The organism is Pedobacter sp. GW822-FHT03F06 (genome assembly GCF_058801365.1).
Map to the genome: position 1 here is coordinate 220,342 of NZ_JBXANE010000002.1, position 57,671 is coordinate 278,012.

Sequence of the window (57,671 nt, forward strand, 5' to 3'; positions counted from 1 at the left end):
TTGGTAGCGGGGACACGACTCGAACGTGCGACCTTCGGGTTATGAGCCCGACGAGCTACCAACTGCTCCACCCCGCACTCTCATGTATTTTTAAGGGAAATACCAACCTTCAATTTTGCAGTATTGAAACTGATAAAAAAAACCGCTCAGCTTTTGCGCGGTTTCGTAGCCCGTAGGGGAATCGAACCCCTGTTTCCAGAATGAAAATCTGGCGTCCTCACCCCTAGACGAACGGGCCATTAAATTAGAGTGTCTTTCAACTCTTTGGTAGCGGGGACACGACTCGAACGTGCGACCTTCGGGTTATGAGCCCGACGAGCTACCAACTGCTCCACCCCGCACTCTCATGTATTTTTAAGGGAAATACCAACCTTCAATTTTGCAGTATTGAAACTGATAAAAAAAACCGCTCAGCTTTTGCGCGGTTTCGTAGCCCGTAGGGGAATCGAACCCCTGTTTCCAGAATGAAAATCTGGCGTCCTCACCCCTAGACGAACGGGCCATTAAATTAGAGTGTCTTTCAACTCTTTGGTAGCGGGGACACGACTCGAACGTGCGACCTTCGGGTTATGAGCCCGACGAGCTACCAACTGCTCCACCCCGCACGCTATACAACTCGTTTTTTCTTTGAATTAAATCCTTAACTCTGTTTCCGAATTGGAATGCAAAGATATAATTCGTTTCTTTGTGCTGCAAATTTTTTTTAAAAAATATTTTAATGGCGCATAAAGCAGGTTTTGTTAGTATAATAGGTAAACCAAATGTAGGTAAATCTACCCTCATGAATGTGCTTGTAGGCGAGCGACTTAGCATTATAACTCCTAAGGCACAAACCACAAGACACCGCATTTTAGGTATCGTAAATGAAGAAGAATATCAGATCGTTTTCTCTGATACGCCGGGTATAATTAAGCCAAAATACAGTTTACAAGAGAGTATGATGAGCTTTGTTAACGGATCTTTGACCGATGCAGACGTACTTTTATTCGTAACCGACATCAACGAAGAGCATGACGAGGAAGACGTAATGGAGAAAATTCTGAACCGTAATATCCCAACAATTGTACTCATCAATAAAATAGATAAAGCATTACAAGAACAGGTTGATGAGAAGATTGCCTACTGGCAGGAGAAGCTAAATCCGGTTGCTATTTATGCAATTTCGGCTTTACATAAACATAATGTCGACGGATTATTGGATCGCGTGCTCGAAATGTTGCCAGAACACCCGCCATATTACGACAAAGAAGATTTAACCGATCGCTCAGAACGTTTCTTCGTTTCGGAGATTATCCGTGAAAAAATCTTCCTTAATTATCAGAAAGAAATTCCTTACAGTACCGAGGTCATTGTGAAGAGTTTTAAAGAAGAAGAAATGAAAAATGGTAAAGGTGCCATGATCAGGATTACGGCAGAAATTGTGGTCGAACGCGATTCGCAAAAGAATATTTTAATCGGTACGGGCGGAAGCATGTTGAAAAAGGTAGGTACCGAAGCACGTTTAGAGATCGAGAAATTTTTAGACAATAAGGTTTTCTTAGAGATGTTTGTGAAGGTAATTCCCGACTGGAGAAGTAAAAAGAATTACTTAAAAAGCTTCGGTTACGATAATTAATTTCGATTTTTAGGATATGAAGAAAAATTTAACGTTTCTCCTGCTGCTGATCGGTACAGCAGTTTTTGCTCAGGAAACAAACAATGGTAAAAAATTGTGGGCGAAATCTATCCTGAACGAAAAAGCACCAGACCTGGTTGTTGAAAAATGGATTTCAAAACAGCCCGATACCAAAGGGAAATTTGTACTGATCGATTTTTGGGCAACCTGGTGCGGACCATGCAGGGCATATATCCCTACATTAAACGATATTCAAAAGAAATATGCCGATAAGATTGTGATTATTGGTGTTTCTGATGAAGCAGCTGAAAAGGTAGAAGCTTTTAATAATCCTAAAATCAACTATTTTGAAGCCATCGACACGAAAGGGACAGTAAAAGACTCGCTTCAGGTTAAAGGTATTCCGCATGCTATTCTTATCGATCCGAAAGGAATTGTAAGGTGGGAGGGCTTCCCCTTATTGCAGGGAAATCAGTTAACCGAAGAAGTAATAAAAGGACTTTTAGAAAAGTATAAAAATTAATATTAATAGAGGTTACGAAAAAATAACCGTACCTTTGCAGCCCGAAATAAATCGGTTAGTAGTTGATAGTCAATGGCTGATAGCCAAATAGTTTGGGCAGCTTGCCCAAACATCACGACCATTAACTATAAGCCATTAACTATCAAAAGAACACCATGAGTAATATTATAGCCATCGTAGGCAGGCCAAACGTAGGCAAGAGCACCCTTTTTAACAGATTAACCGAAAGCCGTAAGGCCATTGTAGATGATATGAGCGGCGTAACCCGCGATAGACACTATGGAGTGGGGGAGTGGACAGACAGACAATTTACGGTAATCGATACTGGTGGTTATGTAGCCAACTCAGAAGATGTTTATGAAGCTGCTATCCGCGAGCAGGTAATGATCGCCATTGAAGAGGCTAGTGTTTTAATCTTCATGGTGGATGTAACCACAGGCATTACCGATTTAGATGATGATATTGCTCAGGTATTGCGCAGAAGTAATAAACCCGTTTTTGTTTGTGCAAATAAAGTAGATAATACTGCTTTATATAACGAAATCCATACTTTTTACGGTTTCGGATTGGGCGAAGTATATCCATTGTCGTCAATGACGGGTTCTGGAACAGGAGAGTTGTTGGATGAGATTGTTAAAAATTTCGAAGACATTCCGGAAGAAGAAAATCAATTGCCGAAGATTACCATTGCTGGTCGTCCGAATGTGGGTAAATCGTCTCTGGTTAATGCATTAATTGGGAAGGAACGTAATATTGTTACTGCAAATGCAGGTACAACCCGCGATTCGATCAAAATTCATTATAACCAGTTCGGTCATGAGTTTATGCTGATCGATACTGCCGGATTACGTAAAAAAACAAAGGTTAAAGAAAACTTAGAGTTTTATTCGGTAATGCGTACCATTAAAGCTTTAGAAGAGGCTGATGTTGTGGTATTGATGATCGATGCTGTAGAAGGAATTGAAAGTCAGGATATCAATATCTTCCACCTGGCCGAGAAGAACAAAAAAGGTATCGTAATTCTGGTTAACAAATGGGATTTGATCGAAAAAAATACGCAAACGATGAAGGCTTTCGAAGAGCAGATCCACGAGCGTATCCGCCCGTTTACCGATGTGCCGATCATTTTCACGTCCGTATTAAACAAGCAGCGTATTTTTAAAGCCATTGAAGCAGCTTTAGAAGTTTATAAAAACCGGAGCAAGAAAATCCCTACATCTAAATTAAATGATGTGATGTTGCCGCTGATCGAGAAATTCCCACCACCGGCATTAAAAGGAAAACACATTAAGATTAAATACATCACGCAAATTAATGCTACTTCGCCAATGTTTGCTTTTTTCTGCAACTTGCCACAGTACATTAAAGATCCATATAAACGTTTCATCGAGAATAAATTGAGAGAAAATTTCGATTTTTCCGGTGCGCCGATCCAAATTTATTTCAGACAGAAGTAAGTTTGAGGTGGAAGGTTAAAAGGTTGAAGGCCTAAGGCGAATATGCCGAAAAACCAACGTATTTAAAACAGGGCTGTTTCTTTCAGAAATAGCCCTGTTTTTGTTTTGCTCCAGTCGAAATGACGATCCTCCTTATCTGTGGTAAAAAAATACCCTTACCTTTGCCTCATGCAATTACAAGTTCTAAATAGCCGGGCAACTGATATCGATATCATTTTCGAATTTTATGATATGGCTATAGCCCATCAAAAAAAAGTGTTTAACAAACACTGGCAAGGCTTTAGCAGAGAAATGGTGCAGACCGAAATCGATGAAAACCGTCAATATAAAATTCTGGTAGACGGCGTTGTAGCCTGTGTATTTGCCATTACCTTTAACGATAGCTTGATTTGGGGTGATCGGGATCACGATGCGATTTATATCCATCGGATTGTAACCCATCCCGAATTTAGAGGCTATTCTTTTGTGAAAGAGATTATCAGATGGGCCAAAGATTACGCGGCAAAAAACAGCATTAAATTTATCAGAATGGATACCTGGGCAGACAATGAAAAACTGCTCGAATATTATACAGGTTGCGGTTTTGATTATGTTGGTGTAGTAACCATGGAAAAAACTGATGGACTACCAAAACACTATGAAGGAATTAGTTTAAGTCTGTTTGAGATCGAGCTATAGCAACTGAAAGATTACCATAAACGATCGTTATGCTGAACTTGCCTCTGCACCCCTTAGATGTATAACGACATAGGGATATTTACTTTTTCTCCCTCAACAGCTTCTGCGTATGATCTAAAGATTCCCTGTTTCCCCAGGCATCATGCCCGGTAATCACAAATTTGGTGTCGGGGTATTTCTGCTTTAACTTTTCGATGCTTTTTGGCCATGCGGCTAAATCGGACTCTCCGATATAACCCAAATCATCTGCTTTGGTGCTTTTAATCAGGCAGCCGCCGAATAAAACTTTGTCTTTTGGAAACCAAACCACTAGATTATCATTTGTATGCCCCTTGCCGGCATAGTAAGTGTTTATTTTATATTGCCCTAGGGTAAATGTAGTGTCGTTGGTAAAAGTGTAGGCTGCGCGCGGCGCTTTATTCGCTTTCAGAATTTCGTCGGTTAATTTATTGGTATAGGTTTTTATGCCCTTACTTTTAAAAAATGCTAAACCGCCTGCGCGATCGCCATGCGAATGTGTGGCAATGGCCAGTACTACTTTTTGGTGATGTTTAGCCTGAATAGAGTCTAAAAATGGCTGGAACTGTGTAACATCCCAGGGAGCATCGATTACGACAACACCTTTATTGGTAACCAGGTAAATGGCATTTGCATTTGTTAAAGTGCCTTTATAGGTATTGTATGTGGTGTAAATATAAAGATCGCCAGTTAAATGTTTGATTTTTATTTTTGGATTTTGCGCGAAAGAGGCAAAGGCAGATAAACAAAGTAAAAAGGAAAGCAGATAACGCATAGGGTAAAGTTTAATAATCGATTCTAAAAATAAATGGATTGCCTTCAATGCAAACGAACGCAATTGATTTAAATTATTTCAATTCAATTTTCCAGCTCAACATATCATCAACTTCTCCAATATGGATAAAGTTATTTTTTTCTAAAATGGAATACGAGGCTACATTATCTTTAGTGGTAGCGGCAAAAACCGATTTCACCTTTGGCTGTTGCTTAGCCCATTCTATTAAGCGGCCAACGGCTTCTGTCATAAAGCCCTTACCTCTAAATTCTTCGTAAGTGCCATAACCGATTTCAATTTCACCATTTGGATCGGGTTCACCAACGAAACAGATATCACCTACCATTCTATGGTCGGGTTTAGATATGATTGTCCATAAGGTATGGTACAGGTAATCTTTATCCTTGTTGAGAACGTTAGGTAAAATTGTTTCTTGCAAAGCATCTTGAAGCGACGGAGAAATATTTTTTTTGGTTGGTAAAAGGCCAAACTCTTGTTCTAAAGAATGATCATCTTTAATGTATTTTAAAAGCTGATCGTGTGTTAATGGTCTTAAAATGAGGCGTTCTGTTTCTATCATGCTTGAGTTTGTTAGGTAGACTAATATAAAGCTTTGGCTTTTGAATAACCAAAAATTTAGAACAAGCTTTTGTTAAAAAAACGTCTTAAAAATGCGGAGCGCAATTAATAAACCTTTATTACCTGGCCTGTTATAATGCCCAGCACACTTTTCTCGTAAGCTTTAACCACTTTCTCCATACTAACCGGAATTTCGCCCGGAAATGAATCGAAATAAGCAGGTGAATCTTCAACCACGTTAGGGCTGATAGCGTTTACACGAACCCCATTTTCGAGTTCTGGAGCAGCAGCGAGAACAAAAGAATTTAATCCTCCATTTATTGCGCTTAGTGCCGCACCAGCAGCTACCGGATGATCAGCCAATATGCCCGAAGTTAGCGTAAATGACCCACCTTTATTAATGTAATGCTGACCGATAAGCACCAGATTAACCTGGCCCAATAGTTTGTCCAATAAGCCACGCTTAAATACTTCACCCGTCATCTGGCTTACTGGCACAAAAGGACCTTTTCCACTGGTGCTGATCAGGGCATCGAATGCACCAATCTGCTCAAACATGGCTTTAATCGATGCTTCATTGGTAATATCTACCTGAACATCACCTTTGGTATTTCCTACACGGATGATCTCGTGTTTTTGAGCAAAAGCTTCAGCTACTTTTTTGCCCAGTGTGCCCGTTGCACCTACAATTATTATTTTCATATAAATCTGTTTAGATGTCAGTACTAATTTAGCATCGTTATTAAACGTCAGCTTCATTAAAATGTTTGCATAGCATCAATCCTGCAACACCATTTCTGCTTTTAGGTCGGCAATCAAAAGATCGATATGTGATTGCATGACATTTGGCATACAGATGATATGTGTATTTCCCTGCTCCGCTGCCAACTGCCATTTTTTACAGATTGTTGCAGATGGGGCAGGGAAATTTACGGTTATGGCATTTGCATTTCGCCATGCAGCAATACCAAGCGCTTTAAGTTTCTGTTCGGTATAAGCTGCAGTTGCTAAACTGTGCATGGCTCTGCTTTTTAAACCTGCTATACCCAAACGTTTAATGGTGTGCCATAAAAATAAGGGGCTATGGCCATTTCTAGAGCCTGTAATGGTGGTATCAACACTTCCAATATAAGCCACCGAACGTGCAATCCGATCACGGTTCGATTTTTTGGCAATCACCACACCGCAAGGCATGGGTGCACCAAAAAACTTGTGACCGCTAATGGCAATGCTGTCTGCACCATCTTCAAAATCGAATGCTGGTCTTGGTTCGATTAATGCACTGTAAGTGCCAGAAAGCGCCGCATCAGCGTGCAAATAATAATGTTGGATAGCCAGTTTTTTTAAGATGCTTTTAATTTTGGCTACATCATCACGTGCTTCGGTCATAGTGGTACCAATATTGGCCATAATAATAACGGGCATGTGGCGGTTCATCCTAATGGTATGTTCAAGGTCTTCGTAATCGATTTCTCCATTTTCCTGGGTGCGGATAACGATATTCGACATGTTAAGTAAGTGCAGGTTCTTTTGCACACTATAATGTGTAGCTTCGGAGTAATAAACCATTCCTTTTGGATGTAACTCTCGGGCAAGGTATAAACCATACAGATTGCCTTCTGAGCCACCATTCGTTACATAACCCCACCAGTTATCTGCAGGCGCACGGAAAAGTTCAGCAAAAAACTGAACGACTTCTTTTTCGAGTTCACGCGAGCCTACGCCATAGGTTGAAGCAACAAAAGGATCACCCAGGTTGTTCATCGGATATTTTAAAAAATCAGAAAGTGCCTGGTAATCGAAGTCTTTCGAAACGGGATAACCTAAGAATAAATCGGTCTGTTTCTTAACATTCTCTAATAGATCAATTAATACCTGTTGATCTTTTTCCTGTAATTTGCTCGCTCCCATAAAAATATGATTTGCGGACAAAATTAGATAAAACAAAATATAGAGTTGTTATTGTGTTTAAATTAAGAATATTATATTGAATTTTATTGTTTTTGTGAAATTAAAATTCTTTTTAACCTGCGGGTTTATCTCCCGTGAAGTATAAAATATGGCTATTGAAGGTTGAGTAATGCTTGCCTTACCGCGTTGTCGGTTTGGTTTGCGGCCTTATAATAACCTACATCGCCAAGATAATAACGGCAAAGCAAAGCTTTCAGGTCATTAAGGATTACATTCTTCGAATTGTACAATTGAAAACGATCTATCTGAACATTTTTGCGCTGAAGAAATCCGATGAAATCCTTAAAATCGTTATCATTTATAGTAAAGATATTGATATTCTGTTCTACAAAACTGGCACTGTACTTATTGGTAAGTACATTAAATACATAATCAGAAAGCACTTTTTTGCTCACTAAATTGGTATAAAATTTATTGTAGCCGTTTGTATCTAATTTCACAAATACATCGGGCTGGATACCGCCCAAAGGTTTATTTTTTTTTGTTGGTTGGATATTTACGCCTTCGGTTTTCTCAATAGAATCTTGAAAAGAGGTCCGGTCTCCGGTAAGCTCTCCATCCATCATGCGTTCGTCCAATTCGTGTTTGTAGGCGTCGTAACCTTTTTTATACGACTTTTGGATACTACGACCGGATGGTGTGTAATATCTGGCGATGGTTAAGTTCAATGCAGAGCCGTCGCCAAAAGCAAATTGCTCTTGTACCAAGCCTTTACCAAAAGAACGGCGGCCAACAATGATTCCGCGTCCCAGATCCTGGATGGCTCCAGCTACAATCTCGCTGGCCGAAGCAGTATTTTCATTAATCAGGATAGCCAGTTTGCCATTTTGAAAAGCGCCAGTGCCCGTAGAAAAATAATCGGTACGTGGCTCATGTTTGCCCTGTGTGTATACAATAAGTTTGTTCTCGGCTAAAAACTGATCGGCCAAACCTGTAGCGGCAGTAAAATAACCGCCTCCATTGTCGCGCAAATCAAGAATCAGTTTTTTCATACCTCTTGTTTTCAGGTTATTGGCTGCAACAGAGAAGTCGTTATCGGTATTGGCGCCAAACTTACTGATCCGTACATAACCTGTTTCGTTATTGATCATATAAGCGGCATCAATACTGCTGATGTTTACTTTGCCTCGTGTAACCATAATACGGTTACTTTGTGCCGCGCCTGGATGTAAAAGTACCACACTAACACCTGTTCCTGATCTGCCTTTAAAACGACCGGTAAGTTGTTCTTTTGGTAAGTTTCTTCCACTTACTACTGCTGTATCAATACTCAGGATTTTATCGCCCAATTTTATCCCCGCCTGGTAAGCAGGACCATCTTTAACCACGCCTGTAACCATCATGGTATCGTTAAGCATATAATATTCTATGCCCACGCCCTCAAAGTTCCCTTCCAGATTATCGGTCATATCCTGTACATCGGTTGGCGGCAGGTAAACACTATGTGGATCGAGTTGGTGTAAAACGCTATCTATAGGTAAGTTTTGAAGCGAATCGGTATTGATGTCATCAACATAATTACCGTTGATGATGTGTAAGATTTCGTTTAATTTTTCGTCGCTATTGCTGGCCAGCTGAGGGCTTTTTTTAACGCCAAAGCCTTGGTCTTTAATAAATTTTATGCCCAAAAACATACCCACTATTAAAATTACAGAATAGCTTACAGCGATCAGTATGTTATTTCGGGTATTTTTTTTCATCAGCGTTACTGCAAATTTATGAAAATTAGCGAGTTGATATATTTTTTAACTGCATTTTCATGTCTTTTGTTTATAATATTTAACATTAATTAACGCAATGGAGTAATAGGTTGAAATTTATGACAGATATTTTTGGGTTTTTAGGGTAGTTTTTAGAAAGAATTTACCGAATTTTATCAAAATTAAATTTATGAATAGAGTTACCGAGCAAGAATCTAACTATGACCACATCGATCAGATGTCGGTGTTAGAAGTTTTGCAGGGCATTAATAACGAAGATAAAACTGTAGCATTTGCAGTTGAAAAATCTTTGCCTCAGATCGAAAAATTAACATCGGCAGTGGCCGATCGAATGAAAAAAGGTGGTCGTCTTTTTTATATAGGTGCGGGTACAAGCGGTCGTTTAGGTGTAGTAGACGCATCAGAATGTCCGCCTACATACGGTGTTCCTTTTGATTGGGTTGTTGGAATTATTGCTGGTGGAGATACAGCGATTAGAAGAGCGGTAGAATTTGCTGAAGATGACGCCGAACAGGCCTGGAAAGATCTTCAGGAATTTGAAATTAACGAGAAAGATTGTTTGGTTGGTCTGGCAGCGTCAGGTACTACGCCATATGTAATCGGGGGATTAAACACGGCACGTAAACATGGTATTTTAACGGGTTGCATCGTTTGCAATACCGGCGGACCAATTGCTGCAGAATCGGATTTTCCGGTTGAGGTGGTGGTTGGCCCTGAGTTTGTAACCGGTTCTACCCGCATGAAATCTGGTACGGCGCAAAAAATGGTGTTAAACATGTTAAGCACTACCGTTATGGTTCAGTTGGGGCGTGTAGTTGGCAATAAAATGGTCGATATGCAGTTAACCAATCATAAACTCGTAGACCGCGGTACGCAAATGGTTGCCGATGAACTGAATATTGGTTATGATGAAGCTGCCGAGTTGTTAACCCGTTATGGAAGTGTGCGTAAGGCAGTTGAAGCAAGGCACTAAGAATTGAGAGAAGAATAGAATGAAAGAATGATTGAAGGATAGAATGATGTAAAGTAGAAATGACCTTAACATTCACTCATTCAAAACTCACCCATTCAATAATTAGAGAAAAGTATGCACGAAATTGAGCCTTATTACCAGTGGAGAGATGATTATATTTCTGCAGAAGATGAGCGTTCGCCATTTTACAATACCGAATATTCAGAACTTTACTTCGATAAGCAGATTTATAACTTTTTACTGCACCCGCAATGGGACGAATTTGGTTCAAATACCCTATACATGAAGGTGTTATATGCCGATTATGATCGCAGTTATGCCGTTATAGAATTTATAGGCGAGTGGAACGATGCCATTAACAACGACATTATGCTGCTGAAACGTGATATTTTAGAGCTGATGATGGATGAAGGCATTAATAAATTTATCCTGATTGGTGAAAATGTACTGAATTTTCATGCTTCAGATGATAGTTACTACGAAGAGTGGTTTCAGGAAGTAGAAGATGGCTGGATTGTTGGAGTAAATTTTCAGGAACATGTAATCACCGAGTTTCGCGATAATAACATCGATTATTACATTAACTTTGGTGGTGCATTTGACAATCTGCCATGGCGCACCCTAAAACCGCTACAGTTCTTTAAAAAAGTTGAAGAACTGCTGACAAAAAGATTAAACTAAATATTTATTTTTATATAGTTAAATACGCAAAATTTAAAATGGAACAACAAAATTATCAATATCAGGACAACAGTGTTTTTGTACAGGAAAAATCTGTTTCTAAAAAATTCTTTGCAAACGTTTTCTTATGGATGTTCGTTGCATTGAGTTTATCAACAGTAGCCGCCTATTTATTTGGTACCAATGAGCAGTTAATGCAATACCTTTTAAATATTAATCCAACAACCGGTAAAGTGAGCATGTCAATTTTTGGTTATGTAGCCATGTTTGCACCGCTTGGACTGGTTTTATTAATGGGATTCGGTTTAAGCAGATTGTCATTACCGGCGTTAATTGGCGTTTTTGTACTTTATTCAGTACTAACTGGAGTTAGTTTAAGTTTTATCTTGTTAACTTATACTTCAGGTTCAGTAGTGAGCTGTTTTGCAGGAGCAGCCGGGATATTTGGAATAATGGCATTTATGGGTTATACAACCAATATCGATCTAAGTAAATTCGGGCCGATTTTAATGGTTGGAGTAATTGGTTTAGTGATTGCCAGTGTAATTAATATGTTTGTTCAGAGTGAACAGTTCAGTTTGTTTATGGCATTTATTGGTATTGCCATATTTACAGCATTAACGGCTTATGATGTACAAAAAATTAAAAGAATTGGCGAAGGGATAGAAGCTAGCGGTGAACAGGTTCTTCAGATTGAATCTAAAAAAATGGCTATTGTAGCTGCATTGTCTTTATACTTAGATTTCCTAAATATCTTCCTTTTCTTACTTCGTATTTTCGGAAGCAGAAAATAGTCATTAACAGAACAATATTCTTAAGGCCGTGCAGAATTGCATGGCCTTTGTAATTTTATTTGGCAGCAAAGCGATAAATTTTGGAATTGATGTTGCTTTGTTGCATTTTTGTATGCTTATTAAGAAAGACGGAGGGATTAGACCCAACGAAGTCTTAGCAACCTGTAACCTACAAGGTGCTAAATTCTATTCTGCAAATAGCAGAAACAGATAAGTTTAGGATTACGATTCACGTACCAACTTTTTAAATAAGCTTTTTAGAGACTTGAGACTATAGATTTGAGATTTGAGACATTGCGTCTTATCCATTCTCATATCTGATACCTCATATCTCAAATCTTACAACAAGAATGAGCATAAGAGAAGAATTAGAAAAACGTATTTTGGTGATTGATGGTGCAATGGGTACCATGATTCAGCGATATACCTTAACCGAAGAAGATTTTAGGGGGGAGCGATTTAAAAACCATCCCTGTGATGTAAAAGGCAATAACGATTTGCTCAACATCACACGTCCGGATATTATTAAAACAATACACCTGGAGTACCTGGCCGCTGGTGCCGATATTATCGAAACCAACACGTTCAGTACACAGCGCATTTCCATGGCCGATTACCAGATGGAAGACCTTTCTTACGAAATGAGTTTTGAAGGTGCACGGGTGGCAAAAGAAGCTGTAAACGAGTTCATGGCTGCAAATCCAGACCGTAAATGTTTTGTGGCCGGCGCCATTGGCCCAACTAACCGTACCCTTTCCATGTCGCCGAATGTAAACGATCCTGGTTTTAGGGCAGTTTATTTTGACGAACTGGAAGCCGCTTATTATGAGCAGGTGCGCGGTTTGGTAGATGGTGGTTCTGATGTATTATTAATCGAAACCATTTTTGATACTTTAAATGCTAAAGTGGCTATTGTAGCCATTAAAAAATACGAAGAGGTAATTGGCCGTAAACTGGAGATCATGATTTCCGGTACCATTACCGACGCCTCTGGCAGAACACTTTCAGGTCAGACTGCCGAAGCTTTTTTGAACTCTGTAATGCATGCAAAACCATTAAGTATTGGTTTTAACTGTGCATTGGGCGCTAAAGAAATGCGTCCGCATATTGAGGAGCTTGCTGCAAAAGCAGGTTGTTATGTTTCGGCCTATCCAAATGCCGGTTTACCAAATGAGTTTGGTGCTTACGATGAGCAGCCACATGAAACCGCACATTTGGTTGACGATTTTATTGCCTCTGGTTTTGTGAATATTGTGGGCGGCTGTTGTGGTACCACACCAGAGCATATTGGTTGTATTGCCAAAAATGCGAGAAAAGCTGAACCTCGAAAAATACCGGTTCTTCAACCATATATGCGTTTAAGCGGGCTGGAACCTGTAACCATTACCCCAGAAAGCATTTTTGTAAATATTGGTGAAAGAACAAATATCACCGGGTCTCCGAAATTCTCTAAACTGATTTTGGGCGGCGATTACGAATCTGCACTGGCCGTTGCCTTACAACAGGTTGAAGGTGGTGCGCAGGTAATCGATGTGAATATGGATGAGGGGATGTTGGATTCTGAAGCAGCAATGACCAAATTCTTAAACCTCATTGCTTCTGAACCTGATATTGCCAAATTGCCCATCATGGTCGATTCATCTAAATGGTCGGTTATCGAAAATGGCTTAAAATGTTTGCAGGGAAAAGGAATTGTAAACTCTATCTCCTTGAAAGAAGGGGAGGAGAAATTCCGCGAAAGCGCACGCAAAATTATGCAATATGGTGCTGCTGTAGTAGTAATGGCCTTTGATGAGCAGGGACAGGCCGATAATTACGAACGCAGGAAAGAAATCTGTAAAAGAAGTTACGATATCCTGGTACACGAAATAGGTTTTCCGGCAGAGGATATTATTTTCGATCCGAACATCTTAACGGTGGCAACTGGATTAGAAGAGCATAATAATTATGCTGTTGATTTTATCAATGCCACCCGCTGGATCAAAGAAAACCTACCTCATGCTAAAGTGAGTGGAGGGGTTTCTAATATTTCTTTCTCTTTTAGGGGGAATAATACCGTGCGCGAAGCCATGCACTCCGCATTTCTTTATCACGCCATTCAGGCTGGTTTAGACATGGGGATCGTAAACGCAGGGATGTTAGAGGTTTATCAGGAAATTCCACCCGAGTTGTTAGAAAGGGTAGAAGATGTACTTTTAAACCGAAGAGACGATGCTACGGAGCGATTGGTAGAATATGCCGATACCGTAAAATCGAAAGGTAAAGAGGTGGTTAAAGATGAAGAGTGGCGAAAAGGTTCTGTTGAAGAGCGGTTATCGCATTCTTTAGTAAAGGGAATTGTAGAATACCTGGATGATGATGTGGAAGAAGCCAGGCAAAAATATGCCCGCCCGATTCAGGTAATCGAAGGTCCATTGATGGACGGGATGAACATTGTGGGTGATTTATTCGGTGCCGGAAAAATGTTCCTGCCCCAGGTGGTAAAATCGGCAAGGGTAATGAAAAAAGCCGTAGCCTATTTATTGCCGTTTATCGAACAGGAGAAGCTGGATAATCCCGATCAGGACCAGAACTCATCTGCCGGAAGAGTGTTAATGGCCACCGTAAAAGGCGATGTGCACGATATTGGAAAAAATATTGTGGGCGTGGTATTGGCTTGTAATAACTTCGAAATTGTTGATATGGGCGTGATGGTTCCTGCGCAGGAAATCATCAAAAAAGCCAAAGAAATAAAAGCCGATATTATTGGTTTAAGTGGATTGATTACACCATCGCTTGATGAAATGGTTCACTTTGCCAAAGAAATGGAACGCGAAGGTTTTACCATTCCCTTAATTATTGGTGGGGCAACTACTTCAAGGATCCATGCTGCTGTAAAAGTAGCGCCAAATTATTCAGGGCCTGCTATCCACGTGTTAGATGCTTCGAGAAGTGTTACCGTTTGCAGTACTTTAATGAATCCGGATACGAGAGACGAATATATTGCAGGCATCAGGGCCGAATATGATAAAGCCCGCGAAGCGCATTTAAATAAACGATCGGATAAGCGTTTTAAAACGCTGGAAGAAGCCCGTGCAAATAAGTTTAAGATCGATTTTCAACCTAACCTGCCTGTTCCCGAATTTACTGGTACAAGGGTTTTCGATAATTATCCTTTAGAAGAGCTGGTTCCATATATCGATTGGACGCCGTTTTTCCATACCTGGGAGCTCCGCGGAAGTTATCCGAAAATTTTCGACGATAAAAATGTAGGCGACGAGGCGAAAAAACTTTTTGATGATGCACAAACTTTATTAAAACGCATCCTCGATGAAAAACTGTTAACAGCAAGGGCCGTAATTGGTTTCTGGCCAGCAAATGCGGTAGGAGACGATATTCAGTTGACAGTTGATGGTTCCCAGTCATCAGATGATTCCCAACTGAAAACTGAAAACTCCCAACTGGTAACTATTCACACCCTTCGCCAGCAGGCCGAAAAAGTAGATGGGCAGCCTTATTATGCTTTGTCTGATTTCATTGCGCCGAAAGAAAGTGGTATTCAGGATTATTTTGGTGGTTTTGCCGTAACTGCAGGTATAGGGATTGATGAACTGGTGAATGAGTTCGAATCCAATTACGATGATTACAACAGCATCATGGCCAAAGCATTGGCCGATCGTTTAGCTGAAGCCTTTGCCGAGCGCATGCACGAACGTGTGCGTAAAGAATACTGGGGTTATGCACAGGATGAAAACTTGAGCAATCAGGAACTGATTAAGGAAGAATACGCAGGTATCCGTCCCGCACCAGGGTATCCTGCCTGTCCGGAACACACCGAAAAAGGAACTTTATTCCAATTGCTTGATGCGGAGAATAAAATAGGGTTACACTTAACTGAAAGTTATGCCATGTACCCAACAGCGGCGGTAAGTGGCTTTTATTTCGCGCATCCCGATTCGAGGTATTTTGGATTGGGAAAAATTACCAAAGATCAGATTGAAGATTATGCTATCAGAAAGAATATGCCGATTGAAGAAGTAGAGCGGTGGTTAAGTCCAAATTTAGCTTATTAACCCCAGCTCCTACAGGGCAGGGAATTATATACAAATTAAAAATTTAAAGTCCCGATTATTCGGGATTAGGGTTATGAAGATTACAGACCATATAAAAAACGCAAAGGGTAAAACCTTATTCTCTTTTGAATTATTGCCGCCTATTAAAGGGCAAAGCATACAATGGATTTATGATGCAATAGAGCCACTATTAGAGTTTAATCCGCCTTTTATTGATGTAACTTCGCTTAGAGAGGATTATATTTATAAAGAACAGGCCAATGGTTTGCTACAAAAGGTATCTTATCGCAAGCGTCCGGGTACCATTGCCATTTGTGCGGCCATTATCCATAAATATAAGGTTGATGCCGTTCCGCATCTCATTTGCGGTGGATTTACCAAAGAAGAAACCGAAAATGCATTGATCGATTTACAGTTTTTGGGTATCGATAACGTGTTGGCTTTGCGTGGCGATGCCCGTAAGGCAGATGGGAATTTCGTGCCAACTCCTGGCGGACACTGTTATGCTACAGATTTGATCGAGCACATCAAGAACCACAACGAAGGTAAATTTTTGCATGAAGATGTAGAAACCTTTAAAAGCGATTTCTGTATCGGTGTGGCTGGCTATCCTGAAAAACACTTCGAAGCGCCTAACATGAATACCGATTTCAAATACCTGAAGAAGAAAGTTGAAGCAGGAGCAGAGTTTATCGTTACGCAGATGTTCTTCGATAACCAGAAGTATTTCGACTTTGTAAAAAAATGCAGAGAAAACGATATCAACATTCCAATTATACCAGGTTTGAAACCGATTAGTACCCTATCGCAGTTAAATGTACTGCCTAAGATATTTCACATTGATTTACCTGATGAGTTAACCGACGCGCTATCGCATGCTAAAAACAATAACGAGGCAAAAGAAATTGGTACAGAAGCCATGATTAAACAATGTAAAGAACTGATTGATTTTGGTGCCCCGGTGTTACACTTTTACACCATGGGCCGCCCAGAGCAGACCAAAAAGATTGCGAAGGCTATTTTTTAGCCTAAAAAGCATCGTCATTGCAAGGCACGAAGCAATCTTAAAGCGCTGGGTTAATTAGCGATCGTTGTAGGATTGCTTCGTGCCTCGCAATGATGTATTTTTCTTTATTCCATAAACATTATCATCATGAATAATCTAAATACCGACCAGCAAAACCTTGATGCCATACTAACAGAAGTTAAACAACAGGGAATAGATTATTTAAACCATGTTCATGAACGGCCAACCGCTAACACTACCGATGTAGTAATCATTCGTGATTTAAACCAGGAAGGTACGGGGACTGTTGAAGCCTTAAAACAATTTAATCAACGTTTTGAACCGATCATGGTGGCTTCATCTGGTCCAAGATACTGGGGCTTTGTAACTGGTGGCACCACACCTGCCGCCATTGCCGGCGATTGGCTGTCGACCATCTATGATCAGAACACGCAAAGCGCAAAAGGTATCGGCGATGTTTCTGCTATCATCGAACTCGAAACTATCCAGTTATTACTTTCGTTGTTTAACCTGCCTAAAGATTTCTTTGGTGGTTTTGTAACTGGAGCAACCTTATCTAATTTTACTTGTTTAGCTGTTGCCAGGCAATGGATTGGCAAACAATCTGGTAAAGATTTCGCCAGAGGAGGTATATCAGGTACTGTAAAAGTACTGTCGGCTACACCACACTCATCAGCCATAAAATCCTTATCGATGTTAGGCTTGGGAAGTGGCAATTTTATTCAGGTAAACGTAATGCAGGGTAATCGCGAAGCATTGGATGTTGCAGACCTTGAGCTGAAAATACAAGCCTTAAATGGCGAACCTTTCATTCTGATTTCCAGCGCCGGAACAGTAAATACGGTTGATTTTGATGATTTTGAAGCCATTAATGTCTTAAAAGAAAAATATAATTTCTGGTGGCATATCGATGCCGCTTTTGGAGGCTTTGCCGCTTGTTCGCCAAAATATAATCATTTAGTTAAGGGTTGGGAAAACGCCGATAGCATCACGGTTGATTGCCACAAATGGCTCAATGTACCTTACGAAAGCGCGGTGTTTTTGGTGAAAGAAAAACACCAATTGTTGCAGGTAGAAACTTTTCAGAATTCTAATGCGGCTTATTTAGGCAATCCGATGGAAAATTTCAGTTATTTAAATTTTTTGCCCGAAAATTCCCGTCGTTTAAAGGCCTTGCCCGCCTGGTTTACCTTAACAAGCTATGGAAAACAAGGTTACCAGGAAATTGTGGAAAGTAATGTTGAAGTGGCTTTACAGTTTGCCGACTTCATTAATGAAAATCAAAATTTCGAGCTCTTGGCACCAGTACGTTTAAATACTGTTTGTTTTTCGTTGAGAGATGAAAGTTTAGTTGCAACATTCCTGAATAAGTTAAACGCGGGCGGGAAAGTTTTTATGACCCCCACATTTTATAACGGGAAGAAAGGAATACGTGCTGCTTTTGTAAACTGGCGAACCTCAGCCGCTGATGTTGAGCTGGCTACAACAGCGATGCTCGAAATTCTTACAGAACTTTAACCTTAAAATTATTGTTTTAATGTTATAGCGTTTATCTTTGTATCAATGAAATTGGATGGCCTTAAATACGTACTTATTGCCTGCATTGCGATAGCTTTTTTCTTAAAAGTAAGCCATGCGGTTTCGTATTTAAGCTATTCTGCTGATAATGTTGAAGTTTTATCTACAAATGATGACGCAACAGAGAAGGAAGAAAAGAAAGTAGAAACCGAATATGCGGTGCAGCAGATCGTGTTTCATGGAGCGTTATATTTTCCACTTCAAACTTCAAAAAAGGTGCTCATTCCTGATCATTCTTTCCAGCTGGCTTACTTTCCAGAGGTTTTAACACCGCCGCCTTCCGTATAAGCATATCCTTTTATGTTTAAACTCCGTTTCGCAAAAAGCGGAACCAATTCACTATTTTAAAAATTACAAATAATAGATATGAAACGAGCAATTTCATTTGCAGTGCTGTTAATCGCTGCCTCTTTAAAAATCAGTGCACAAGAAGTTGTACAGAACAATGTTAAACCAGTAGAAAATGCCTTAAATCAGGTTACTAAGCTGCAACCTGTAAGTTTTAGTTATGATAAAGCCTGGGCCGAAAAACTGAAATTATCTGCCAAACCACAATATGGTTTTGTAGGAGCTGATGCTAAAGCCGCTTTTCCTGAAATAGTTTCTGTACAGGCAAAAAGTTATGCATCAGGCAAAAACGCCTTTAAAAATGCCACTATTACCAAAGTAGACTACGAAAGTTTAGTCCCACTTTTGGTAGCGAGTATAAAAGAGCAACAACAACAGATTGAAGCACTACAGCGCGAGCTGAAAACATTAAAATCTCAAAACACTAAGTAATAGAAAGGAGTCGTCATCTCGACTGAAGCGCAGCGGAATGGAGAGATCTATCTCGTTAGATTTAGCTTCGCTGAGCACTACGTGGTTCTCGGCTTCGCTGCACTCCGCTCGAAATGACGATCAATTCTACCCTTTAAGCAAATAGCTTTTGAACCCTTCAAAATCCACCCCCAACTGATCAGCATATTTTGGTTTGCTTTCTAAAGCTTTTACCTGCTCAGGGATTTCGATTTTAGCCGCAATATCTGCAGGGAAAATATCAGGGAACTTACAGGCGTGTGCGGTAGATAAGAAAACTGCGGCACTTTCGTCTGTAGGATTTTCGTTCTTGTATTTTTCAACTGCTAAATAGGCAATCGCAGTATGCGGACAGGCCACATAATTTAATTTGTTGTCAATTTCTTTGATGCCCTCTAATGTTTCATCATCAGTAAAACGGTAAGAAGTAACTACGTTTTTAATTGCCTTTACATCTTGATTAAACAGGTCCATAATACGTACCCAATTGCTTGGGGCTCCTACATCCATGGCGTTCGAGTAGGTTTGTGTAGATGGTTTCGTTTCATATACGCCACTTTCTAAAAAGCGTGGAACGGTATCGTTAACATTGGTAGCTGCTATAAATTGTTTAACAGGTAACCCTAATTTATAGGCCAGTAAACCTGCGCCAATATTCCCGAAATTTCCGCTTGGTACAGAAAACACCACATCTTTAAAACCTTGCTTTTTCAGTTGGGCGTAAGTATTGAAATAATAAAATGTTTGCGGAATTAATCTCGAGATGTTAATCGAATTGGCCGAAGTTAACCTGAATTTAGCATTCAGTTCATCATCTGCAAAAGCCTGTTTCACTAAAGTCTGGCAGTCATCGAAAGTACCTTTAACCTCAATAGCTCTGATGTTTTCGCCGTTGGTGGTTAATTGCAGTTCTTGTATCGGGCTCACTTTTCCCTCAGGGTAAAGAATAGTTACTCTCGTATTCGGCACACCCAAGAAACCCAAAGCCACTGCGCCACCGGTATCGCCAGAAGTAGCAACCAGAACATCTAAAAGTTGTTCGCCGTCTTTTAAGAAATAAGCCATCACACGGCTCATAAAACGGGCACCGAAATCTTTAAAGGCCAAAGATGGACCATGGAACAATTCGAGCACAAAGGTTTTGTCATCAAGTTTAACGGCGGGAGCCTCAAAATTAATGGCATCATCAATTAAAGCCTTTAGATCCTCGGCAGGGATCTCATCTCTTAATAAAGTTGATGCCACTTTGTAAGCAATTTCAGGCAAAGCATATTCTTGGATATTCTGTATGAATTCGGGATCAAGCTGTGGGATTTCAACAGGCATATATAAGCCTTTATCCTGAGGCATGCTGTTAAAAACGGCTTCTTTGAAAGAAACACGTAAATCTTTATTGTTGGTTGAGTATAGTTTCATTTTTAATGAGGTTGGAGGGTTGAAAGGTTGAAGGTTAGAAGGTTTTGGATGCTTAGCCCTCCACCTTTAAACCCTCTACCTTCCAGCCTTACTTAAAGTACTTTTGGCCCTTCCGCATTAACCGGAGATACAAAAGCTTTGCTGTTAATATTTATTTTATGTAAATGTTGCTGTTGCGATTTGGTTATTTTTCTGGCTGTTTCTTCATCTTGAGTTAGTGCAAAAACAGATGGGCCCGAACCTGAAATTCCGAAACCGATTGCCCCATTTTCCATCGCCAGTTTTCTCATTTCTTCAAAACCAGGAATCAAAATCGAACGTGTTGGTTCTACCAGAACGTCTTTCATGCTCCTTCCGATTAAATCAAAATCATTCATAAACAATCCACTCACCAGGCCTGCAACATTTCCCCACTGGGTAACCGCGTCTTTTAATGCTACTTTACTGCGGATCATTTGGCGTGCATCTTTGGTCGGTACATCTACTTCTGGGTAAACAATTGCCGCATACATGCCAGCTGGCGTAGGTAAAGAAATCACATCAAGCGGATCGTAACTTCTCACCAGTACAAAACCACCCAATAATGCAGGGGCAACGTTATCGGCATGGCCATAACCACAGGCAAGTTCTTCACCTTTCATGGCAAAGGGAACCAGCTCTTTAGTGGTTAATAAGTCGCCCATTAATTTGTTAATGGCAAACAAACCAGCTACTGTACTGGCCGAGCTTGAGCCCAATCCACTACCAATAGGCATTTTCTTGTGCAGTTCAATTTCTACACCGATATCCAAACGATTTATGTGCTTTAAATAATGCTGAACACTGGCACTTACGGTGTTCTTCGCTGCATCTAAAGGCAAACGGCCATCATCACCAGTAATTCTTTTGATCACCACACCGGGTGTATCGGTCAAACGCATCTCAACTTCATCGCCAGGTTCGTTTACAGCGAAACCCAGTACATCGAAACCACAAACTACGTTTGCAACGGTTGCCGGAGCGAAAACTTTTATACTATTTTTCATTATTAATTGCCTTAACTATTTATTTAAAGTACCCACGTTAATGATATCTGCAAAAACTCCTGCAGCGGTAACCTCAGCACCCGCACCTGGACCTTTTACCACCAGTGGACGGGTTTTGTAACGATCCGTAGTAAAAGAGATAATATTATCACTTCCCGATAACATATAAAAAGGATGACTGTCATCAACCATTTGCAGGCTGATTTCTACATTTCCATTTTCAAGTTTACCGATGTAACGCAAAACTTTTCCATCTTTGGCTGCGGTATTCTTTAAATTTTCGAAGTAAGCCGCATTGGCCTGTAATTCAGAATAGAAATCTTCAACCGATGTAGCATTTAAGCAGGCTTCTGGCAAAATGTTGTCGATTTTCACATCACTGGCTTCTAACGGATAACCGGCATCACGGGCAAGGATCAGCATTTTACGCATAAAATCTTTTCCATTTAAATCATCCCGTGGATCTGGCTCGGTATAACCAAGTTCCTGGGCTTCCTTTACTGTTTCATAAAAACCGGCGTCACCTTTAAAATTATTGAAGATGTAAGAAATCGTTCCTGATAAAATCGCTTCAATCCGGGCTACTTTATCACCACTCATCATCAGCTCGCGTAGCGTACGGATAATTGGCAGGCCTGCACCAACATTGGTTTCATAATAGAAATCAACACCATACTTACGGGCAGTATCTTTAAATGATTTATACTGGGCATAATCTGCCGAGTTTCCTTTTTTATTACAGGTTACTACCGAAATGCTGCTTTCGAATATGCCTTGATAAAATTCTATTGGCGATTCTGCGGCGGTGTTATCTACAAAAACACAGTTTGGTAAGTTTAGCGCTTTCATTTGGGCAACAAAACCCGCTAAATCGGCCTGTTCACCATTTGTATTCAATTCCGCTTCCCAGTTTTCTAACGAAAGGCCGTCAGCGCTGAAAATCATTTTTCGTGTATTGCTGATGCCTGTTATCTTAACCTGCAGATCGTTATTGGCTGCCAAGAAAGGCATCTGCTCTTTCAATTGGTTAAATAAGGTTTTGCCGATATTTCCAGTACCTAAACAGAAAACATTTAATGTTCTTTTCAGGTCGGTAAAAAAAGCATCGTGCACTGCATTTACAGCTTTCGATAAATCATCTTTGCTGATGATTACCGAGATGTTATATTCTGAAGAACCCTGAGCGATAGCTCTTACGTTGATACCGTTTCGGCCTAAAGCGCTGAACAAACGGCCGCTCATACCTGGTGTGTGTTTCATGTTTTCGCCAACAATGGCCAAAACTGAAAGGTTATTTTCAACTTCTGGCAGCTCTAGTTTTTTAGCGTCTAACTCCAGTTCAAACTCTTTTTTGATTAAAGAAATGGCCTGCGAAGCATCTGTTGGTTTAACGGCGAAAGTAATGCTATGTTCTGATGAAGACTGGGTAATCAATACTACATTGATCTGTTCGCGCGAAAGCAATGAGAATAATCTTCCGCTAAAACCTGCCTTACCCACCATACCACTACCTGTTAGGTTTATAATGCTGATATGATCGATAGAAGAAATTCCTTTTATGGGTAAACTTGATGCTTTAACATCGCTTTTAATATAAGTTCCTGCAAAATCTGGTTCGAAAGTGTTTTTGATCACAATCGGAATCTTTTTCATAAAAGCAGGGATCATTGTTGGTGGATAGATCACTTTTGCGCCGAAATAACTCAGCTCCATGGCTTCGGTATAACTCAGTTCGGGTAAAGAGAATGCCTTTTTTACCATGCGTGGGTCGGCGGTCATCATACCATTTACATCGGTCCATATTTCTATTTCTTCGGCATTTAACGCTGCACCCCATACCGCTGCGGTATAATCAGAGCCACCACGGCCTAAAGTTGTTACTCTTCCTGCTGCATTGCTCGCTATAAAACCAGTAACAAAAAGTACTTTACCTTTGTTTTCCTGGTAAAAATTCTTGATTAGCATCTCAGTCAGTTCGGTATCTACCTTCGCCTGCCCAAAATTACTGTCGGTTTTAATCAGGTCAGACCCATTAACATAAAGTGAATCGCCAAAATTTTGAGAAGCAATATGGCTGATCATAAAAGTAGAACAGCGTTCGCCATAGCTTAAAATCTGATCTTTGGTCTGCAAGCTCAGTTCGCGTAGATTGGCTACCGCCTGTAACAGATCTTCCAATTCGTTAAAAAAGATCTTTAAGCGTGTAAACACAGGATTCTGCGCCGCCGCAGGTAAAAGCGAGCGGATTACAGCAAAATGTTTTGCTTCGATTTCTTTTAAATGGGTGTCGTAATCTTCACCACGCTCGGCCATTTCGGCCATATCGGTAAGTAAATTGGTTACGCCACTCATTGCCGATAATACAACTACCGGGCTATTCTTCTGTTTTTCTTCGCCAACCAGGCGTAAGAGGGTTTTAATGTTCTCGGCCGAACCTACGGATGTGCCGCCGAATTTGAGTACTTTCATTAGTCTATATTGGTTTTAACTGTTTGATGCTGTGCGGATAATTCATGGTTGCCGTACAGGTTCATTCAGCATGGGTTAAAAAAAAAGCGTCCCGATTTTCATCGGGACGCTCTCTGTGTTTTATGTTTTTTCAATTTACAACAAATTAGCCCCGCTGGTTTATACCGGTGGTAATAATAATTGTTGTAATAATCGAAGTGTTAAAATTCATCTTTTCTTTGTGTACTTTGTACACCGTAAAGTAGGAGATTATTTTTTTAAAATGCAAATGTTTTTTGATTTTTATTTCGAAATTTCTATTAAAACGTTTAAGTAGATGAAATAGCTGCATTTTCTGAACCCGAAACCGAATCGTTCCCCCTTGAGGGATGCCAGCAAGACGAGATGGTTAATAAGTAGTTTTAAAAATCTTTAGAAAAGGTGCTCTGGTAATTCTTCGGTTATGGCAGCCCTGCTAACCGCTATAGTCCCGATGGTAATGCTTTTTGATCGATTGAGGAATCGGGAGCTTCCGCTTTTATCAGGTTTAGTTAACGCGGGCTTATACTACTATTTAAGTTAGTTACCTTTCCAGTGTAAATCATTCCCCTCCTTTGAAGGGGTGCCCACAGGGCGGGGTGGTTATTACTATTTAATTTTATTTCCCTCAACACCTTATGGATTCCTGGTCATTCATGAATCCTGTCATCAAAAGCCATGTCGAATTTAAGAACGCTTTTGCTTCTCACACTTTTAACCATTTTTTGTGGTCAGGCATTTTCACAGCATGTTAATAATATACGATGGGTATGTCGAGGGCCAATTGTGCCAACCTCACCGCTCTGGTTAATACACTATAAGAAGACAACCTATACTTTAGATAGCATACAGGCAAAACATGGCATCCTTAATCCCGATTACATAGAAAATGTTCAGGTTTTAAAGGATGCGGGGGCAACAGCAGTGTATGGCTTAAGAGGGGCTGCAGGAGTTATTATTATATCACTCAAGAAACGATATGCCAAAGTAGAAATTAAACGGCTAAAACCCTATCTCACAAAAATTTAGGGAAAGTATATGGACAGTATAAACGCTGGTTTCATTTTTATACTTAGTGTAATTTTTTAATTTTTTTTACCTTGTAAAAACGAATGTAAATATCTGTAAATAAAATGTTTACATAATAGTGTATTTGCTACAATATGTAAAAAATTACGCTTAAAAACTAGTTTTTGTGGAAGATAAGTATTTACCTTTGCTGTACTAACTAACTTATTGTTATGAGCAAAAAGAAACTGCAAACGCCAGATTTAAGCTATTTAAATCTAGGTGGAAACATTGCTGTAAAGTACCAATTATCTCCAAAGGAATTAATTGATGATGCCTTATTAAATAAAGAAGGTACGCTAGCCGATTCAGGAGCGCTTGCGGTTGATACCGGAAAGTTTACCGGGCGTTCTCCTAAAGACCGCTTTATAGTATGCGACGAAGTAACCGAAGATCAGGTTTGGTGGGGAGATGTAAACATTAAAATTTCTCCGGAGAAATTCGATCAGTTGTTTTATAAGCTAACGAATTACCTTGAAGATAAGAAAATCTATGTGCGCGATTCTTCGGCCTGTGCCAATCCGGATTATTCGATCTCGATCAGGGTAATTACAGAAACTGCTTATCAGAATCTTTTTGCTCATCATTTGTTTATCCGCCCGGAAGAAGATCGTTTGGGTATAACGCCAGAGTGGACCATCATTGCTGCACCAGGCTTCCTGGCCGATCCGGCTATTGATGGAACCAGACAGGAAAATTTCTCCATCATCAATTTTACCAGGAAAATGATTTTGATCGGGGGAACTGGTTATACCGGTGAAATAAAAAAGGGAATTTTTTCAGTTTTAAACTTTATTCTGCCAGTATATAAGAATACGTTATCTATGCATTGCTCAGCCAATGTGGGTAAAAATGGCGATACCGCTATATTCTTTGGCTTGTCAGGAACAGGAAAAACCACCTTGTCTGCCGATCCGGAAAGGGGATTGATAGGTGATGATGAACATGGCTGGGGCAAAGATTCTGTATTTAACTTCGAAGGCGGTTGTTATGCAAAATGCGTAGATTTAACCGAAGAGAAGGAGCCTCAGATCTTTAAGGCAATTAAATTTGGCTCATTGCTGGAGAATATTAATTTTTTTCCAGGTACGAAGGAGGTTGATTATAGCAATATCTGTAAAACGGAAAATACCCGTGTGGCTTATCCTATAGATTATATTGACAATGCCATTTTACCATCAATAGCAGCCGTTCCAAAAAATATCTTTTTCTTAACTGCAGATGCGTTTGGCGTATTGCCTCCAATTTCAAAATTAAATGTAGAACAGGCCATGTTCCACTTTATGAGCGGATATACAGCCAAGGTTGCAGGAACAGAAACAGGGGTAACAGAGCCTCAGTTAACGTTTTCAGCTTGCTTTGGTAAAGCCTTCTTGCCATTGCATCCATCTAGATATGCCGCATTATTGGGCGAGAAGATGGAAAAACACCAGGTAAATGTATGGTTAGTAAATACGGGTTGGAGCGGTGGAGCTTACGGTGTAGGTAAAAGGATGAAATTAAGTTATACCAGGGCGATGATTACGGCGGCGTTAAATGGAGATTTAGATCATAATAAATATAAGCAACACCATGTATTTAAATTGATGATGCCACTAAGTTGTCCTGGGGTACCGAACGAAATTTTAGATCCCTCTAAAACATGGAGCAATCAGGAAGAATACTTTTTGAAAGCATACGAATTGTCGGATGCCTTTACAGAGAATTTCAAGCAGTTCGAACTGACAAAAGTACCAAAAAGCAGACACGAAGCGTTAAAATTATGTTAAATGCACTTTAAAATGCATTTTTTGAGCGAAAAATTTGCAATTCGATTTTTTTTTAGTTTTTATTGTGAAAGAATTGCCTCGGCTGGGGCAATTTTTTTGTTATACACCCTTGGTGATTTACCGAAACTAAATTCTAAGTAACGATTTAATTGCTTATTGATTTATTAATTTGTAATTTAAAATCAATTTATAAATTTGTTTTTCGCAACAATTTCGGATATGAAACGTTGAGTGTAGTACAAAAGAAAAAAACAGCTAAAAATTAAAAACAAGAACTAAAACTAAAATTTCAAAAAAAATGGCAAACGCACCAAAACCAACAACTGTTAAAAAAGAGAGCTCTTCTAGTGCTTCAAATGTATTTGCAACATTCGTTATTCCAATTTGTATTATCATTGGATTCTGTGTTTGGAGATTCGTATTCGGAGAAGGAAGTAACTTTATCGATGGTGACAGAGAGAAATTACCATTACCTGGTAACTATCTTGGAACAGCTTACAAAGGAGGTCCTATCGTAGCGATCTTAGTTGGATTACTATTAGTAGTAATTGTATTCTCTATCGAACGTTTCATCGTTATTGGTAAAGCAAGTGGAAAATCTAGCTTAGACACTTTCATTCGCAAAGTACAAGGTTTATTAAGCGCAGGTAACATCGAAGCTGCAAAAGCTGAGTGTGATAAACAAGAAGGTTCAGTTGCTAACGTAATTAAATCTGGCTTGAAAAAATACAGTGAAGTTGAAGCAGATACCAATATGGATGTTGAGCAATCAATCGTTGCAATCCAAAAAGAGGTTGAAGAAGCTACAGCTTTAGAAATGCCAATGTTAGAGCAAAACTTAACGGTAATTGCAACTTTGGTATCAATTGGTACATTAGTAGGTTTATTGGGTACAGTAACAGGTATGATCCGTGCATTCGCCGGTTTAGCAAACTCTGGAGCACCAGATCAGTCAGCATTAGCGGTAGGTATCTCTGAGGCATTGATCAACACTGCAACAGGTATCTTGGTTTCTACTGTGGCAATTATCATGTATAACGTATTAACTTCTAAAATCGACAAGTTAACTTACGCTATCGATGAGGCTGGTTTCAGCATCGTTCAAACATACGCTAGTTCGCATAAATAAGAATTTTGAAAAAATTTTTACCGGCTTTATGGAAAACCGGAAAAAAGATCATCATTATTAAAACTAGTAAAAAATATTATGCCTAGAATTAAAGTTAAAAGAACAAGTACAGTAACAGATATGACCGCCATGTGTGATGTGGCATCATTGTTACTTACTTTCTTCATCTTAACTGCTACAGCAAGGCAACCAGAACCACTAGCCGTTTCTACACCTTCATCTACATATGAGTTTAAGGTACCGGTAGAAAACAATGCGATATTAACCATTGGGCAGGGGAAAGTTTTCTTCGAAGTAGCAGGGGTCAAAGTAAGAGCGAAAACATTAGAGCTAATGGGCGAACAGTACAAAATATCGTTCACTCCAGTAGAAATACAACGCTTTTCAGCGATAGGAAGTTTCGGCGTTCCGATCCAGAGTTTAAAATCTCTTATTGCCTTGAATGGGGCTGACCGTATGAAACCAGGGGTACAGCCTGGTATACCTTCAGATTCGACTGATAATCAGTTAAATTCATGGGTATTAAATGCCCGTAAAGCAACTAAAGAGATTAATAATCAGGATATGCGTATCAGTATTAAAGGTGATGCGAAAGAAGAATATCCGGTAGTTAAAAAGATTATTGATGTACTTCAGAAACAAAGTGTAAACAAGTTTTTATTGGTTACCAACTCTGAAGCTAAAAAGAAATAAGAAATGGCAGAATTAAACACAGGCGGGAAGAAAGCCACCCCAAGGGTTGATATGACTCCGATGGTGGATCTAATGTTTCTTTTGGTAACATTCTTTATCTTAACAACAGTAATCTCTACGCCACAAGCGATGGATATTGCAAAGCCAGATAAAAACGAAAAGTTACCTGAGAACAGATTGGAGCTGAAAGCAAGTAAAACAATGACTATTTTGTTGGGTAAAAACAATAAAGTAGCATGGTACATGGGCGTAGCTGGCGAAAGCGCACCAACTATAGAATCTGGTTCACAAATCGAAGATGCTATTGTTAAAAATAGAAAAGCAGCTGATGCCTCAGGCGTTGCCGGAGACTTTGTTGTACTGGTAAAACCAACATCAGGTTCTACATTCCAAAACTTTGTAGATATGATGGATGAGTTGGAAATTCTTAAAGTTAAGGTTCGTCAGATCGATGATGATAACATCCTTGACAATGAGAAGCAGTTCATGAAAGAAAAAGGAATTTTATAATCAGTAAAACCAATAGTTATGTCGAAGTTAGATATATTCAGAAAAGAATGGCTTGAAGTGGTTTTTGCAGATAAAAACAAAACCTACGGTGCGTATCAATTGCGTAAAAGCAATGGTGCCAACACCTCAAAAGCATTAATTATCGGCTCTATTATATTCATTGTGTTATTTTTCTCTCCTAAAATCTATAGCCTGATTCAAGGCTCAATGGATCAAGAAGATGAGCAATTAAAAGCACAAGAAGTAATTTTAGCGCCACCACCACCAGTAGATCCCAAAACACCGCCACCACCACCGGTAGAGCCACCTCCACCAAAAGTTGACCAGGTGAAAATGCCACCTCCAATTGTAAAACCAGATATTGAGGTTCGTGATGAACCACCTACGGTTGAAAAGTTGAAGGAAGCTGATCCAGGGCAGAGAGATATTAAAGGTGATCCAACAGCTGATATTGTTATCGCTGAACCAGTAGGTGAAGGACCAAAAAGAGAAGCTGCTGTTGCAGTTGATGATAATAAAGTTTACGACTTTGTTAGTATCGAGAAACAACCAGAATTCCCAGGAGGTATCTCTAAGTTTTATGGATACTTAAGTAAAGCAATAAAGTACCCGCCAATGGCACAAGAAAACAACGTTCAAGGTAAAGTATTTTTATCTTTCGTTGTTGAAAAAGATGGTAAATTAACTGATATCACAGTTACCCGTGGTTTGGGTAGCGGAACTGATGAAGAAGCCATCCGTGTATTGAAAGCTAGTCCACGTTGGAACCCAGGTATCCAAAATGGTAAGCCGGTAAGGGTAAAATACAACATCAACGTTAACTTTACATTGAACTAATAGTAGATGTTAAATTTTGATATTTTTAAGCAAAAATCGCCTAAACAGCGGTTTTTGCTCATTTTAGGCCTTGTCATGTTCGTTTTCTATGTGGTATTGGGCTTTGCATTTATATTTTATGAACCAATTGCCCTGCGCTTAAGCACTATTCCACAATGGGGCCGCATCGCAATCGGTATCTTCTTAATTATTTATGCATTTGTAAGACTTTTAAGCCTTGGAAGGCGCGATTAATCATTTCAATGAAAAATTTCCTTTTAATATTTTGTGTGCTAGCTTTACTTGTATCCTGCAAACGTAAAAACAAAGCCAATGCAGTTAAAGAAACCAGAACAAGCGGTACCTTAAAAATATTGGTTGATGAAAGTGTTGGACCGATTGTTCAAGATCAGATTGATATTTTTAGTTTGGATTATCCGGAAGCAAAATTTCAGACAACAGTAAAACCTGAAGAAAAATTATTGCCTGCCTTTCTTAATGATAGTGTAAGGGTAATTGTTTTGCCAAGGTTATTAACCAAAGCAGAAGAAAAGTATTATAACCAGCGTAATATTAAAATCAACTCTTCGCGTTTTGCCATTGATGGTATTGCCTTAATTACCAATCAGGGCAATATCGATAGTACAATTAACGTTAAAGAGGTGATTGATATATTACAGGGAAAGAAATCAGATAAAAAATTGGTCTTTGATAACGCTTATTCAAGTACCTTTCAATATTTTAAAGAGTTGGCCCATATCAGCCAATTTCCAGCTACAGGTGTTTACTCTAAAAATTCTAGCAAAGAAGTAATTAAACTTATTGCAGAAGATAAAGATTTTATTGGTATTTTGGGCGTGAATTGGATCACCGACAAGGATACAGAGATGAGCGAATACCTTTCTCAGATAAAAGTGCTGGGCGTAAAGAATGTAAAAGGCAAGGTAGGAGACGATCAGTTCTATAAACCAACTCAAGATAACTTAATCAATGGTGTTTATCCTTTCCTAAGAAATATAAATATTATAGATTGTGAAGGAAGAGATGGTTTAGGCACAGGATTTGCAACATGGTTAAGAAGTCAGCGGGGACAATTGATTGTACTTAAATCTGGACTTGGCCCGCATAAATTAATGCCAAGACAAATTAACCTGACAAAAGGAAATTAAATTAAAATTATAAATTGAACCACGAAGTAAATCTAAAGAGACACTTCATTTTTATTAAATAAAAAAACAGAATATCCGATGAAAATTTTAAAGAAAGCAATAACCTTAAATGTAGGTTTGGTGTTGATGGGTTCTGCAGTTTTTGCTCAAGATTTAAATGACGCGAAAAAAGCCATCGACGCGGAGCAGTATCAGAAAGCATCATCAATGCTTAAATCGTTGGTGAGTTCAAAAGCATCAGATGGTAATAACTATTACAATCTTGGTTTGGTTTACTTAAAAACCGGTTATATCGACTCGGCCAGAGCTGTATTTACCAAAGGTGTTACCGCTGATCCAAAAAACAACTTAAACTTAATTGGTTTAGGCGAAGCAGACATGTTATCTAATAACCCAAGTTCTGCTAAAACTAATTTCGATAAGGCAGTAGCTTTAGCACCGAAAGATTACAAAACTTATTTGTATATCGGTAAAGCCTATTTAGCACAGGATAAACCAAGTGATGATGTATCTAAACCTGATTTTACTAATGCTTTAGCTAACATTACCAAAGCTGATGAATTAGATGCTAAAGATAAAGATGCTGAAGTTTTCTTGGCACAAGGCGATGCCTACGCTTTACAGAAGAAAAATTCTGAAGCATTAGGCCCATACATGCGTGTTGGTGATGTTGATCCTAACAACAGAAGAGCCAAAACGCAGATTGGTAAAATGTACAAAGAATCTAGGGCTTTTCCTGAAGGTGAAAAAGAGTTACAAGATGTAATTGCTGCTGATGCAAACTACGGCCCTGCTTACCGCGAGTTGGGTGAGCTGTATTTACAGTGGAGCAGCTTTGGTACAGATAAAGAAAAAGCAGCAAAAGCGATTGAGAATTATAAAAAATACATGGATTTAACGGATAAATCTTTGGAATCTCAATTGCGTTATGCTCAATTTTTATTCTATGCAAAAGATTTCAAAACCTTAGAGCAAGTGGCCACTTCTTTGCAGGTTCCAGCAAATAATCCAAAGGCAAACACAGTAGCTAGACTTAAAGGCTGGGCTGCTTATGAGAATAAGAATTATCCAGCAGCTTTAACAAGCATGACTGAGTTTTTCGCCAAAGAAAAGGATAAATCTAGAATTTTAGGAAACGATTATCTTTATTTAGGAAAATCACAATTGCAAGCTGGTCAAGATAGTTTAGCCGTTAAGAATATTATTGAAGCTGCTAAAATCGATTCAAACAATGCCGACGCTTTGGCGGAAGCTGGTTTAGCTTTAATGAAAGCAAAGAAATACGCTAAATCTGCTGAACTTTTCCAAATGGCTATTAAATATAATCCTAATGGAAAAGGATCGCTTACTAATTACTACTATTTAGGTCAAACCAGATTCTACGAAGCTTACATTGCTCAGAAAGAGAAAAAACCGCTTAATACTGCTGCATTAGTTGAGGCAGATTCTGCTTTAAGCCATTTAGCTAAAGTTTCTCCTGAATTTGCATTAGGATACTTTGTAAGAGGAAGAATTGCAAATTTGGTAGATGACAAAGCTAATCCAAAAGGAACCGGAATACCATACTTTGAGAAATATGTGAGTTTGGTAAAACCTGAAGAAGTAGCTGCAAATAAGACTAACTTATCAGAATCTTATAATAACATTGGCGCTTGGTATTCAGATAAGGATAAAGCTAAGGCTATTGATGCTTTCAGCAAAAGTCTGGCATTAGATCCTGCAGACACTTACGCTGCGGCTAGATTAAAAGAGTTACAATCACCTGCACCTGCTGCAAAACCAAAAGCTAAAGGTAAATAATTAAAAAGTTAAATAATTTAGAAAAGGCAGAGTTTGGTTACTCTGCCTTTTTCTTTTACTTTTGCAACATAAAATAAATAATATGCAAGCGCAGAGTTCGGCTATAGATTTTTTACCAATTATATTTCAAGTAATTGTTGCTTTAGGTTTTGTGGTAACCACATTGGTTGCTACCCACTTTTTAGGTCCAAAACGTAAAACAAGCGATAAGTTAGAAACTTTTGAGGCTGGTATTAAATCAGTAGGTAATGCACGTCAGCCTTTCTCTATCAAATATTTCGTAGTAGCCATCTTATTTGTACTGTTCGATGTAGAGGTTATTTTTATGTATCCCTGGGCAGTTAATTTCCGTACATTACGGATGGATGGAATGATCGAAATGTTCATTTTCATGGGTACCTTACTGCTAGGTTTCATCTACGTAATCAAGAAAAAAGTTTTAGACTGGAACTAGTCAGTTCGCAGTTATCAATTCACAATTGTCAGTTAATAGTTCCTGGTTTATAAACTGTAAACTGAAAAATAGCAACTGCAAACTGAAATGTGTATCACTTACACTAACTTAGCGCTGTTTTGGTTATTTAGAAAGGTTCTAAATCGAGTAAAGCTAGTTTGTTTGCCTTTAAAATATTGTAAATTTGTTGCTCATTCTGCAAAGGGATGAGCATTTTTTGTTTATAAACATGAGTGAAATTAATATAGTTGATGCGCCTCCAGGAATAGAAGGATCTGGCTTTTTTGCCACTTCTCTTGATAAAGTGATTGGTTTGGCCCGCTCAAATTCATTATGGCCTTTACCTTTTGCAACTTCTTGTTGTGGAATCGAGTTTATGGCAACCATGGGTTCTCACTACGATCTTGGTCGTTTCGGTGCCGAACGCTTAAGCTTTTCTCCCCGTCAGGCTGATGTTTTAATGGTTATGGGAACTATCGCTAAAAAGATGGCTCCGGTATTAAAACAGGTTTATATCCAAATGGCAGAGCCACGTTGGGTAATGGCTGTTGGTGCCTGCGCAAGTAGTGGTGGTATTTTCGATACTTATTCCGTATTGCAAGGTATTGACGAGGTTATTCCGGTGGATGTTTACGTTCCGGGTTGTCCGCCAAGACCTGAAGCCATTTTAGATGGTTTTCAGCGTATTCAGGATTTAGTGAAAAGCGAATCGGGTAGAAGAAGAAATTCTGATTATTACAAAGAACTTTTAGGTCAATACGGCATTAAATAATGGAAGAAACGACACTAAATAATAATATTCTGGCAAAACTTAGCGATAAGTTTGGCGAAAAGGTAACCGGAGTTTCTGAGCCATATGGCTTATTAACTTTTGTTACCACCAAAGATGTTATCATCAATGTATTATCGTTCCTTAAAAACGATTTAAGTTTTAACTTCTTAACCGATATTACAGCGGTTCATTATCCTGGTAAAGATCATGGTATTGCAGTGGTTTACCATTTGCACAACATGGTAGAGAAAGTTAGGATTAGGATTAAGGTTTTCATTTCAGAACAAAATCCAACTATTCCTACAGCAACAACCGTTTGGAAAGGTGCCAACTGGATGGAACGTGAAACTTATGATTTTTTTGGGGTTAAATTTGAAGGTCACCCTGATTTACGCCGTATTTTAAATATGGACGATTTAGGTGTTCACCCGATGTTGAAACAATATCCATTGGAAGATCCGAACAGAGTAGATAAAAAAGACGAATTTTTTGGAAGGTAAACTATGAATCATAACCATCCGGTATTTACAGATAACGACCCGCAAAGTGAGCTGGTAACCCTAAACTTAGGCCCAACACACCCTGCAACACACGGCGTTTTTCAAAACGTTTTGCAATTAGATGGCGAACGTATTGTAAGCGGCGTTTCTACCATTGGGTATATCCACCGTGCTTTCGAAAAGATTGCCGAGCATCGCCCATTTTATCAGATTACACCACTTACCGACCGTTTAAACTACTGCTCGTCGCCTATTAATAATATGGGTTGGCACATGACGGTTGAGAAGCTGTTAAATATTCAGATGCCTAAACGTGTAGATTATCTTCGGGTAATCATTATGGAGCTTTCGCGTATTGCCGATCACATTATCTGTAACACGATTATTGGTCAGGATACCGGCGCAACCACCACTTTCTTATATCTTTTTCAGTTCCGTGAGCACATTTACGAAATCTTCGAAGAGGTTTGTGGAGCACGTTTAACCACAAATATTGGCCGTATTGGCGGTTTTGAAAGAGATTTCAATGATATCGCCTTTGCTAAAATCGATAAGTTTTTAAAAGAATTCCCTAAAGCATTAAAAGAGTTCGAAAATCTGTTAACACGTAACCGTATTTTTATTGATAGAACGGCCGGTGTTGCAGAGGTTAGTAAAGAAACTGCTTTAGAATACAGCTGGACTGGACCGCTTTTGCGTGCTACCGGTGTAGATTACGATGTGCGTGTAAGCGATCCATATTCTTCCTATCAGGATTTCGACTTTGAAGTTCCTGTAGGTACAAGCGGCGATATTTACGATAGATATTTAGTGCGTAATGAAGAGATGTGGCAAAGTGTCCGCATTATCGAACAGGCGCTTGTGAAATTAAAAACAGAGCCAAAAGGTATTTTCCATGCCGATGTCCCTGAATTTTACCTTCCTCCGAAACAAGAAGTTTACAACAATATGGAAGCATTGATTTATCACTTCAAAATTGTGATGGGTGAAATTGATGCACCAAAAGCAGAAGTTTATCACGCTGTAGAAGGCGGAAATGGCGAATTAGGATTCTATCTGATTAACGATGGGGGCCGTACGCCGTACCGTTTACACTTCCGCAGACCAAGTTTTATAAACTACCAGATGTTTGCACCAATGAGCGAGGGCATGTTATTGTCTGATGCCATTATCAACATGAGTAGTATGAATATTATTGCAGGAGAATTAGATGCTTAAAGTAGAAGAACAAACACCTGTAGTGTTTTCATCAGAATTGCTGGCCAAATTTGATGATGTAAAAAGTCGTTATCCTGAAGGTAAGCACAAATCAGCTTTGTTGCCATTATTGCATTTGGTACAGGCCGAATACCTTTGGGTGAGTACACCAGCGATGGATAAGGTTGCCGAATATTTAAATATTCAGCCCATTGAAGTTTATGAAGTGGCAACATTTTATACCATGTACTTTTTAAAACCACAAGGTAAGTATGCTTTAGAGGTTTGCCGTACTGGTCCTTGTTGCCTGGTTGGTGCCGAAAAAATATTAAGCCACTTGGAAAACAAGTTAGGTGTTAAAGAAGGTGAAGTTACTGCCGATGGTTTATTCAGCTTTAGAGGAGTTGAATGTTTAGCTGCGTGTGGTTTCGGTCCGGTGTTACAGATTAGCCCTGAATATACTTTCTACGAAAACCTTACCGAAGCAAGTGTAGATAAATTGATTGAAGATTTGAAAAATAAGTCCTAAGTCGAAAGCCTTAAGTCTAGAGTCGTTTTGACTCATGACTATGGACTGCAGACTACTGACTCTAGACTAATTAAAATGTCTCGAAAACTGTTACTTGAGCATATAAACGTACCAGGCATCAATACCCTTGAAGTCTATCGCCAAAAAGGCGGGTACCGTGCTGTGGAAAAAGCCCTTAAAACTTTAACACCCGAAGAGATTGTTGAAGAAGTTAAGAAATCGGGCTTACGCGGTCGCGGAGGTGCGGGTTTCCCAACAGGGATGAAATGGAGTTTTTTGGCTAAACCAGAAGGTGTTGCACGATATTTGGTGTGTAACGCTGATGAATCAGAACCAGGGACTTTTAAAGACCGTTATTTGATGACTTATATACCCCATGCATTAATTGAGGGAATGATTGTATCGAGTTTCGCATTAGGTGCTAAGGTTTCTTACATCTATGTACGTGGCGAGATGATGCCTCAGATCCGCATTTTAGAAAAAGCAATTGCTGAAGCTAAAGCAGCCGGATGGTTGGGTAAAAACATTTTAGGAACAGGTTACGATTTAGAATTGTATGTTCAGCCAGGCGGCGGCGCTTACATTTGCGGTGAGGAAACTGCTTTGTTAGAATCCCTTGAAGGTAAAAGAGGTAATCCCCGTATTAAACCACCATTTCCGGCAATTGCAGGTTTGTATGGTTGCCCTACAGTGGTTAACAATGTTGAATCGATCGCTGCAGTGGTGCCGATTATCAACGATGGTGGCGATGAATATGCAAAAATTGGTATTGGTAGAAGTACAGGTACAAAATTAATATCCGCATCAGGTAATCTGGTAAAACCAGGCGTTTACGAAATCGAATTGGGTTTACCGGTAGAAGAATTTATCTATTCTGACGAGTATTGTGGCGGTATTGCGAATGGTAAACGTTTAAAAGCAACGGTTGCAGGTGGATCATCTGTGCCTATTTTGCCTGCTAATTTAACTTTAAAATATGCTAACGGCGAACCTCGTTTAATGAGTTACGAATCTTTATCTGAGGGTGGATTTGCTACAGGAACCATGATGGGGTCAGGCGGTTTTATCGCTTTTGATGAAGATCAGTGTATTGTTCGTAATACCTGGAATTTTGCCCGTTTTTATCACCACGAAAGCTGTGGACAGTGTTCACCTTGTCGCGAGGGTACCGGATGGATGGAAAAAGTGCTGCACAAAATCGAACACGGCCATGGTAAAATGGAAGATGTAGATTTATTGTGGGATATTCAGCGTAAAATCGAAGGGAATACAATCTGCCCGTTGGGTGATGCAGCAGCCTGGCCGGTAGCCAGTGCCATCCGTCACTTCAGGGATGAATTTGAATGGCACATTAAAGAGCCTGTTAAAAGCCAGAGCCAGAACTACGGTATTGCAAATTATGCAACACCGATTGAAAAAGCTCCGGTAACGGAAGAGAAATAAAATCTTAAGGTCGCATTTTGCGACATTAGAAAAACAACTTGAAAGGCGCCTCGATTCGTGTCCCCACGAAACGAAAGCAAAAATAATACAATTGGTTCATGGAGGCATAAACCAAGACGTTAGAAAAAAAGATTGCTTCGTACCTCGCAATGACGGTAGAAGTAGAAAAAATAAAAAGAATATCATTAACCATGAGTGAAAAAGTTAAGGTTACGATAGATGGAATAACAGTAGAGGTTGATAACGGAACAACCATTCTGAATGCTGCAAGACAGATCGGAGGGGATATTGTTCCGCCAGCAATGTGCTATTATTCTAAATTACAAGGCAGTGGCGGTAAATGCCGTACCTGTATTGTAAAAGTGACTAAAGGTTCGGAGAAAGATCCTCGCCCAATGCCTAAGTTGGTGGCTTCTTGCCGCACAACCGTAATGGATGGGATGGAAGTGCTTAACATTACTTCACCAGAAGTTTTGGAAGCACGTGCAGGTGTTGTAGAGATTTTATTGATTAACCACCCTTTAGATTGCCCTGTTTGCGATCAGGCAGGGGAATGTGATCTTCAGAACTTAGGTTATGAGCACGGTTTGCAAAAAACACGTTATGAGTTTGAGCGTCGTACCTTTGAGCGTATTGATATAGGTGATAAGATCCAGTTGCACATGAACCGCTGTATTTTGTGCTACCGTTGTGTTTTTACCGCTGATCAGATTACAAATAAACGTGTTCATGGTATCTTAAACCGTGGTGATCATTCCGAAATTTCTACTTACATCACCCAGGCTGTTGATAACGATTTCTCAGGAAACGTAATCGATGTTTGCCCTGTAGGTGCTTTAACTGATAAAACTTTCCGTTTTAAAAACCGTGTTTGGTTTACCAAACCAGTTGATGCACACCGCGATTGCGATCACGAAAAATGCAACGGTAAAGTAACCCTTTGGTATAAAGGAGCAGATGTTTTACGTGTTACGGCTCGTAAAGATCAGTTTGGAGAAGTAGAAGAATTTATTTGCAACACTTGTCGCTTCGATAAAAAAGCAACTGCTGATTGGGTAATTGAACACCCAACGCACATTGATGATACTTCGGTAATTGCATCTAACCACTACGAAACATTAAAACCTTTGCATGTTATTCAGCCAAATGAGGCATTACAAGCTGCAAATGAAATTGAATTACATAAAACAGTTAAATACTAATGGATAGCGCTTTTGTTATAGAAAAATTTATCCTGGTAGCTGTAATTTTCGGCATCAGTTTAGTTATTGCCATGTATTCTACTTATGCAGAACGTAAGGTTGCTGCATATTTACAAGATCGTTTAGGTCCGGATAGAGCTGGCCCTTTTGGTATTTTACAACCATTGGCCGATGGTGTTAAAATGTTTATGAAAGAGGAAATTATTCCTACATCATCAAACAGATTTTTATTTATCGCTGGCCCTGGTTTGGCTTTGCTTTGTGCCTGTATTGGTACTGCAGTTATTCCATGGGGTAGCCCTGTTTTAATTGCGGGCAAAACTATTCCTTTACAGGTTTCAGATATCAATGTTGGTGTTTTATACATTTTCGGAGTCGTTTCTTTAGGTGTTTATGGTGTAATGATTGGTGGATGGGCCTCAAACAACAAATACTCTTTGTTAAGTGCTATCCGCGCAGCTTCGCAAAACATCAGTTATGAAATTGCAATGGGATTATCGATCATCGCTTTGCTTTTAATGACGAATACCTTAAGCTTAAAAGAAATCGTTGATCAGCAACATGGCTGGAGATGGAATGTTTTATATCAGCCGCTAGGGTTTCTAATCTTTATGGTTTGTTCATTTGCAGAAACCAACCGTGCGCCATTCGATTTGCCTGAATGTGAAACTGAATTGATAGGTGGGTACCATACCGAGTATTCTTCAATGAAATTAGGTTTTTACCTATTTGCAGAGTACATCAATATGTTCGTATCATCGGCAGTAATGGCAGCTTTATATTGGGGCGGTTACAATTACCCTGGTATGGATTCTATGGCGGTGTGGCTAGGCCCAACCTGGGCACCACTTTTTGGTACAGCAGTTTTCTTTGGTAAAATATGTGCTTTCATCTTTTTCTTCATGTGGGTACGTTGGACAATCCCTCGTTTCCGCTACGATCAATTGATGAATTTAGGTTGGAAAGGTTTAATACCTTTGGCTATTGCCAATATTATAATAACAGGTGTTGTGATTGCGATTATTGAGAAGTTTTAATTATGGAATCATTAAGTAATAAGAAAAAAGTACTGGAACAAAAGCCATTGAGCTTTATGGAACGGATGTACCTGCCAGCAATTGCTAAAGGTATGGGCATTACCATCAGTCACTTATTTAAAAAAGAGGCTACTATAAGATATCCTGAAGTAGAGCGCGAATTCTCTACCAACTTTAGGGGGATGCACTCGCTAAAACGCGATGAGAATGGTAAAGAACGTTGTACCGCCTGCGGTTTATGCGCTTTATCTTGTCCGGCTGAAGCCATTACCATGATTGCCGCTGAACGCAAACCTGAGGAGAAAGATTTATACCGCGAAGAAAAATATGCAGCAACTTACGAAATCAATATGTTGCGTTGTATTTTTTGTGGCTTATGTGAAGAAGCTTGTCCAAAAGAAGCAATTTACTTAGATGGACCGATTGTACCTGCTGATTATTTACGTAAAGATTTCATTTACGGAAAAGATAAATTGGTAGAGGCACCATTGGAAATGAAAAAATAAAATGATGGTTCGTGTCTTCACGAACCATGCTAAATAATCTTAAGCCTCGTTTCGTGTCTTCACGAAACGAAATATAAATAATGGTTTGTAGAGATACAAACCATGGAACATAAATAAACAATTAATTAATGAGTACACAAGTATTCTATTTCGTAGCCACATTAAGTATCATCTTTTCGCTGATGGTGATTTTTGCAAAAAATCCGATCCACAGTGTATTGTACTTAATCCTTACCTTTTTTACCTTCACTGTACACTATGTGTTATTAAACGCACAGTTTTTAGCGGTGGTAAACTTTATCGTTTACATGGGCGCCATCATGGTATTGTTCCTTTTTGTACTGATGCTGCTTAACCTGAACAAAGAAACCGAACCGAGTAAATCGCCACTGATCAAAATCGTAGGTGTAATTGCAGGTGGTTGTTTGGTTGTAACCTTAATCGGTTCTTTAAAATCGGCAAGTATTACCAGTCCATTGATTTTGAAAAATCCAGGATTAGGATTGGTAGAAAATCTAGGTAAGGAGCTTTTTGGCCCTTTCTTATTACCATTCGAATTGTCATCTCTATTACTATTGGCAGCAATGGTTGGAGCCGTTTTATTATCTAAAAGAGATGAGGTAGAAGCATAATGGAAAATTTATTCACACAAGCAGCAGGCGTTCCGCTAAACCACTACATCTATTTAAGTGCCATTATTTTTTCTATAGGCGTAATCGGTGTACTTACGCGCAGAAATGCCATTGTAATTTTTATGTCGGTTGAGCTGATGCTAAATGCGGTTAATTTACTTTTAACAGCATTCTCGGTTCATAACAATGACCCATCAGGGCAGGTTTTTGTATTTTTCATTATGGCTTTGGCAGCTGCAGAGGTTGCAGTAGGCCTTGCAATTATTGTAATGGTTTACAGAAATACGAAATCAGTAGATATTAATGTTTTAAATCGCCTTAAGTGGTAAATATATAATAAGAATGACAATAGAACAATTGATTTGGTTGGTTCCGTTACTTCCTTTTTTAGGGTTTGTAATTAATGGGCTAGGCAGAAACTCTTTATCTAAAGGACTTGTTGGTATCATCGGAAGCGGGGTAATCTTCGCCTCCTTTATCATCAGCGTAGTTATTTTCTTTAGTTTACAAGGCGACACACAAAAATCTCACGAAGTATTTTTATTCGATTGGATCAGCGCAGGTGCTTTACACATTCCGTTATCTTTTCTAGTTGATCCTTTAAGCTCAATCATGCTTTTGATTATCACTGGGATTGGTTTCCTGATCCATTTATATTCAACCAGCTATATGCACGGTGATGCAGGATTCGGTAAGTTTTTCTCTTATCTGAATTTGTTTGTATTCTTTATGCTTTTGTTAGTATTGGGCTCAAATTACATCGTGATGTTTATCGGTTGGGAAGGCGTAGGTTTATGCTCTTACCTGTTAATCGGTTTCTGGTATACAAACAGTGCTTATGCCTCAGCAGCTAAAAAAGCTTTCGTAATGAATCGAATCGGCGATTTAGGTTTTTTGTTAGGTGTATTCTTAATCTTCACCACTTTTGGTAGTGTAGAATTTGCTAAAGTTTTCCCTCAGGCGGCTAATATGTTGCCAGGTAATGATACGCTGGTTTTAATTACCATCTTGTTGTTTATCGGTGCCTGCGGTAAATCGGCCCAGCTGCCCTTGTTTACGTGGTTACCAGATGCAATGGCCGGACCAACACCAGTTTCAGCTTTGATCCACGCAGCAACCATGGTTACAGCGGGTATTTATATGATTGCACGTTCGAGCATATTGTTCGATCTTGCTCCGCTTACACAGCATATCATTGCCATTGTTGGAGCGGCTACCGCTTTAGTTGCAGCAATTATAGCTTTAACACAGACTGATATTAAGAAGGTATTGGCTTATTCAACCGTATCTCAACTGGGATATATGTTTTTAGGTCTAGGCGTTGGCGCTTATACAGGTTCGTTTTTCCACGTATTAACCCACGCATTCTTCAAAGCACTATTATTCTTGGGTGCAGGCTCGGTTATTCATGCTATGCACCATGAGCAGGATATGCGCCACATGGGCGGATTGAAAGGAAAACTTAAAACTACTTTTGCCACCATGATGATCGGTACCATTGCTATTGCAGGTTTACCACCATTCTCTGGTTTCTTCTCAAAAGACGAAATTTTGGCCCATGCTTTCCAGGCTAGTCCAATACTTTGGGGAGTTGGGGTTTTAACCGCATTCTTAACGGCATTCTATATGTTCAGGATGATGTTCCTGACTTTCTCAGGTAAATACCGTGGTACACACCATGCAGAAAGCCATATCCACGAATCGCCAACAGCGATGACTTTACCGTTAATCATTTTAGCGATTCTTGCTGCAATTGGTGGAGCAATCAATCTTCCGCACGTTTTTGGTGGAAACGAATGGCTGGCACATTGGTTAGCTGGAGCAGGTGTTGCACAACATGAATTAGATTTAAGCCATGCTACAGAATATACTTTAATGGGCGTTTCGGTAGCCGCCGCGGTAATTGCTTTATTATATGCTTATACCCGATATGTAAAAGGAGCACACGTTCCGGTTGCTGATGAAGCGCCGCGTTCGGCACTGGCAAAATTATCCTATAATAAATTCTACCTCGATGAAATTTATGATTTCCTGATCACTAAACCATTAGATGCACTTTCGAAATTCTTTTATAGGATTATCGATAACAAATTTATCGATGGAATTGTGAACGGACTGGGATGGAGCACTAACGAAGCCAGTAAAGGTATTCGTTTGCTACAAAGTGGAAACGTAGGTTTCTATATATTTATGATGGTATTTGGTATCATCGCATTACTTGCATATACATTTTATTACATATAAAAAGGGTTCAAAATTAAATAATGGAACAACTTTTACTACTTATATTTCTTCCGCTTGTAGGTGCAATTATTACTGCATTTGCTGGTAAGTCGGCTAAAATAGTTTCGACCGTATTTTCGGTTGTTTCTTTGGTTTTGGCTTTGGTTATCGCCGGTAATTTCATTCCAAATGCAAGTACCCAGTTTGAGGTTAATTTGCCATGGATTGCAGATTTAGGCATCAATTTCCACGCAGGTATCGATGGCATTAGCATGCTTGTGGTATTGCTAACCAATTTATTGGTGCCAATTATAATTTTATCGAGCTATAACCACGAGTATAAAAATCCAGCTGCATTTTATGCTTTGATTTTGTTTATGCAGTGCGGCCTGTTATTGGTATTTACTGCATTAGATGCATTTTTGTTCTATATCGGATGGGAAGCAGCACTAATTCCAATCTACTTTATCTGCGCCATCTGGGGAGGAAAAGACCGCATCCGTATCAACATGAAATTTTTCGTGTATACCATCGCAGGTTCATTATTTATGTTGATGGGTATTATTTACTTATATCTTCAAAACCCGGCACACAATTTTGATATTCAAGCCTTTTATGCTTTAAACTTAGATAGCGCACAACAGGGATGGATCTTCTGGGCTTTCTTTATTGCTTTTGCCATTAAGATGCCAATTTTTCCTTTCCATACCTGGCAGCCTGATACGTATACGGCGGCACCTACACAAGGAACCATGCTGTTATCAGGCATTATGTTAAAAATGGGTATTTATGGTGTAATTAGGTGGTTATTGCCAATTGTTCCGGCAGGCGTTCACGATTGGGGGCAGGTAGCTATTATTTTATCAATTATTGGTATTGTTTACGCCTCGCTGATTGCTTTTACACAGAAAGATGCTAAACGTTTAGTGGCTTATTCATCCATTGCTCACGTTGGATTAATATCAGCAGGTATCTTTGCGTTCAACCAGCAAGGTATGCAAGGTGCGATGGTACAGATGTTGAGCCATGGTATTAACGTAGTGGGTTTATTTTTTGTTTTGGATATTATCTTCTCTCGTGTTAAAACCAATAAAATTGAAGAGTTGGGCGGAATTGCTAAAGTAGCACCACAGTTGGCGCTTACTTTTCTGATCATTGTTTTGGGTACGGTAGCTTTGCCGGGGACAAACGGATTTATAGGTGAGTTTTTACTGCTAATGGGCGTTTACAACTACAGCATTTGGGCTGCAGCTATTGCAGGATTAACCATTATCTTTGGTGCAGTTTACATGTTACGTATGTATCAGAATGTAATGCTGGGCGAAACAAACAGTTTAACCATCACTTTCACCGATATTAAAGGAACTGAAAAATTGGTTCTTTATACCATATGTGCACTGATTATTGTTTTGGGTGTTTATCCGAAACCAATCTTACACTTAACAGAGGCATCTGTACAACATTTATTAGAGCAGGTAAATCAAAAATTAAACACAGTAAATTAAGCAATGAATATTATTATAACCATTAGTATAACAGCTTTTATAGTGCTTTATGCAGGTTTGTTTAAGGCAAATAAAGCATTACTACCACTTACCGTTGTTGGCTTACTTACTGCACTAGGATTTACTTTCTGCGCATGGAACGGCAATGCTGTTCATTTTGGGATGATGCAGACAGATAACTTCGCCCTGGCATTTTCCGGGATCTGTATTCTCGGTACACTTTTAATTTTTTTATTAACACAGAATTATTTCCACGCTAAAAGCGATAACATAGCCGAATATTATACCCTAATTCTTTTTGCACTTGCCGGAATGATCATGATGGTATCATATAAAAATATGGCCATGTTATTTGTAGGCTTAGAAATCATGTCGGTGAGTTTATACATTTTGGCCGGTATCCGTAAAAAGGATTTTGCCTCTAATGAAGCTTCGTTAAAGTATTTTCTAATGGGGGCTTTCTCAACAGGCTTTCTATTATTTGGTATCACGTTAATTTATGGTGCTACGGGGTCATTCGATTTGGATAAAATACAAGCTTATCTGGTAAATAGTCAGGCAATTTCTCCAATATTCTATCCAGGCGTTATCCTGATGATGATTGGATTAAGCTTTAAGGTTGGTGCGGCTCCTTTTCACTTCTGGACGCCAGATGTATACGAAGGCGCTCCGTCTTTAATCACCACTTTTATGAGTACCGTGGTTAAAACTGCAGGTTTTGCAGCTTTCTTAAGATTGTTTGCTGGTGCACTTGCGCCACTTCACGATTTTTGGGTTGCACCACTTATGGTGATTGTTTGTTTAACCTTATTTATCGGAAACGTTACTGCGCTGTTCCAGAAGAACTTCAAACGCATGCTGGCATACTCTAGTATTTCGCATGCGGGTTACCTGTTGTTTTCGCTTATTGTGTTAACCAAAAACTCTGGAAACAACGTATTGGTTTATGCAGCAGCTTATACTTTCGCATCAATTATCGCTTTCGCGGTATTAATTTTGGTAAAACAAAAAACAGGTAGCGATAGCTTTGAAAGTTTTAATGGTTTAGCTAAACGTAATCCAATGGTAGCATTATGTTTAACTGTAGCAATGCTTTCATTAGCGGGTATTCCTTTAACAGCTGGTTTTATTGGGAAATATTTAATGTTCCTGAATGTAATGACCGAATATAAAACCTTACTTGTTGCATTTGCGATTTTGAATGCACTGGTTGGTTTCTATTATTATTTTAGGGTAATTGTAGCCATGTGGTTTAAAGATGGCGCAGAAACGGAGCTTTCAGCCCCAGCGCAGTATAAGGTTGTACTATTGGTTTCTGTAGCAATAACATTAGTGCTAGGTATTTATCCTGCAATTATTTTAAACCTGATATAGGTATGCTGTTGTTTGATAATTATTTGTAGTTTTACGAATAATTGAATATGCACGATTTTTGGAATAACCTGCATCAGCTACTTGATCCCGAGAAATTATTGAGGGAGGGTGGTTTCTATCTAGTCGTATTCGTTATCTATGCAGAAACAGGCCTGTTTTTTGGTTTTTTTCTTCCTGGTGATTATTTGTTGTTTTTAGCCGGAATGTTTGTTGCAACCGGAAAGCTCGATGTGAACATTGCGGTGCTTTTAGCTGGTTTATGTATTGCAGCAATTTCTGGTAATTTTACAGGTTATTGGTTCGGACGTAAAACTGGTCCTGTATTGTATACCAGAAAAGACAGTTTCTTTTTTAAAAAGCGATATTTAAAAGCGGCAGAAGATTATTATCATAAACAAGGTGCCTTTGCATTGATTATGGGCAGATTTGTACCAATTGTTAGAACTTTTGCACCGATTTTTGCGGGGGTTGTAAAACTGGACTTTAAAAAATTTGCTTTATATAATGTTGTGGGTGGGGTACTTTGGATCTGTTCCTTAACTTTGCTTGGTTATTTTTTGGGCAAAAGATTTGAAAAAGAAATAAACGATTATTTATTATATATTATTATTGGCTTTATCCTTATTACAACTATACCATTATTAATTACCTTTGTAAAAAGTAAAGTAGTGAGTGGCCCTGAAGAGGATAAAACAGATTTAAATTAAAAATGGCAAAAGACGATCATCACGCGTGGCATAGCGTATCTCCTGGACACAATGTTCCAGAAATTGTAAACGCAATTATTGAAATTCCAAAAGGATCAAAAGCAAAATACGAAATAGATAAAGAATCAGGTCTGATCAAGTTAGACAGGGTTCTTTTTTCATCAGTAATGTACCCGGCAAACTATGGCTTTATTCCGCAAACTTATTGCGATGATAAAGATCCATTAGATATTCTGGTGCTTTGCTCGGTAGATGTTTATCCAATGACATTGATCGAAGCGAAAGTTGTAGGTGTAATGCACATGGTAGATAACGGAGAGCAGGATGATAAAATTATCGCGGTTGCTGCTCACGATATGTCGGTAAACTACATCAACGATTTAGACGAATTGCCTCCACACCAAATGAAAGAGATTGTTCGTTTCTTTCAGGATTATAAAGCATTAGAAGATAAAAATGTAACGATCGAACATTTACTTGGTGTTCGTTATGCGCATAAAGTAATTAAAGAAAGCATAGAACTTTATAACACAACATTTAGAGAATTGGCTTAATGGATTTACCCACGGTATGTTTGTTTTTAAATTTTGAGCTAAGTGCAATCCTGCCCACAAACGTAGTTTTGGTTGCTTTACAAGAACCCGATACCACTTCTGTAGGCTGGCGATTATTCTTTGCATTATTTTTGGTGTTACTAAACGGATTTTTTGTTGCAGCAGAGTTTGCAATTGTTAAAGTCCGGGCATCACAGATTGAAATTAAAGCAAAAACAGGCAGTCGTGTTGGCAAAATGGCCAAAGGGATTATCCATAATCTTGATGGATATCTGGCCGCCACACAGCTAGGTATAACGCTTGCATCACTTGGCTTAGGTTGGGTAGGTGAAGGCGTTATGCATACTATTTTCAAAAACCTTTTCGATAGCTTGCAATGGGGTTTTAGCGATGCTTTTATCCATTCGGCTTCAACTGTAGTCGCGTTTTCAGTGATCACCATTATGCATATTGTATTTGGTGAGTTGGCTCCGAAATCATTTGCAATCCAACGGCCGGTAGCAACAACCTTATTCGTTTCTGTTCCATTACAGCTATTTTATGTGGTATTTAAGCCATTCATCTGGACATTAAACAGTCTGGCCGCTATTATTTTAAAGCCATTTGGAATTGATACCTCCGGAGGGCACGAATCACTTCACAGTACGGAAGAACTTCAGTATTTATTAGACCAGGGTAAAGAAAGCGGCGCATTGGATAATAATGAACATGAACTGATTAAAAACGTATTTGATTTTAATGAGCGGGTGGTGAAGAATATCATGGTACCCCGCACCAAGATTTCGGGTATTGAATTAACTTCTCCAAAAGAAGAAGTGATTGATACGATTATTAAAGAAGGATATTCCCGTTTGCCTGTTTACGATGATATTATGGATAAAATTGTAGGGATTATCCATGCAAAAGATATTTTACCATTGGTTGCAGCGGGTAATCAGCATTGGACATTAAACGATATCATCAGAAAACCATATTTCGTTACAGAAACCAAAAAAATTAACGATCTGATGAGCGAATTGCAAAGTAACCGCATACAGATCGCTATTGTATTAGATGAGTTTGGCGGTACAGCGGGTATGGTTACCTTAGAAGATATTGTTGAAGAGCTTGTTGGGGAAATCCAGGATGAATACGATGAGGAAAAACCACTGGTAGAAAAAGTTTCTGACAATGAGTTTATCGTAAATGCATTCGCTACTGTATATGATGTAAATGAACATCTGCCTCACGATTTACCAGAGGATGAAGATTTCGATACCATTGGCGGATTGGTTTCTCATGTTTTTGAACGTATCCCTGAGGTAGGCGAAAGCAACGAATCATACGGTTACCTGTTTACCATTCTTAAAAAGACCGAACAGAATATCGAAACAATCAAGTTAGAACTGGTGATCAATAAAGCAGATATGGTTGATAATCATTAATTTCAACTATGCATATTTTTTATACACCAGATATAACCCAGCATACTTATACGCTTAACGAAGAAGAGAGCAAACATTGCGTTAGGGTACTTCGCCTTACTATAGGCTCTATCGTTAACCTGGTTGATGGGAAAGGTGGTTTTTACACTGCTGAAATCACTTCTGATAATCCGAAAAAAGTCTCCTTATCCATTTTAAAAGTAGAAACGGAGTTTCATAAAAGAAATCATTACCTGCATATCGCTGTTGCGCCAACTAAAAATATCGACCGCATCGAATGGTTTTTAGAAAAAGCAACAGAGTTGGGTATTGATGAAATTACACCGATTATTACCGATCGATCGGAGCGAAGGGTTGTTAAAGAAGATCGGCTCAACAAAGTGATTACTTCTGCCGTAAAACAATCCATTAAAGCTTATCATCCCAAATTGAACGATGCTATTTCTTTTGAAACTTTTTTAAAAGAACCATTTAACGGTGATAAACTAATAGCACATTGTATTGATAACGGAGAGAAACAATACATATCCAAACTAGTAAATCCACATCAAAAATACTTGATCCTTATTGGTCCTGAAGGAGATTTCACACCTGATGAAGTTAATTTAGCTTTGAACAAAGGCTTTAAAGCATTAACTTTAGGTGATAACAGATTGCGCACGGAAACGGCTGCTTTATCTGTTTGTTTTGAAATCAATTACCTTAACCGATAATCAATTTGAAATTTTCAGTTTTCAGTTTTCAGTTTTCTAGGTTTCAGCTTTGGTCTTTCAGCTTTGGCCTTTTAGCTTTTAGCTTTATGTTTTTTGCTTTTATTCCACCAACCTACCGCATGGCCAAATTAAAGTATAACGGCGGTGGCGATTGGTATGCAGACAGGACCGCTTTGCCCAATTTAATTGCCTACTGTAATGCCAATTTGAAGACCAATTTTTACGCAGAAGAAAGCATTGTTGAAGTAGGCTCGAAAGAAATATTCAATTATCCATTTGTTTATATGACTGGCCACGGAAACGTAGTTTTTAACGATCAGGAAGTTAAAAACTTAAGGCAGTACCTTACAGGTGGAGGTTTTCTTCATATAGACGATAATTATGGATTGGATAAATTTATCCGCCCGCAGATGAAAAAGGTATTTCCAGAACTGAGTTTTGTAGAACTGCCCGCTAACCATACGATTTATAATCAGAAATTTAAGTTTCCCGGAGGTTTGCCAAAAATCCACGAGCACGATAATAAAAGACCTCAGGGATTTGCATTGATATATAAAGGCAGAGTAGTGTGCTATTATACCTTTGAATGCGATTTGGGAAATGGTTGGGAAGATTTCGGTACTTATCCTGAAGACACACAAGAAACGAGGACTAAGGCGCTTAAAATGGGTGCAAATTTGGTTCAGTATGCTTTAACCCAATAACAAATGTATAAAGTAAAAGTAAACGATCAGTTTTTATTCGAGGTTGAAAAGAAGGAGTCATCTTTTTTGGTAAACGGAGCACCTATTCAGTTCGATCTGAGTTCAATTGGGAATAATAGTACGCATGTTTTATACCAGAATAAATCTTTTAATACAGAGCTAATTGAGCTTAACAAAGCAGATAAAACCTGTAAAATAAAGGTTAACGGTAATATTTATCAGATTAGCATAGAAGATCAGTTTGATGTTTTGTTAAAACAGCTGGGCCTGGATAATTTAGCCGCTAATAAAGTTTCAGAAATTAAAGCGCCGATGCCCGGTTTGGTGCTAAAGGTTTTGGCTGAAGAGAACGCTGAGGTAAAGAAAGGTGATAACCTATTGGTGCTGGAGGCTATGAAGATGGAAAATATCCTGAAATCATCAACCGATGGTGTGATCAAGAAAGTTTTGATTAAGCAGGGCGATAAAGTAGAGAAGAATCAGATTTTGATTCAGTTTAAATAATTTTTGCCTCTGAGGTACGTCATTTCGAGCGGAGTGAAACGAAGTCGAGAACCACGTAGTGCTCAGCGAAGCTAAATCTGTTTAGATAGATCTCTCCATTCCACTGCGTTTCAGTCGAGATGACGAATTTCGGTTGAATTATTCAAGTTAGATATACCAAAATATAACTGTAAAAAAAAAGTCCCGATTTAATGTCGGGACTTTCCTCTTTTATTTACCTCTACTTACCCTGTAAGGTTTTTGAGGAGGGTTTTTAAAATTTCTTTTTCCTGCGGTACTAATTTCTGGTGCGCCAAGCATAGTCATGGCACAACGGAAACCAACTTCTGCTGATGATTCATCTTGTTGCATAAAGCGGCGTGTTGCGGGGTTTAACCAGTAAGCCATATCATTCCAGGAACCACCTTTATAAACTCTGGATTTATCGTTAACCAGTGTAACACCTTCTTCGTTTAATAAGGTGTTTTGTCTATCACGGTAACCTCTCTGATCGGCCTGATAACTGGTTGATGCTACTGGAGATTGTGGATCAGTCGATTTTGAAATCGAATCAGAACGTTTTGCCTGTGCCTGTTTTTCTGCCCAGGTTTGTTTTCTTCCAGCGTAAGCATTTTCCTTAATCGGATTACCATATTTATCTAATGCAATTTTCCCGCTTTGTGAATCTTCCAGTTTTTTATTGGTAAAGTAGTTACCACGATATGGGTTAAATGCATCTGCATCGGTAAATGTCCCCGTTCTGTACACATCATTAACCCATTCATTCACGTTGCCTGCCATATTATATAGGCCGAAATCGTTCGGTGTATATTGAATAACCGGGACAGTTAAATCTCCTTTATCATTTAATGAACCGCCAACACCCATATAATCACCAGGTGCTCTTTTAAAGTTGGCCTGAATCATACCTCTGGTTTTCTTTTTGGCCGAACTCACACCTAAACCATTCCAAGGGTAGATTTTATTCTGATTGATGTTTTCGTATTCCGTATTGCCAATTAAACCTAAAGCAGCATATTCCCATTCTGCTTCTGTTGGTAAACGATAAGGCTGCATAATTACACCATCTTCTAGTGTTGCAGTTCTTCGTGGCTGATTGTTTTTGCCTCCAGCTGCCGGGGCTGCTGTTCCTCCCGCAGTTGATGTAGCTGCACCTGATTTTGTATTGTAGTCGACTGGAGCATTCTTCCCCTTATCATCATACTGGCCATTTAAATATGCATCAGTATTAAAAGGTTTGTCTGGTTTTGGTGTTGCCGCTGCTGTAGTAGCTGCCTTGCCTTTTCCATTACCAGCTAAAGTTTTATAATCAGTTAAAATTCCTTTTTCGCGTAGAATAAATTCGTTAGCTCTCGAAGTTCTCCATTCGCAATAACGTGATGCCTGCTCCCATGAAACACCTACAACAGGGTAGTCGCGATAAGCAGGGTGCCTTAAATAGTTATCCACATAAGGTTCGTTATAAGATAATGCGCGGCGCCACACTAAAGTGTCAGGAAGCTCATTGTAATAAAATTCGCGATCTTCAGGATAGTTGTATCTGATCCAGTGTAAGTATTCTAACCAATCGGTATTCGATACTTCAGTTTCATCCATGTAAAAAGATGGAACAGTAACCTGTCTTTTATAATTGTAAATATTTGGTTCAACACCTGCAACCTCGATGGCGCTACCACCCACAACTAAAACTCCACCTTCAATTGGAATTAAACCGGGCCCCGGAGCTCTCTTGTATTGAGTAGCTACAGCAAATGCACCAGATTGGTTGTTTTTGCTTTTCCTATCGGCATAAGGAATACCTGTTTTGCTAGAACTGTTCCCTCCTTTTGAGCTACAGCTCGTAAGTAGGGCAGCTAATGACAAACAAGTAAAAGAATATAGTAATAGTTTTTTCATATAGTTCGTTGGGAATATCGTCCCTATAGGGATTCAACCGATAAAATTAAACAATTTTAAATGAATATATAAATAATGTGGTAATAAAATATCGATTATATTTTTGAGTGATAACGTATTATTTTATATCGTATTGTGTCTACTTACTTTTTCAGTTAAATTTAGGTTAAATAATTATAAATAAGCAAGATAAAAAAGAAAGGGAGATGATTGAGAAGTAGTGTTAGTAAGCCATTAGCCCAATAGGCGAAATTACTTTTGTTACGGTTCAGGTCATCTCAATATTAATTTTTTATGTTTTTAGTGACTACTTAAATACGCATATATAAAAAAGAGTATTGTTATAGTTTATAGAGATTGCAATAATTTAACCATATTTGATTTAAAGATTATTAAGTTGACAGATCGAACATAATTTTTTATAGAAAAAAGAAAACAGCTCAATTATGATGCTAAATGGTTATTAGTTATGTGTTTACATTTTTTGCAGTCACACCCGTATGTAAAAATCGTAGGTTTAATTAGTAAATAATCATAGAATTCGTAATTTGGTGAAATATAAGTTTTGGTTTTACGTTACAGAATATATTCTCCAGTTATTGCTAAATACCAAAATCTAAAATTACGTACCTTTAAAGGATGAATTTCAAGTACATCAGTAAACTTGCTTTTTCTGCACTCTCAATGGCCTTGGTGTTTGGTAAAACAAATGCTCAGGTAACCATAGGCAATACCCAAACAAATGGTAGCGAGGCAAACAATATTGTAACAGCAGTTCCATTTCTGCTGATAACACCCGATGCCCGTGCCGGTGCAATGGGCGATGCTGGCGTAGCCGTTGCAGGTGATGTAAATTCAGCCAGCATTAATGCCTCTAAACTTGCATTTTTAGATAAACCTTACGGATTTTCTGTTTCTTATAGCCCATGGTTAAAAAGCCTGGTGCCTGATATTAATCTTGCTTATTTAAGTGGTTTTTATAAATTGGATGATCGTAATACCATTGGTGCCTCATTAAGGTACTTTTCTTTAGGCTCTATTCAGCTTACCGACATCAACCAACAAGACCTGGGAATTTCCAATCCGAATGAACTGGCGTTCGATGTTTCTTTCGCCCGTAATTTTGGTAAAGAGTTTTCATTGGGAGCTTCATTAAGATATATTTATTCAAATTTAGTTTCCGGTCAGTTTGCATCCTCAGGGCAAGTGCACAGCGGAAATGCGATAGCAGTTGATGTTTCCGGATTGTATAAAACGAGTACAACGGTATTTGGTAAACAGGCTGTTCTTTCTGCTGGTGCTAATATTTCCAACATCGGAACAAAAATGAGCTATTCTGATGGTGGGGAGAACTTCTTTTTACCTGCCAATTTTAAACTAGGGGGGGCGTCTACTTTCACGATGGACGATTTTAGCACTTTAACATTTGCACTCGATTTTAATAAATTGTTGGTGCCTACACAACCGATATACGATTCGAACAATAACATCGTAAGTGGAAAAGATCCAAACCGATCCGTTCCTGCGGGGATTTTTGGTTCGTTTAGTGATGCACCTGGTGGTTTTAGCGAAGAACTGAAAGAAGTTGGAATTTCTACAGGATTGGAATACTGGTATAACCAACAGTTTGCTGTTAGAGCCGGTTACAACTACCAAAGCCCCATGAAAGGCGATAGCCGCTATTTTACCTTAGGAGTTGGGTTAAAGTACAACGTTTTTAATATCGATTTCTCTTATTTAATTGCAAATGCACAAACTAGTCCGCTTGCAAATACCTTACGTTTTGGTCTATTGTTTAACTTTGGCGAGAATAAAAGCAAAAGATAAAAAAGACTAAAGCAAAATATAGATGAAAATTAGAGTAGGTTTCGGATTCGATGTACATCAGTTAAAAGATCAACATCCTTTTGTTGTTGGTGGGGTTACATTAGATCATCATAAAGGTGCTTTTGGGCATTCGGATGCTGATGTTTTGCTTCATGCCATCTGTGATGCACTTTTAGGTGCAGCCAACCTTCGCGATATTGGTTTCCATTTTAAGAATACAGATGATAGGTGGAAAGGCATCAGTAGCCTGATCTTATTAAAAGAAACGGTTAAATTGCTGGCCGAAAAAGGATGGCAAATTGGCAATATAGATGCAATGCTTTGTTTAGAGGCACCAAAGATTAATCCTCATATTCCTGCCATGCAGCAAAATATTGCTGAAGCCATTGGAATTTCTACCGAAGATATTTCGATAAAAGCCACTACCAATGAGCAAATGGGATTTATCGGCAGGGAAGAAGGTGTTGTTTCTTATGCTGTTTGCCTGATAGAAAAACCTTAATCTATACTAGAATTTTCGGGCGGTTAAGTAAGAAATTGGCAAGCCAATACAGAAAATCAGAATTACCGCATTTAAAATCGCCCGTTCGTAATGAAATGGTGCAGCCGGTATTTTGGTTAATGGAACAATCAGGAGGGTCATGATCGTCCAAACGACAATCCCATAAATTATTCCCGATACGATAATATGCTTTCGTAAAGCGGGGGTTTTTGTTGATGCTATGGCAAAAATCAGGGTAAAGCAAAAAGCAATAAAGTAGTGGAGCGCCAGACCAATAAGGGCTGTTTTAATACCTCCTGCAAAAGCTTCTGGCCCCATAATAGCACTGGCGATATACTGAAATACACCTGTGTAATTCATCTTTCCTAAAAATATAACTGCCGCCAGTCCATCTAATGTTCCCGCAATAAGCGCAATCAATAAAACCTGTTTAAAGGAAAATATAGTTTGGTTAGATTTTTCCATAAACAATAATAATATTTTTTTAAATAGCTTGTTATGAATTGTTTATGTTTTTTCTGGTGCAATATAATATATTAAATTTTGATCGGAACTGTCACATTGAGCTTGTCGAAATGCTTTACAGTGCATTTTAGCCAGCCCTTCGACAGGCTCAGGGTGACATCCATTGTTTATAATATAATCTCCAGGACAAGCATTACGCCAACTGCTCTTTAACGTTTCCTGTCCGCTTTAACGTTCCCCAGGTTTCCAGTTCACCTTTTATGGCTTTTCTGAACGAACGGAATAGTACAATATACATCAGTTGCCGCCAGAAAAACCGCTGTGGGAATATGTAAAGTAAATTCGTGTATTTTTCTTTTTCCATACGGAAGGCGATTGCAGCAAAAATCATATCTACAACAATAAAGATAATATAATAAAAAAGTACCTGGCCAAAACCGTTATGCAGGCTTAAAATTCCAGAGAATCCGGTTAGGGTTAAATTATTTATAGCACTTAACGAGAAGAGACCGCTAATTAACGAGATGAACATAAAAAGATCGGCAAGTGGCGAAAATAGTGGCAAAATGATCTGATAGATCAAAATATTCGGCATTCCTACCATCCCAAAATAACCGTATTTCTTGTTTAGCAGTGTTTTTCTGTTTTTCCAGAAACTTTGCATTACGCCAAAACTCCAGCGGAAACGTTGTTTAAGCAACATGTTTACCGTTTCTGGTGCTTCGGTATAAGCAATTGCAGTATCACAGTTTTTTACGCGGTAACCTGCTTTTAAAATACGCATGGTTAAATCGCAGTCTTCGGCAAGTGTATCAATGGTAAATCCGCCGATTTCTAAAATTACATTTTTTCTAAAAGCACCTATTGCTCCTGGCACAACAGTAATTGTATTTAGTAAGTCAAAAGCACGCCTATCCATATTCTGTGCAGTGATATATTCAATAGACTGCCATTTGGTAATGATGTTGTTGGTATTCCCAACTTTTACAGTGCCAGCTACTGCCGCAATTTGCTCACTATAAAAGTAACGCATCAGTTCGGTAACGGCATCATCTTTTAGCTGTGTATCGGCATCTATACAGACCACAAAATCTGAGGTAGCTTTTGATATACCATAATTTAAGGCCGAAGCCTTGCCTCCATTTGCTTTGCGGAAAACCTTTACCTGAGGATGATTGCCAAAATGTTGGTCAATTATTTCAAAGGTTTTATCTTTCGAACCATCATCCACAAAAATCAGTTCAAAATAGGGGTAGGTGGTTTTTAAAAGACTATTAATAGTTTGTACAGCAGTAACCTCTTCATTATAGGCTGGAATGATAATACTCACTTTTTCTGAAGGATTTACTACCAATTTGCTGACATTCTGTTTCGCTCTTTTTCGCTGTCTGATGGCTAAATAGGCAATAAATATCGTCCTTAAAATAGCAAGTACTATTGCTACAGAAAATACGATGTTTAAAATCATGTTTCCATAGTAAAAGAAATTGATGAAAAAGTAATCACCAGAACCAGAAAAACCACTATTTGCCATAGATTTTACCGCAGGCATTAATTCTGATCTTTTTTTGCCCATTAAATCGCCAACGGTTGTGAAAGTATAACCTTTGGCTTTGAAGAATTTTATAATCCGGGGTAAGGCTGCAACGGTAGCTTCACGGTTTCCGCCTGCATCATGTAATAAAAGAATATTACCGTTGTCCTGTTGTTTCACTACTTCGTTAAAAATCTGATCGGCAGTTTTGCCTGGTTGCCAATCTTCAGGATCGATATATTCCCCGATATTGATGTAATTTTCTTTACGGCTTTGTGCAACAGGTAGAATTTCGGAAATATTTTGCGGTTCTGCATCAGCATTAAATGGTGCACGGAACAGGAT

Annotated in this window: 54 protein-coding genes, 5 tRNA genes and 1 riboswitch (1 of these 60 running past the window's edge); of the genes, 43 read left to right on the forward strand and 16 right to left on the reverse strand. The window is 38.9% G+C overall.

The annotated features are described in order from the left end of the window. Window position 1: 1 nt before the first annotated feature. The 5 genes from AC1RJ8_RS03480 to AC1RJ8_RS03500 all read right to left on the reverse strand — a co-directional run bounded on the left by AC1RJ8_RS03480 (window position 2) and on the right by AC1RJ8_RS03500 (window position 605). A tRNA-Met gene (locus AC1RJ8_RS03480) sits at window positions 2-77 on the reverse strand. Between the two features lie 89 nt (window positions 78-166). Next, window positions 167-238 (reverse strand) — tRNA-Glu (locus AC1RJ8_RS03485). A 27-nt stretch (window positions 239-265) separates the two neighbouring features. After that, window positions 266-341 (reverse strand) — tRNA-Met (locus AC1RJ8_RS03490). Between the two features lie 89 nt (window positions 342-430). Further along, window positions 431-502, reverse strand: a tRNA-Glu gene (locus AC1RJ8_RS03495). Between the two features lie 27 nt (window positions 503-529). Continuing rightward, window positions 530-605, reverse strand: a tRNA-Met gene (locus AC1RJ8_RS03500). A gap of 113 nt (window positions 606-718) precedes the next feature. Between AC1RJ8_RS03500 and era the strand changes: the two genes are divergently transcribed. The 4 genes from era to AC1RJ8_RS03520 all read left to right on the forward strand — a co-directional run bounded on the left by era (window position 719) and on the right by AC1RJ8_RS03520 (window position 4,273). Then, a complete protein-coding gene (era, locus tag AC1RJ8_RS03505; RefSeq protein WP_492952547.1) occupies window positions 719-1,615 on the forward strand; it encodes a GTPase Era in 897 nt (298 codons plus the stop codon). 16 nt (window positions 1,616-1,631) lie between these two features. Further along, on the forward strand, window positions 1,632-2,138 hold the full coding sequence (locus tag AC1RJ8_RS03510; protein ID WP_492952548.1) for a TlpA family protein disulfide reductase: 507 nt from the start codon (window positions 1,632-1,634) through the stop codon (window positions 2,136-2,138). A 155-nt stretch (window positions 2,139-2,293) separates the two neighbouring features. Beyond that, window positions 2,294-3,595 (forward strand): ribosome biogenesis GTPase Der, encoded by a 1,302-nt coding sequence (der, locus tag AC1RJ8_RS03515; RefSeq protein WP_492952549.1) that lies wholly within the window; start codon window positions 2,294-2,296, stop codon window positions 3,593-3,595. A 168-nt stretch (window positions 3,596-3,763) separates the two neighbouring features. After that, the gene (locus AC1RJ8_RS03520; RefSeq protein ID WP_492952550.1) at window positions 3,764-4,273 is read left to right on the forward strand and encodes a GNAT family N-acetyltransferase; all 510 of its coding nucleotides are present in this window, start codon (window positions 3,764-3,766) and stop codon (window positions 4,271-4,273) included. A 79-nt stretch (window positions 4,274-4,352) separates the two neighbouring features. On the opposite strand, the gene blaB1PEDO is transcribed toward AC1RJ8_RS03520, so the two are convergent. The 5 genes from blaB1PEDO to AC1RJ8_RS03545 all read right to left on the reverse strand — a co-directional run bounded on the left by blaB1PEDO (window position 4,353) and on the right by AC1RJ8_RS03545 (window position 9,316). Further along, complete coding sequence (gene blaB1PEDO / locus AC1RJ8_RS03525) at window positions 4,353-5,066, reverse strand: PEDO-3 family subclass B1 metallo-beta-lactamase (RefSeq protein WP_492952551.1); 714 nt, start codon at window positions 5,064-5,066, stop codon at window positions 4,353-4,355. A 73-nt stretch (window positions 5,067-5,139) separates the two neighbouring features. Beyond that, a complete protein-coding gene (locus AC1RJ8_RS03530) occupies window positions 5,140-5,646 on the reverse strand; it encodes a GNAT family N-acetyltransferase (RefSeq protein ID WP_492952552.1) in 507 nt (168 codons plus the stop codon). A gap of 104 nt (window positions 5,647-5,750) precedes the next feature. Further along, window positions 5,751-6,347 carry a short chain dehydrogenase gene (locus AC1RJ8_RS03535; RefSeq protein ID WP_492952553.1) on the reverse strand — a complete coding sequence of 199 codons (597 nt, stop codon included), beginning with the start codon at window positions 6,345-6,347 and terminating at the stop codon, window positions 5,751-5,753. A gap of 75 nt (window positions 6,348-6,422) precedes the next feature. Then, the gene (locus AC1RJ8_RS03540; RefSeq protein ID WP_492952554.1) at window positions 6,423-7,556 is read right to left on the reverse strand and encodes a histidine decarboxylase; all 1,134 of its coding nucleotides are present in this window, start codon (window positions 7,554-7,556) and stop codon (window positions 6,423-6,425) included. 152 nt (window positions 7,557-7,708) lie between these two features. After that, entirely contained in the window at window positions 7,709-9,316 is a 1,608-nt protein-coding gene (locus AC1RJ8_RS03545; protein ID WP_492952555.1) for a S41 family peptidase, read from the reverse strand. A 190-nt stretch (window positions 9,317-9,506) separates the two neighbouring features. Between AC1RJ8_RS03545 and murQ the strand changes: the two genes are divergently transcribed. The 8 genes from murQ (at window position 9,507) to AC1RJ8_RS03585 (ending at window position 19,222) form a co-directional block, all read left to right on the forward strand. Beyond that, window positions 9,507-10,310: an N-acetylmuramic acid 6-phosphate etherase gene (murQ, locus tag AC1RJ8_RS03550; protein ID WP_492952556.1), complete on the forward strand. Its 804-nt coding sequence runs from the start codon at window positions 9,507-9,509 to the stop codon at window positions 10,308-10,310. Window positions 10,311-10,424: 114 nt separating this feature from the next. Beyond that, the gene (locus AC1RJ8_RS03555) at window positions 10,425-10,991 is read left to right on the forward strand and encodes a hypothetical protein (RefSeq protein ID WP_131028099.1); all 567 of its coding nucleotides are present in this window, start codon (window positions 10,425-10,427) and stop codon (window positions 10,989-10,991) included. Window positions 10,992-11,029: 38 nt separating this feature from the next. Next, window positions 11,030-11,785, forward strand: a complete 756-nt coding sequence (locus AC1RJ8_RS03560) for a Bax inhibitor-1/YccA family protein (RefSeq protein ID WP_440825306.1) — start codon at window positions 11,030-11,032, stop codon at window positions 11,783-11,785. Between the two features lie 113 nt (window positions 11,786-11,898). After that, a riboswitch (SAM riboswitch) is annotated at window positions 11,899-12,002 on the forward strand. Between the two features lie 133 nt (window positions 12,003-12,135). Then, the gene (gene metH, locus AC1RJ8_RS03565) at window positions 12,136-15,837 is read left to right on the forward strand and encodes a methionine synthase (RefSeq protein WP_492952557.1); all 3,702 of its coding nucleotides are present in this window, start codon (window positions 12,136-12,138) and stop codon (window positions 15,835-15,837) included. A gap of 73 nt (window positions 15,838-15,910) precedes the next feature. Beyond that, complete coding sequence (metF, locus tag AC1RJ8_RS03570; RefSeq protein ID WP_057931443.1) at window positions 15,911-16,864, forward strand: methylenetetrahydrofolate reductase [NAD(P)H]; 954 nt, start codon at window positions 15,911-15,913, stop codon at window positions 16,862-16,864. Between the two features lie 126 nt (window positions 16,865-16,990). After that, window positions 16,991-18,382 (forward strand): pyridoxal phosphate-dependent decarboxylase family protein, encoded by a 1,392-nt coding sequence (locus AC1RJ8_RS03575; protein WP_492952558.1) that lies wholly within the window; start codon window positions 16,991-16,993, stop codon window positions 18,380-18,382. Between the two features lie 45 nt (window positions 18,383-18,427). Further along, window positions 18,428-18,730 (forward strand): hypothetical protein, encoded by a 303-nt coding sequence (locus AC1RJ8_RS03580; RefSeq protein WP_492952559.1) that lies wholly within the window; start codon window positions 18,428-18,430, stop codon window positions 18,728-18,730. Between the two features lie 78 nt (window positions 18,731-18,808). Further along, entirely contained in the window at window positions 18,809-19,222 is a 414-nt protein-coding gene (locus tag AC1RJ8_RS03585) for a tail fiber domain-containing protein (protein ID WP_492952560.1), read from the forward strand. Window positions 19,223-19,348: 126 nt separating this feature from the next. Here AC1RJ8_RS03585 and thrC read toward each other — a convergent pair whose 3' ends face one another. The 3 genes from thrC to thrA form a co-directional block, all read right to left on the reverse strand. Further along, window positions 19,349-20,656 (reverse strand): threonine synthase, encoded by a 1,308-nt coding sequence (gene thrC / locus AC1RJ8_RS03590; RefSeq protein WP_492952561.1) that lies wholly within the window; start codon window positions 20,654-20,656, stop codon window positions 19,349-19,351. A gap of 92 nt (window positions 20,657-20,748) precedes the next feature. Continuing rightward, window positions 20,749-21,681 (reverse strand): homoserine kinase, encoded by a 933-nt coding sequence (locus tag AC1RJ8_RS03595; protein WP_492952562.1) that lies wholly within the window; start codon window positions 21,679-21,681, stop codon window positions 20,749-20,751. Window positions 21,682-21,696: 15 nt separating this feature from the next. After that, window positions 21,697-24,150: a bifunctional aspartate kinase/homoserine dehydrogenase I gene (gene thrA, locus AC1RJ8_RS03600; protein WP_492952563.1), complete on the reverse strand. Its 2,454-nt coding sequence runs from the start codon at window positions 24,148-24,150 to the stop codon at window positions 21,697-21,699. A 696-nt stretch (window positions 24,151-24,846) separates the two neighbouring features. Here thrA and AC1RJ8_RS03605 point away from each other — a divergent pair. The 29 genes from AC1RJ8_RS03605 (at window position 24,847) to AC1RJ8_RS03745 (ending at window position 51,102) form a co-directional block, all read left to right on the forward strand. Then, complete coding sequence (locus tag AC1RJ8_RS03605) at window positions 24,847-25,197, forward strand: hypothetical protein (protein ID WP_492952564.1); 351 nt, start codon at window positions 24,847-24,849, stop codon at window positions 25,195-25,197. A 212-nt stretch (window positions 25,198-25,409) separates the two neighbouring features. After that, window positions 25,410-27,005, forward strand: a complete 1,596-nt coding sequence (pckA, locus tag AC1RJ8_RS03610; protein WP_492952565.1) for a phosphoenolpyruvate carboxykinase (ATP) — start codon at window positions 25,410-25,412, stop codon at window positions 27,003-27,005. Between the two features lie 298 nt (window positions 27,006-27,303). Beyond that, window positions 27,304-28,134 (forward strand): MotA/TolQ/ExbB proton channel family protein, encoded by an 831-nt coding sequence (locus AC1RJ8_RS03615; protein WP_057931433.1) that lies wholly within the window; start codon window positions 27,304-27,306, stop codon window positions 28,132-28,134. A 78-nt stretch (window positions 28,135-28,212) separates the two neighbouring features. Next, window positions 28,213-28,827: a biopolymer transporter ExbD gene (locus tag AC1RJ8_RS03620; protein WP_057931432.1), complete on the forward strand. Its 615-nt coding sequence runs from the start codon at window positions 28,213-28,215 to the stop codon at window positions 28,825-28,827. Between the two features lie 3 nt (window positions 28,828-28,830). Continuing rightward, window positions 28,831-29,337, forward strand: a complete 507-nt coding sequence (locus AC1RJ8_RS03625) for an ExbD/TolR family protein (protein ID WP_406825078.1) — start codon at window positions 28,831-28,833, stop codon at window positions 29,335-29,337. Between the two features lie 18 nt (window positions 29,338-29,355). Continuing rightward, on the forward strand, window positions 29,356-30,174 hold the full coding sequence (locus tag AC1RJ8_RS03630) for an energy transducer TonB (RefSeq protein WP_492952566.1): 819 nt from the start codon (window positions 29,356-29,358) through the stop codon (window positions 30,172-30,174). 6 nt (window positions 30,175-30,180) lie between these two features. Further along, the gene (locus tag AC1RJ8_RS03635) at window positions 30,181-30,408 is read left to right on the forward strand and encodes a hypothetical protein (RefSeq protein WP_029274767.1); all 228 of its coding nucleotides are present in this window, start codon (window positions 30,181-30,183) and stop codon (window positions 30,406-30,408) included. Between the two features lie 8 nt (window positions 30,409-30,416). Then, window positions 30,417-31,322 (forward strand): PstS family phosphate ABC transporter substrate-binding protein, encoded by a 906-nt coding sequence (locus AC1RJ8_RS03640; protein ID WP_492952567.1) that lies wholly within the window; start codon window positions 30,417-30,419, stop codon window positions 31,320-31,322. Window positions 31,323-31,400: 78 nt separating this feature from the next. After that, on the forward strand, window positions 31,401-33,122 hold the full coding sequence (locus AC1RJ8_RS03645; RefSeq protein ID WP_492952568.1) for a tetratricopeptide repeat protein: 1,722 nt from the start codon (window positions 31,401-31,403) through the stop codon (window positions 33,120-33,122). Between the two features lie 82 nt (window positions 33,123-33,204). Further along, window positions 33,205-33,576, forward strand: a complete 372-nt coding sequence (locus AC1RJ8_RS03650) for an NADH-quinone oxidoreductase subunit A (protein ID WP_029274758.1) — start codon at window positions 33,205-33,207, stop codon at window positions 33,574-33,576. A gap of 229 nt (window positions 33,577-33,805) precedes the next feature. Then, complete coding sequence (locus AC1RJ8_RS03655) at window positions 33,806-34,348, forward strand: NADH-quinone oxidoreductase subunit B (protein WP_057931427.1); 543 nt, start codon at window positions 33,806-33,808, stop codon at window positions 34,346-34,348. Then, window positions 34,348-34,848 (forward strand): NADH-quinone oxidoreductase subunit C, encoded by a 501-nt coding sequence (locus AC1RJ8_RS03660; protein WP_492952569.1) that lies wholly within the window; start codon window positions 34,348-34,350, stop codon window positions 34,846-34,848. The genes AC1RJ8_RS03655 and AC1RJ8_RS03660 overlap by 1 nt, the downstream gene beginning before the upstream one ends. A 3-nt stretch (window positions 34,849-34,851) precedes the next feature. Next, window positions 34,852-36,066, forward strand: coding sequence for an NADH-quinone oxidoreductase subunit D (locus AC1RJ8_RS03665; RefSeq protein ID WP_492952570.1), 1,215 nt, complete (start codon window positions 34,852-34,854; stop codon window positions 36,064-36,066). Then, window positions 36,059-36,574 carry an NADH-quinone oxidoreductase subunit NuoE family protein gene (locus AC1RJ8_RS03670; RefSeq protein ID WP_057931424.1) on the forward strand — a complete coding sequence of 172 codons (516 nt, stop codon included), beginning with the start codon at window positions 36,059-36,061 and terminating at the stop codon, window positions 36,572-36,574. The genes AC1RJ8_RS03665 and AC1RJ8_RS03670 overlap by 8 nt, the downstream gene beginning before the upstream one ends. Before the next feature lie 75 nt (window positions 36,575-36,649). Further along, window positions 36,650-38,017, forward strand: coding sequence for an NADH-quinone oxidoreductase subunit NuoF (gene nuoF / locus AC1RJ8_RS03675; RefSeq protein ID WP_057931423.1), 1,368 nt, complete (start codon window positions 36,650-36,652; stop codon window positions 38,015-38,017). 191 nt (window positions 38,018-38,208) lie between these two features. After that, entirely contained in the window at window positions 38,209-39,219 is a 1,011-nt protein-coding gene (locus tag AC1RJ8_RS03680; RefSeq protein ID WP_029274750.1) for an NADH-quinone oxidoreductase subunit G, read from the forward strand. Then, window positions 39,219-40,256 carry an NADH-quinone oxidoreductase subunit NuoH gene (nuoH, locus tag AC1RJ8_RS03685; RefSeq protein ID WP_057931421.1) on the forward strand — a complete coding sequence of 346 codons (1,038 nt, stop codon included), beginning with the start codon at window positions 39,219-39,221 and terminating at the stop codon, window positions 40,254-40,256. The genes AC1RJ8_RS03680 and nuoH overlap by 1 nt, the downstream gene beginning before the upstream one ends. Window positions 40,257-40,258: 2 nt before the next feature. After that, on the forward strand, window positions 40,259-40,762 hold the full coding sequence (locus AC1RJ8_RS03690; RefSeq protein ID WP_025146332.1) for a NuoI/complex I 23 kDa subunit family protein: 504 nt from the start codon (window positions 40,259-40,261) through the stop codon (window positions 40,760-40,762). A 128-nt stretch (window positions 40,763-40,890) separates the two neighbouring features. Then, window positions 40,891-41,394: an NADH-quinone oxidoreductase subunit J family protein gene (locus AC1RJ8_RS03695; RefSeq protein ID WP_029274747.1), complete on the forward strand. Its 504-nt coding sequence runs from the start codon at window positions 40,891-40,893 to the stop codon at window positions 41,392-41,394. Continuing rightward, on the forward strand, window positions 41,394-41,723 hold the full coding sequence (nuoK, locus tag AC1RJ8_RS03700; protein WP_029274746.1) for an NADH-quinone oxidoreductase subunit NuoK: 330 nt from the start codon (window positions 41,394-41,396) through the stop codon (window positions 41,721-41,723). Before AC1RJ8_RS03695 ends, nuoK begins: the two co-directional genes overlap by 1 nt. Before the next feature lie 13 nt (window positions 41,724-41,736). Continuing rightward, window positions 41,737-43,638: an NADH-quinone oxidoreductase subunit L gene (gene nuoL, locus AC1RJ8_RS03705; protein WP_492952571.1), complete on the forward strand. Its 1,902-nt coding sequence runs from the start codon at window positions 41,737-41,739 to the stop codon at window positions 43,636-43,638. Window positions 43,639-43,658: 20 nt separating this feature from the next. Beyond that, window positions 43,659-45,122 carry a complex I subunit 4 family protein gene (locus AC1RJ8_RS03710; RefSeq protein ID WP_492952572.1) on the forward strand — a complete coding sequence of 488 codons (1,464 nt, stop codon included), beginning with the start codon at window positions 43,659-43,661 and terminating at the stop codon, window positions 45,120-45,122. Between the two features lie 3 nt (window positions 45,123-45,125). Next, window positions 45,126-46,496: an NADH-quinone oxidoreductase subunit N gene (locus tag AC1RJ8_RS03715; RefSeq protein ID WP_492952573.1), complete on the forward strand. Its 1,371-nt coding sequence runs from the start codon at window positions 45,126-45,128 to the stop codon at window positions 46,494-46,496. A gap of 47 nt (window positions 46,497-46,543) precedes the next feature. Then, window positions 46,544-47,203, forward strand: coding sequence for a DedA family protein (locus AC1RJ8_RS03720; protein ID WP_086548880.1), 660 nt, complete (start codon window positions 46,544-46,546; stop codon window positions 47,201-47,203). Window positions 47,204-47,205: 2 nt separating this feature from the next. Further along, window positions 47,206-47,757, forward strand: a complete 552-nt coding sequence (locus tag AC1RJ8_RS03725) for an inorganic diphosphatase (RefSeq protein WP_025146339.1) — start codon at window positions 47,206-47,208, stop codon at window positions 47,755-47,757. Further along, the gene (locus tag AC1RJ8_RS03730) at window positions 47,757-49,181 is read left to right on the forward strand and encodes a hemolysin family protein (RefSeq protein WP_426327292.1); all 1,425 of its coding nucleotides are present in this window, start codon (window positions 47,757-47,759) and stop codon (window positions 49,179-49,181) included. Before AC1RJ8_RS03725 ends, AC1RJ8_RS03730 begins: the two co-directional genes overlap by 1 nt. A gap of 8 nt (window positions 49,182-49,189) precedes the next feature. Further along, a complete protein-coding gene (locus AC1RJ8_RS03735) occupies window positions 49,190-49,894 on the forward strand; it encodes a 16S rRNA (uracil(1498)-N(3))-methyltransferase (protein WP_492952574.1) in 705 nt (234 codons plus the stop codon). A gap of 86 nt (window positions 49,895-49,980) precedes the next feature. Next, a complete protein-coding gene (locus tag AC1RJ8_RS03740) occupies window positions 49,981-50,598 on the forward strand; it encodes a DUF4159 domain-containing protein (RefSeq protein WP_492952867.1) in 618 nt (205 codons plus the stop codon). Window positions 50,599-50,601: 3 nt separating this feature from the next. Further along, window positions 50,602-51,102, forward strand: a complete 501-nt coding sequence (locus tag AC1RJ8_RS03745) for an acyl-CoA carboxylase biotin carboxyl carrier protein subunit (protein ID WP_492952575.1) — start codon at window positions 50,602-50,604, stop codon at window positions 51,100-51,102. Between the two features lie 210 nt (window positions 51,103-51,312). Here AC1RJ8_RS03745 and AC1RJ8_RS03750 read toward each other — a convergent pair whose 3' ends face one another. After that, window positions 51,313-52,998: an SUMF1/EgtB/PvdO family nonheme iron enzyme gene (locus AC1RJ8_RS03750; RefSeq protein WP_492952576.1), complete on the reverse strand. Its 1,686-nt coding sequence runs from the start codon at window positions 52,996-52,998 to the stop codon at window positions 51,313-51,315. Window positions 52,999-53,637: 639 nt separating this feature from the next. On the opposite strand from AC1RJ8_RS03750, the gene porV reads away from it, so the two are divergent. Beyond that, on the forward strand, window positions 53,638-54,825 hold the full coding sequence (gene porV / locus AC1RJ8_RS03755) for a type IX secretion system outer membrane channel protein PorV (RefSeq protein ID WP_492952577.1): 1,188 nt from the start codon (window positions 53,638-53,640) through the stop codon (window positions 54,823-54,825). Window positions 54,826-54,847: 22 nt separating this feature from the next. After that, complete coding sequence (gene ispF / locus AC1RJ8_RS03760) at window positions 54,848-55,327, forward strand: 2-C-methyl-D-erythritol 2,4-cyclodiphosphate synthase (protein ID WP_057931412.1); 480 nt, start codon at window positions 54,848-54,850, stop codon at window positions 55,325-55,327. A gap of 6 nt (window positions 55,328-55,333) precedes the next feature. Here the strand turns inward: ispF and AC1RJ8_RS03765 are convergent, their stop codons facing one another. Both AC1RJ8_RS03765 and AC1RJ8_RS03770 read right to left on the reverse strand, forming a co-directional pair. Then, entirely contained in the window at window positions 55,334-55,792 is a 459-nt protein-coding gene (locus AC1RJ8_RS03765) for a hypothetical protein (protein ID WP_492952578.1), read from the reverse strand. A gap of 193 nt (window positions 55,793-55,985) precedes the next feature. Continuing rightward, window positions 55,986-57,671: the 3' portion of a trifunctional glycoside hydrolase family 18/polysaccharide deacetylase/glycosyltransferase family 2 protein gene (locus AC1RJ8_RS03770; RefSeq protein ID WP_493008027.1), read on the reverse strand. Its footprint extends 1,614 nt past the window's final position; only the last 1,686 of its 3,300 coding nucleotides appear in the window; the start codon falls outside the window, past its right edge — the gene reads right to left on this strand; its stop codon occupies window positions 55,986-55,988.

Bases quoted from the DNA above. Each gene is read 5' to 3' on its own strand.
- era (WP_492952547.1), top strand. From the start codon at position 719: ATGGCGCATAAAGCAGGTTTTGTTAGTATAATAGGTAAACCAAATGTA.
- AC1RJ8_RS03510 (WP_492952548.1), top strand. From the start codon at position 1,632: ATGAAGAAAAATTTAACGTTTCTCCTGCTGCTGATCGGTACAGCAGTT.
- der (WP_492952549.1), top strand. From the start codon at position 2,294: ATGAGTAATATTATAGCCATCGTAGGCAGGCCAAACGTAGGCAAGAGC.
- AC1RJ8_RS03520 (WP_492952550.1), top strand. From the start codon at position 3,764: ATGCAATTACAAGTTCTAAATAGCCGGGCAACTGATATCGATATCATT.
- blaB1PEDO (WP_492952551.1), bottom strand. From the start codon at position 5,066: ATGCGTTATCTGCTTTCCTTTTTACTTTGTTTATCTGCCTTTGCCTCT.
- AC1RJ8_RS03530 (WP_492952552.1), bottom strand. From the start codon at position 5,646: ATGATAGAAACAGAACGCCTCATTTTAAGACCATTAACACACGATCAG.
- AC1RJ8_RS03535 (WP_492952553.1), bottom strand. From the start codon at position 6,347: ATGAAAATAATAATTGTAGGTGCAACGGGCACACTGGGCAAAAAAGTA.
- AC1RJ8_RS03540 (WP_492952554.1), bottom strand. From the start codon at position 7,556: ATGGGAGCGAGCAAATTACAGGAAAAAGATCAACAGGTATTAATTGAT.
- AC1RJ8_RS03545 (WP_492952555.1), bottom strand. From the start codon at position 9,316: ATGAAAAAAAATACCCGAAATAACATACTGATCGCTGTAAGCTATTCT.
- murQ (WP_492952556.1), top strand. From the start codon at position 9,507: ATGAATAGAGTTACCGAGCAAGAATCTAACTATGACCACATCGATCAG.
- AC1RJ8_RS03555 (WP_131028099.1), top strand. From the start codon at position 10,425: ATGCACGAAATTGAGCCTTATTACCAGTGGAGAGATGATTATATTTCT.
- AC1RJ8_RS03560 (WP_440825306.1), top strand. From the start codon at position 11,030: ATGGAACAACAAAATTATCAATATCAGGACAACAGTGTTTTTGTACAG.
- metH (WP_492952557.1), top strand. From the start codon at position 12,136: ATGAGCATAAGAGAAGAATTAGAAAAACGTATTTTGGTGATTGATGGT.
- metF (WP_057931443.1), top strand. From the start codon at position 15,911: ATGAAGATTACAGACCATATAAAAAACGCAAAGGGTAAAACCTTATTC.
- AC1RJ8_RS03575 (WP_492952558.1), top strand. From the start codon at position 16,991: ATGAATAATCTAAATACCGACCAGCAAAACCTTGATGCCATACTAACA.
- AC1RJ8_RS03580 (WP_492952559.1), top strand. From the start codon at position 18,428: ATGAAATTGGATGGCCTTAAATACGTACTTATTGCCTGCATTGCGATA.
- AC1RJ8_RS03585 (WP_492952560.1), top strand. From the start codon at position 18,809: ATGAAACGAGCAATTTCATTTGCAGTGCTGTTAATCGCTGCCTCTTTA.
- thrC (WP_492952561.1), bottom strand. From the start codon at position 20,656: ATGAAACTATACTCAACCAACAATAAAGATTTACGTGTTTCTTTCAAA.
- AC1RJ8_RS03595 (WP_492952562.1), bottom strand. From the start codon at position 21,681: ATGAAAAATAGTATAAAAGTTTTCGCTCCGGCAACCGTTGCAAACGTA.
- thrA (WP_492952563.1), bottom strand. From the start codon at position 24,150: ATGAAAGTACTCAAATTCGGCGGCACATCCGTAGGTTCGGCCGAGAAC.
- AC1RJ8_RS03605 (WP_492952564.1), top strand. From the start codon at position 24,847: ATGTCGAATTTAAGAACGCTTTTGCTTCTCACACTTTTAACCATTTTT.
- pckA (WP_492952565.1), top strand. From the start codon at position 25,410: ATGAGCAAAAAGAAACTGCAAACGCCAGATTTAAGCTATTTAAATCTA.
- AC1RJ8_RS03615 (WP_057931433.1), top strand. From the start codon at position 27,304: ATGGCAAACGCACCAAAACCAACAACTGTTAAAAAAGAGAGCTCTTCT.
- AC1RJ8_RS03620 (WP_057931432.1), top strand. From the start codon at position 28,213: ATGCCTAGAATTAAAGTTAAAAGAACAAGTACAGTAACAGATATGACC.
- AC1RJ8_RS03625 (WP_406825078.1), top strand. From the start codon at position 28,831: ATGGCAGAATTAAACACAGGCGGGAAGAAAGCCACCCCAAGGGTTGAT.
- AC1RJ8_RS03630 (WP_492952566.1), top strand. From the start codon at position 29,356: ATGTCGAAGTTAGATATATTCAGAAAAGAATGGCTTGAAGTGGTTTTT.
- AC1RJ8_RS03635 (WP_029274767.1), top strand. From the start codon at position 30,181: ATGTTAAATTTTGATATTTTTAAGCAAAAATCGCCTAAACAGCGGTTT.
- AC1RJ8_RS03640 (WP_492952567.1), top strand. From the start codon at position 30,417: ATGAAAAATTTCCTTTTAATATTTTGTGTGCTAGCTTTACTTGTATCC.
- AC1RJ8_RS03645 (WP_492952568.1), top strand. From the start codon at position 31,401: ATGAAAATTTTAAAGAAAGCAATAACCTTAAATGTAGGTTTGGTGTTG.
- AC1RJ8_RS03650 (WP_029274758.1), top strand. From the start codon at position 33,205: ATGCAAGCGCAGAGTTCGGCTATAGATTTTTTACCAATTATATTTCAA.
- AC1RJ8_RS03655 (WP_057931427.1), top strand. From the start codon at position 33,806: ATGAGTGAAATTAATATAGTTGATGCGCCTCCAGGAATAGAAGGATCT.
- AC1RJ8_RS03660 (WP_492952569.1), top strand. From the start codon at position 34,348: ATGGAAGAAACGACACTAAATAATAATATTCTGGCAAAACTTAGCGAT.
- AC1RJ8_RS03665 (WP_492952570.1), top strand. From the start codon at position 34,852: ATGAATCATAACCATCCGGTATTTACAGATAACGACCCGCAAAGTGAG.
- AC1RJ8_RS03670 (WP_057931424.1), top strand. From the start codon at position 36,059: ATGCTTAAAGTAGAAGAACAAACACCTGTAGTGTTTTCATCAGAATTG.
- nuoF (WP_057931423.1), top strand. From the start codon at position 36,650: ATGTCTCGAAAACTGTTACTTGAGCATATAAACGTACCAGGCATCAAT.
- AC1RJ8_RS03680 (WP_029274750.1), top strand. From the start codon at position 38,209: ATGAGTGAAAAAGTTAAGGTTACGATAGATGGAATAACAGTAGAGGTT.
- nuoH (WP_057931421.1), top strand. From the start codon at position 39,219: ATGGATAGCGCTTTTGTTATAGAAAAATTTATCCTGGTAGCTGTAATT.
- AC1RJ8_RS03690 (WP_025146332.1), top strand. From the start codon at position 40,259: ATGGAATCATTAAGTAATAAGAAAAAAGTACTGGAACAAAAGCCATTG.
- AC1RJ8_RS03695 (WP_029274747.1), top strand. From the start codon at position 40,891: ATGAGTACACAAGTATTCTATTTCGTAGCCACATTAAGTATCATCTTT.
- nuoK (WP_029274746.1), top strand. From the start codon at position 41,394: ATGGAAAATTTATTCACACAAGCAGCAGGCGTTCCGCTAAACCACTAC.
- nuoL (WP_492952571.1), top strand. From the start codon at position 41,737: ATGACAATAGAACAATTGATTTGGTTGGTTCCGTTACTTCCTTTTTTA.
- AC1RJ8_RS03710 (WP_492952572.1), top strand. From the start codon at position 43,659: ATGGAACAACTTTTACTACTTATATTTCTTCCGCTTGTAGGTGCAATT.
- AC1RJ8_RS03715 (WP_492952573.1), top strand. From the start codon at position 45,126: ATGAATATTATTATAACCATTAGTATAACAGCTTTTATAGTGCTTTAT.
- AC1RJ8_RS03720 (WP_086548880.1), top strand. From the start codon at position 46,544: ATGCACGATTTTTGGAATAACCTGCATCAGCTACTTGATCCCGAGAAA.
- AC1RJ8_RS03725 (WP_025146339.1), top strand. From the start codon at position 47,206: ATGGCAAAAGACGATCATCACGCGTGGCATAGCGTATCTCCTGGACAC.
- AC1RJ8_RS03730 (WP_426327292.1), top strand. From the start codon at position 47,757: ATGGATTTACCCACGGTATGTTTGTTTTTAAATTTTGAGCTAAGTGCA.
- AC1RJ8_RS03735 (WP_492952574.1), top strand. From the start codon at position 49,190: ATGCATATTTTTTATACACCAGATATAACCCAGCATACTTATACGCTT.
- AC1RJ8_RS03740 (WP_492952867.1), top strand. From the start codon at position 49,981: ATGTTTTTTGCTTTTATTCCACCAACCTACCGCATGGCCAAATTAAAG.
- AC1RJ8_RS03745 (WP_492952575.1), top strand. From the start codon at position 50,602: ATGTATAAAGTAAAAGTAAACGATCAGTTTTTATTCGAGGTTGAAAAG.
- AC1RJ8_RS03750 (WP_492952576.1), bottom strand. From the start codon at position 52,998: ATGAAAAAACTATTACTATATTCTTTTACTTGTTTGTCATTAGCTGCC.
- porV (WP_492952577.1), top strand. From the start codon at position 53,638: ATGAATTTCAAGTACATCAGTAAACTTGCTTTTTCTGCACTCTCAATG.
- ispF (WP_057931412.1), top strand. From the start codon at position 54,848: ATGAAAATTAGAGTAGGTTTCGGATTCGATGTACATCAGTTAAAAGAT.
- AC1RJ8_RS03765 (WP_492952578.1), bottom strand. From the start codon at position 55,792: ATGGAAAAATCTAACCAAACTATATTTTCCTTTAAACAGGTTTTATTG.